The 42,842-nt window shown below is 61.2% G+C and carries 39 protein-coding genes; 20 read left to right on the forward strand and 19 right to left on the reverse strand.

The window, feature by feature from the left end; all coding sequences use genetic code 11:
* Positions 1-144 precede the first annotated feature (144 nt).
* The 3 genes from WA157_RS17020 to WA157_RS17030 are packed head-to-tail and all read left to right on the forward strand — an operon-like array spanning position 145 to position 2,590.
* Positions 145-402 (forward strand): FeoA family protein, encoded by a 258-nt coding sequence (locus WA157_RS17020; protein ID WP_422622092.1) that lies wholly within the window; start codon positions 145-147, stop codon positions 400-402.
* A gap of 7 nt (positions 403-409) precedes the next feature.
* Positions 410-2,296: a ferrous iron transporter B gene (gene feoB / locus WA157_RS17025; protein ID WP_422622093.1), complete on the forward strand. Its 1,887-nt coding sequence runs from the start codon at positions 410-412 to the stop codon at positions 2,294-2,296.
* Complete coding sequence (locus WA157_RS17030; protein ID WP_422622094.1) at positions 2,297-2,590, forward strand: hypothetical protein; 294 nt, start codon at positions 2,297-2,299, stop codon at positions 2,588-2,590.
* 50 nt (positions 2,591-2,640) lie between these two features.
* On the opposite strand, the gene WA157_RS17035 is transcribed toward WA157_RS17030, so the two are convergent.
* The 7 genes from WA157_RS17035 to WA157_RS17065 all read right to left on the reverse strand — a co-directional run bounded on the left by WA157_RS17035 (position 2,641) and on the right by WA157_RS17065 (position 10,562).
* Positions 2,641-4,200 (reverse strand): methyl-accepting chemotaxis protein, encoded by a 1,560-nt coding sequence (locus WA157_RS17035; protein ID WP_422622095.1) that lies wholly within the window; start codon positions 4,198-4,200, stop codon positions 2,641-2,643.
* 114 nt (positions 4,201-4,314) lie between these two features.
* A complete protein-coding gene (locus WA157_RS17040) occupies positions 4,315-5,820 on the reverse strand; it encodes a tripartite tricarboxylate transporter permease (protein WP_422622096.1) in 1,506 nt (501 codons plus the stop codon).
* Complete coding sequence (locus WA157_RS17045) at positions 5,820-6,266, reverse strand: tripartite tricarboxylate transporter TctB family protein (protein WP_422622097.1); 447 nt, start codon at positions 6,264-6,266, stop codon at positions 5,820-5,822. Before WA157_RS17045 ends, WA157_RS17040 begins: the two co-directional genes overlap by 1 nt.
* 57 nt (positions 6,267-6,323) lie before the next feature.
* The gene (locus WA157_RS17050; protein WP_422622098.1) at positions 6,324-7,304 is read right to left on the reverse strand and encodes a Bug family tripartite tricarboxylate transporter substrate binding protein; all 981 of its coding nucleotides are present in this window, start codon (positions 7,302-7,304) and stop codon (positions 6,324-6,326) included.
* A 134-nt stretch (positions 7,305-7,438) separates the two neighbouring features.
* A complete protein-coding gene (locus tag WA157_RS17055; protein WP_422622099.1) occupies positions 7,439-8,848 on the reverse strand; it encodes a sensor histidine kinase in 1,410 nt (469 codons plus the stop codon).
* On the reverse strand, positions 8,845-9,513 hold the full coding sequence (locus WA157_RS17060; RefSeq protein ID WP_422622100.1) for a response regulator: 669 nt from the start codon (positions 9,511-9,513) through the stop codon (positions 8,845-8,847). Before WA157_RS17060 ends, WA157_RS17055 begins: the two co-directional genes overlap by 4 nt.
* Positions 9,514-9,548: 35 nt before the next feature.
* Positions 9,549-10,562 carry an AbrB family transcriptional regulator gene (locus WA157_RS17065; protein WP_422622101.1) on the reverse strand — a complete coding sequence of 338 codons (1,014 nt, stop codon included), beginning with the start codon at positions 10,560-10,562 and terminating at the stop codon, positions 9,549-9,551.
* Positions 10,563-10,707: 145 nt separating this feature from the next.
* On the opposite strand from WA157_RS17065, the gene WA157_RS17070 reads away from it, so the two are divergent.
* Positions 10,708-11,079: a thioredoxin family protein gene (locus WA157_RS17070; protein ID WP_422622102.1), complete on the forward strand. Its 372-nt coding sequence runs from the start codon at positions 10,708-10,710 to the stop codon at positions 11,077-11,079.
* Positions 11,080-11,109: 30 nt separating this feature from the next.
* Positions 11,110-11,700 carry a chalcone isomerase family protein gene (locus WA157_RS17075; protein WP_422622103.1) on the forward strand — a complete coding sequence of 197 codons (591 nt, stop codon included), beginning with the start codon at positions 11,110-11,112 and terminating at the stop codon, positions 11,698-11,700.
* 114 nt (positions 11,701-11,814) lie between these two features.
* Here the strand turns inward: WA157_RS17075 and WA157_RS17080 are convergent, their stop codons facing one another.
* From WA157_RS17080 to WA157_RS17100, 5 genes are all read right to left on the reverse strand, one after another.
* Positions 11,815-13,101 carry a solute carrier family 23 protein gene (locus WA157_RS17080; RefSeq protein ID WP_422622104.1) on the reverse strand — a complete coding sequence of 429 codons (1,287 nt, stop codon included), beginning with the start codon at positions 13,099-13,101 and terminating at the stop codon, positions 11,815-11,817.
* A 319-nt stretch (positions 13,102-13,420) separates the two neighbouring features.
* A complete protein-coding gene (locus tag WA157_RS17085) occupies positions 13,421-13,630 on the reverse strand; it encodes a glycine zipper 2TM domain-containing protein (RefSeq protein WP_422622105.1) in 210 nt (69 codons plus the stop codon).
* A 61-nt stretch (positions 13,631-13,691) separates the two neighbouring features.
* A complete protein-coding gene (locus WA157_RS17090; RefSeq protein WP_422622106.1) occupies positions 13,692-14,339 on the reverse strand; it encodes a hypothetical protein in 648 nt (215 codons plus the stop codon).
* Positions 14,340-14,358: 19 nt separating this feature from the next.
* The gene (locus tag WA157_RS17095) at positions 14,359-14,829 is read right to left on the reverse strand and encodes a glycine zipper 2TM domain-containing protein (RefSeq protein WP_422622107.1); all 471 of its coding nucleotides are present in this window, start codon (positions 14,827-14,829) and stop codon (positions 14,359-14,361) included.
* Positions 14,830-14,862: 33 nt separating this feature from the next.
* A complete protein-coding gene (locus tag WA157_RS17100) occupies positions 14,863-15,453 on the reverse strand; it encodes a BON domain-containing protein (protein ID WP_422622108.1) in 591 nt (196 codons plus the stop codon).
* A 252-nt stretch (positions 15,454-15,705) separates the two neighbouring features.
* Here WA157_RS17100 and WA157_RS17105 point away from each other — a divergent pair, with 252 nt between their 5' ends.
* The 10 genes from WA157_RS17105 to WA157_RS17150 all read left to right on the forward strand — a co-directional run bounded on the left by WA157_RS17105 (position 15,706) and on the right by WA157_RS17150 (position 29,431).
* Positions 15,706-15,921 carry a hypothetical protein gene (locus WA157_RS17105; RefSeq protein ID WP_422622109.1) on the forward strand — a complete coding sequence of 72 codons (216 nt, stop codon included), beginning with the start codon at positions 15,706-15,708 and terminating at the stop codon, positions 15,919-15,921.
* Positions 15,922-16,206: 285 nt separating this feature from the next.
* Positions 16,207-17,481: a DUF2130 domain-containing protein gene (locus tag WA157_RS17110; protein WP_422622110.1), complete on the forward strand. Its 1,275-nt coding sequence runs from the start codon at positions 16,207-16,209 to the stop codon at positions 17,479-17,481.
* A gap of 308 nt (positions 17,482-17,789) precedes the next feature.
* Complete coding sequence (locus tag WA157_RS17115; protein WP_422622111.1) at positions 17,790-20,657, forward strand: SNF2-related protein; 2,868 nt, start codon at positions 17,790-17,792, stop codon at positions 20,655-20,657.
* A complete protein-coding gene (locus WA157_RS17120) occupies positions 20,657-22,441 on the forward strand; it encodes an AIPR family protein (RefSeq protein ID WP_422622112.1) in 1,785 nt (594 codons plus the stop codon). Before WA157_RS17115 ends, WA157_RS17120 begins: the two co-directional genes overlap by 1 nt.
* A gap of 9 nt (positions 22,442-22,450) precedes the next feature.
* Entirely contained in the window at positions 22,451-24,115 is a 1,665-nt protein-coding gene (locus tag WA157_RS17125; RefSeq protein WP_422622113.1) for a site-specific DNA-methyltransferase, read from the forward strand.
* A 128-nt stretch (positions 24,116-24,243) separates the two neighbouring features.
* Complete coding sequence (locus tag WA157_RS17130) at positions 24,244-24,396, forward strand: hypothetical protein (protein WP_422622114.1); 153 nt, start codon at positions 24,244-24,246, stop codon at positions 24,394-24,396.
* Complete coding sequence (locus WA157_RS17135; protein WP_422622115.1) at positions 24,393-24,632, forward strand: hypothetical protein; 240 nt, start codon at positions 24,393-24,395, stop codon at positions 24,630-24,632. The genes WA157_RS17130 and WA157_RS17135 overlap by 4 nt, the downstream gene beginning before the upstream one ends.
* A complete protein-coding gene (locus tag WA157_RS17140; protein WP_422622116.1) occupies positions 24,629-25,708 on the forward strand; it encodes a virulence RhuM family protein in 1,080 nt (359 codons plus the stop codon). The genes WA157_RS17135 and WA157_RS17140 overlap by 4 nt, the downstream gene beginning before the upstream one ends.
* Positions 25,705-28,470 carry a DEAD/DEAH box helicase family protein gene (locus WA157_RS17145; RefSeq protein ID WP_422622117.1) on the forward strand — a complete coding sequence of 922 codons (2,766 nt, stop codon included), beginning with the start codon at positions 25,705-25,707 and terminating at the stop codon, positions 28,468-28,470. The genes WA157_RS17140 and WA157_RS17145 overlap by 4 nt, the downstream gene beginning before the upstream one ends.
* A complete protein-coding gene (locus WA157_RS17150; RefSeq protein WP_422622118.1) occupies positions 28,442-29,431 on the forward strand; it encodes a hypothetical protein in 990 nt (329 codons plus the stop codon). Before WA157_RS17145 ends, WA157_RS17150 begins: the two co-directional genes overlap by 29 nt.
* Before the next feature lie 138 nt (positions 29,432-29,569).
* Here the strand turns inward: WA157_RS17150 and WA157_RS17155 are convergent, their stop codons facing one another.
* From WA157_RS17155 to WA157_RS17175, 5 genes are all read right to left on the reverse strand, one after another.
* Entirely contained in the window at positions 29,570-30,073 is a 504-nt protein-coding gene (locus WA157_RS17155; RefSeq protein WP_422622119.1) for a CinA family protein, read from the reverse strand.
* Positions 30,070-30,651 carry a phosphatidylglycerophosphatase A gene (locus tag WA157_RS17160; RefSeq protein ID WP_422622120.1) on the reverse strand — a complete coding sequence of 194 codons (582 nt, stop codon included), beginning with the start codon at positions 30,649-30,651 and terminating at the stop codon, positions 30,070-30,072. The genes WA157_RS17155 and WA157_RS17160 overlap by 4 nt, the downstream gene beginning before the upstream one ends.
* Positions 30,652-30,710: 59 nt before the next feature.
* Positions 30,711-32,099, reverse strand: a complete 1,389-nt coding sequence (gene cls, locus WA157_RS17165; RefSeq protein ID WP_422622121.1) for a cardiolipin synthase — start codon at positions 32,097-32,099, stop codon at positions 30,711-30,713.
* Positions 32,096-34,078 (reverse strand): AsmA family protein, encoded by a 1,983-nt coding sequence (locus tag WA157_RS17170; RefSeq protein WP_422622122.1) that lies wholly within the window; start codon positions 34,076-34,078, stop codon positions 32,096-32,098. Before WA157_RS17170 ends, cls begins: the two co-directional genes overlap by 4 nt.
* A 250-nt stretch (positions 34,079-34,328) precedes the next feature.
* Positions 34,329-34,670, reverse strand: a complete 342-nt coding sequence (locus tag WA157_RS17175) for a collagen-like protein (RefSeq protein WP_422622123.1) — start codon at positions 34,668-34,670, stop codon at positions 34,329-34,331.
* 340 nt (positions 34,671-35,010) lie between these two features.
* Here WA157_RS17175 and WA157_RS17180 point away from each other — a divergent pair, with 340 nt between their 5' ends.
* The gene (locus WA157_RS17180) at positions 35,011-35,430 is read left to right on the forward strand and encodes a hypothetical protein (protein WP_422622124.1); all 420 of its coding nucleotides are present in this window, start codon (positions 35,011-35,013) and stop codon (positions 35,428-35,430) included.
* Positions 35,431-35,531: 101 nt separating this feature from the next.
* Here WA157_RS17180 and WA157_RS17185 read toward each other — a convergent pair whose 3' ends face one another.
* Positions 35,532-36,284, reverse strand: a complete 753-nt coding sequence (locus WA157_RS17185) for a general secretion pathway protein GspB (protein WP_422622125.1) — start codon at positions 36,282-36,284, stop codon at positions 35,532-35,534.
* 4 nt (positions 36,285-36,288) lie between these two features.
* On the reverse strand, positions 36,289-37,995 hold the full coding sequence (locus WA157_RS17190; protein ID WP_422622126.1) for an AAA family ATPase: 1,707 nt from the start codon (positions 37,993-37,995) through the stop codon (positions 36,289-36,291).
* Between the two features lie 116 nt (positions 37,996-38,111).
* Between WA157_RS17190 and WA157_RS17195 the strand changes: the two genes are divergently transcribed.
* The 4 genes from WA157_RS17195 to WA157_RS17210 all read left to right on the forward strand — a co-directional run bounded on the left by WA157_RS17195 (position 38,112) and on the right by WA157_RS17210 (position 42,793).
* On the forward strand, positions 38,112-38,888 hold the full coding sequence (locus WA157_RS17195) for a ferredoxin--NADP reductase (protein WP_011462418.1): 777 nt from the start codon (positions 38,112-38,114) through the stop codon (positions 38,886-38,888).
* Positions 38,889-38,977: 89 nt separating this feature from the next.
* On the forward strand, positions 38,978-39,781 hold the full coding sequence (locus WA157_RS17200; protein WP_422622129.1) for a nucleotidyltransferase family protein: 804 nt from the start codon (positions 38,978-38,980) through the stop codon (positions 39,779-39,781).
* 19 nt (positions 39,782-39,800) lie between these two features.
* Entirely contained in the window at positions 39,801-41,210 is a 1,410-nt protein-coding gene (locus WA157_RS17205; protein ID WP_422622127.1) for an aminopeptidase P N-terminal domain-containing protein, read from the forward strand.
* A 122-nt stretch (positions 41,211-41,332) separates the two neighbouring features.
* Complete coding sequence (locus WA157_RS17210; RefSeq protein WP_422622128.1) at positions 41,333-42,793, forward strand: diguanylate cyclase domain-containing protein; 1,461 nt, start codon at positions 41,333-41,335, stop codon at positions 42,791-42,793.
* Positions 42,794-42,842: the final 49 nt, after the last annotated feature.

Here is a 42,842-nt window from a genome sequence, read left to right on the forward strand (position 1 = left end):
GACTTGTACGGCGCGAGTTTGCGCTAAGTCAAACTCGCCGCCGGTGGTCACGGGAGAGGCTGTTTGTTTTGATCTAAATGAGATACACTCTCATTTAGATGCTTGCTTTCAGGCGCGTTTTACCCACTTTCCGTAGGCTGTTCCATGCTCTTGTCTCAACTTCCCAACGGTGCGCACGCTGTCGTTCAGCGGGTGCTGCCGTCCAGCGCCGACGTCGGTGCGGCGACGCTGCGACGTCTGGGTGAACTGGGTTTTATCGCCGGTGAGCCGGTGCAGGTGTTGCGCCGTGGCCCGGGCGGGCGCGAACCGCTGGCGGTGCAGGTCGGCGAGACGCTCTTTGCCCTGCGCCTGCTTGAAGCCCAATGCATTGAAGTGCAGGCGATTGATGTCTGCGTTAACTGAGGTTCTTATGTCCCAATCTCTTGGCGTCGAGCCGACACTCCCGATCCGCTGCATCGCGCTGGTGGGCAACCCCAATTGCGGCAAAACGGCGCTCTTTAACCTGCTCACCGGGGCGCGCCAAAAGGTGGCCAATTACGCGGGTGTCACGGTCGAGCGCAAGGTTGGTCTGGTCCATTTGCACAACGGCCAAACGGTGTCGGTGGTGGATTTGCCGGGGGCCTACAGCTTGAGCGCCGCCACGCCGGACGAGCAGGTGACGCTGGAGGTGATCGAGGGCCGCCGCGCTGGCGAAGATACGCCCGATGCGATTGTGGCCGTGGTGGATGCCACCAACCTGCGCATGAACTTGCGCCTGGTGCTGGAGCTCAAGCGGCTGGGGCGGCCGCTGCTGGTGGCCGTCAACATGGCGGATGTGGCGCGCGCCCAAGGGCTCAAGATTGACCTGGCACGTCTGGCGATCGAGTTGGGGCTCCCGGTGGTGGAAACCGTGGCCATCAAACACAACGGCCACGCCCAACTGCTGGCCCAACTGGAACAACACCTGGCGCAGCCCTGGCCCAGCGCGCCCGCCAGCGCGGCCTCCGCCAGTTCGACCGACTTGCAGCGCGAAGTGCGCCGCATCCTGGCCTTGGTGGCACCGCTTGCTCCGACCCTGGGGCGGTTCCAGTACCGGCTCGATGCCGTCGTCATGCACCCGGTATGGGGGCTGGTGGTGCTGGCGGCGGTGTTGTTCCTGATTTTTCAGGCTGTTTTTTCCTGGGCCAATTGGCCGATGGACGCGATCAAGGGCGCGATGGCCGCCGTGGGCGACTGGATTCTGGCGCATATGGCGAGCGGACCCTTGCGCAGCCTGCTGGTGGACGGTGTGGTGGCCGGCGTCGGCGGTGTGCTGGTGTTCATGCCGCAGATCCTGATTCTGTTCTTCTTCATCCTGCTGCTCGAGGACTCGGGCTACCTGCCGCGCGCGGCCTTTTTGCTCGACAACCTGATGGGCAAAGTGGGCTTGTCCGGGCGCGCCTTTATTCCGCTCTTGTCCAGCTTTGCCTGTGCCATTCCCGGCATCATGGCCACGCGCACCATTGCCAACTGGAAAGACCGCCTGGCCACCATCATGGTGGCGCCACTGATGACCTGCTCAGCCCGCTTGCCGGTCTATGCCTTGCTGATTGGCGCTTTTGTGCCGGAGCGCCGCCTCGGCGGGCTCAGTTTGCGCGGCCTGACCTTGTTTGGCCTGTACGTGGCCGGGGTCGTCTCGGCCATGGGCGTGGCCTGGGTCTTCAAGCGGGTCTGGATGAAAGACGGCTATCAGCCGCTGATGCTGGAATTGCCGCCGTACCGCCGGCCCAGCGTGCGCAATCTGGCGCAGGGCCTGTGGGAGCGCGCCCACATTTTCTTGCGCCGGGTCGGCGGCATCATCTTTGCGCTGATGGTGGTGCTGTGGTTTCTGTCCACCTATCCGGCGCCACCAGCCGGCTGGGATGCAGCCCAGGGCCCGGCCATCCAGTACAGCTTTGCCGGCATGATGGGCCATGCGCTGCAGTGGGTTTTTGCGCCGATTGGCTTTAATTGGCAGATCTCGATTGCGCTGGTGCCCGGCATGGCCGCGCGTGAAGTGGTGGTGGGCGCCTTGGGGACCGTGTATGCCCTGTCGGGGGCCGACGCCTCGGTGGCCGATGCCTTGTCGCCTGTCATTGCGCAGGGCTGGTCCCTGGCCACCGCCTACGCGCTGCTGGCCTGGTTTGTGTTTGCGCCGCAGTGCCTGTCCACGCTGGCGGTGGTGCGGCGTGAGACCAACTCCTGGCGTTATCCCTTGTTCATGACGGTGTATCTGTTTGTGCTGGCCTATGCGGCGGCGTTTGCGACTTATCGCATCACTTTGTGGTTGGGGGGCTAGATGATGGGGCTGCAATCCTTGCTGGTGTTGTTGCTGGTCGCTGGCAGTTTTGTCTATGCGGCCTGGGCTTTGATGCCGCAACTGGTGCGCCGCGGCTTGGCGCAGGGCTTGTTGCGCTGGCCCTTGCCGCGCTCAATCGCCGGCTACCTGCGGCAGGCGGCACGGGCGCCCGCCGGTTGTAACTGCAGCGGCTGTGACCGAGCGCCAGCCAAGGTCAAGCAGGGCAACAGGCCTGGCCCGACAGACGGATTGCTGGCCAAGCCCCTGATCTTTCATCCCCGCAAGCGGGACTAACCTCGGGCGCCGATCGGCCCACTCGCACCGGTGTTACCGGTCGGTCATCCCTATGTGGTCCGGAAGGTGCCAACGGCCGTGACCAGTCGAGCCGACTCCTGGCGCATGGATGAGGTAGCCGCGGCGGCTTGTTCAACCAGCGCGGCGTTTTGATGTGTGACGGTGTCCAATTCAGCCAGCATGCTGGCAATGGCCTTGATGTCGTCGTTCTGGTTATCGCTGGCACTGGCAATGCCGTCGATCAGCCCAAACAGCTTTTGAACATCGGTCACCACTTGTTGAATCGCAGCGCCCGTGTTGATGACCAGCGCACCACCCGCCTCCACACGTTCGCTGGACGCCATGATGAGGCTATTGATTTCGGCCGCTGCTGTGGCGCTGCGCTGCGCCAGGACGCGCACTTCGGCAGCCACCACGGCGAAGCCCCTGCCCTGCTCTCCGGCACGTGCCGCCTCGACAGCGGCATTCAAAGCCAGGATGTTGGTCTGGAACGCAATGCTGTCGATCACGCCGGTGATGTCGTGTACTTTCTTCGACGACTCGGTGATGGCCTGCATGACCCCAACCATTTGGTTGACCAGCTTGCCTCCCAGCTCCGCACGTCCCTTCGACTGCGCCGCCAGGTCGGCAGCAGCGCGCGCGCCACGGGTATTGGCCTCGACCGCGTCTGCCAGGCGCGAGGTATCCGCCGAGGTCTTTTGCAAATGGATTGCCTGACGCTCAGTGCGACCGGACAAGTCCTGGTTGCCGGCGGCAATTTCGCCCAAGGCGGTATCGATTTCCCCCACTGCCGCGTTGACTGAAGCGATCGTGCTGCGCAAGGTGGTCACGGTGTCGGACATCGCCCTTGCGGTCATGGCGATCTCGTCGTTGCCGCGGACGCTGGGGTGCTCACTCAAGTCTCCCTCCTTCAGTCGGGAGGCGGCATCGCGGATTGCATTGACCGGCAGCAGGATGGAGCGTCGCACGGACCAGGTGGCAAACCCTGCCAGCAGCAGGCATCCAACAACAACCGCGGCGCCCAAGCCCATGGCCCGATGAAAAATCGTCACCGTGTCATTGGCGACCGTGTTCATGATCTCCATTTGGCCACTGCGCAAGCCGGCGATCTGGCTGGCGACCTCGGCAAAGGGGGCGTCGCTTGAGATCATCATCATGGCACCGACCGACGGATCGGATACGGCCAAGTCCAGCACAGGTCCGATTGCATTGGTGAAACTCTTCACCGATGCCTGCAGTTGCTGCGTTTGCGCGATTTGCGCGCTGGACAAACCGGCTCGTTGGCCCATCGCCTGCGCCGCTGCCACCACTTTGGGTAGACTTGTGGCTATTTTTTTGCTCAGCTGTCCGGTCTGTTGGGCGGAATAGTTGGCCGAACTCCAGGCGATCAACTGATAGCTATCGGCGTGGATTTCCCGGATTTGTTCCTCCAGTTCGATATAGGCGAACAGGTTGGGGTTGCTGACGTGAACCAAATCAGCCACAGCGCTCTGCTGCCGTCCCATGGCAAAGAAGCCACCACCGGCCACCAGGAGCATCAGCAGCAAGGTCAGTCCGGGAGCCAGCCACAACTTGGCGCCTAGGCTGAGGCCGCTTAAAAGACGATTCATGTCGGTCTTCCCCATTTTTAGATCAAGGGACCTGCGGCATCAGCCAATGCCGACACGATGTGTGGACGCAGGCAGCGCACGCCGGCCGGGGGCTTTGGCGTACGCTTTCCTCCTTCAAATCGCAGCAAGGGCCTGACGGTCTGCCCGCATGCGCATCAGCGGGGGCACTACGATCATCGCTGCGGCGACGATCCACAGCCCCTTGCAAATCGGACTTTCAATCAGGATGCCGAGCTCACCGTTGGTGATCGACAAGGCCCGGCGCAGGTTTTGTTCCATCATGTCGCCCAGCACAAAGCCCAGAATCAGCGGCGCCATTGGCACGCCCTGCTTGCGCAGCAGGTAACCCGCCACACCAAAAGTGGACATCAGCATCAAGTCAAAGGTGGTGGCATGCACCGAGAACACACCAACGGCGCTGATGGCCAAAATGCCCGGCACCAGCACCCAATTGGGCAAGCGCAGCACGCGGGTGAATACGCCGACCATCGGGATGTTGATGCACAACAGCATCACGTTGGCAATGAACATCGAGGCGATCAAGCCCCACACCAGCGTCGGGTTCTGCGAGAACAGCGCCGGCCCGGGCGTGATGTTGTACAAGGAGAGCGCGCCCACCATCACGGCGGTGGTGCCCGAGCCCGGCACGCCCAGCGTCAGCATCGGAACGAACGAGCCCGCGGCCGAGGCGTTGTTGGCGGCCTCGGGGGCCGCTACGCCGCGGATGTCGCCCTGCCCAAAATGGCCGTCGGCGCCGGTCATGCGTTTTTCCATCGAATACGCCATGGCACTGGCGATCGTCGCGCCGGCCCCCGGCAACACACCGACGATGAAACCCAGCACGCTGGAGCGCACCGTGCCCCACCAGGTCAGCGCCATCTCCTTCAGGTTGAACAGCGCGCGGCCGGTCTCCTTGATGATGCCTTCGTTGCTGTGGTGTTGCTCCAGCATCAGCAGGATCTCGCTGATCGAGAACACGCCGATCACCACCACGATGAACTGGATGCCGTCGGACAAATGCAGGTTGTCGCCCGTGAACCGGTACACGCCGGAGTTCGAGTCCAGTCCGATGGTGGACAGCGACAGGCCAATCACTGCCGCCAATACCGCCTTCATGGGCGCGTCGCCCATCAGCCCGGTGATGCAGGCAAAGGCAAAACACATCAGGGCAAAATATTCGGCCGGCCCGAACGCCAGCGCCCAGCGCGCCAGCAGGGGCGCGAACAGCACGATGCCAATGGTGGCGAACAAGGAGCCAATGAACGAACTCCAGGCCGAGATCGACAGCGCCACGCCACCCATGCCCTTCCTGGCCATGGGGTAGCCGTCCAGCGCGGTCATGATCGCACCCGCATCGCCCGGCACATTGAGCAGGATCGACGAAATGCGACCGCCGTATTCACAGCCCATATAGACCGCCGCCAACAGGATCAGCGCCGTCTCGGGCGGCAATTTGAGCGCGAAGGCAATAGGCATCAAAATAGCCACGCCGTTGATGGGGCCCAGACCCGGCAGCATGCCGACGATGGTGCCGATGAAAGCCCCCAGTGCTGCGATCAGCAGGTTGGTGGGGGTCATGGCCACGCTAAAGCCGGTCAAAAGGTATTGCAACGTGTCCATCAGCGCCCCCCAAGAATGAACGACAACACGCCGGTCGGCAGAACGACATCAAGCACCTTGTCGAACAGCAGGAACAGCACCAGCCCCAGGCCGGCGCCGCCGGCCAGCGACTGCTTCCAGCCACCACCAAAAGCCATGCCGACGGGCAGTGCCATGACGGTGGTGGCAAGCGTAAAACCCAGAAGCTCGAACAGCCCGGCGTAGATGAACACGGCCACCACAGCAAAACTGATCGGCTTGAGATGATCGCGGGCGAGTCCAAAGCCGTGGGGCCCCGGACGCACCACCAGCCAGGCCCCGGCGCCGGCCATCATGCCGGCCATCAGCAGCGGAAAGGCGCGCGGGCCCACCGGTTCGTACGAAATAGGGGCGGCATAGCCGTGGGCGGCCCAGGCCATGCCAGCACCCACGATCACACACACCGCGCCCAAGATGCGGTCGCTCATTGTCTTGTCTCCTTGAAGGTTGGCAACCGGGCGACGCGCCCGGTCACGCGGGGCCAATTACTTGGCGACGTTGAGGCCGAAGTCGGCCGCCAGGGTGCGGTAGAAGGCTACGCGTTGTTTGACGTAGGTCGTCAACTCGGCGCCGGTCATCGCGAACTTGAACAGCCCGCGCTCGGCGCGCAACTTGTTGAACTCGGGTGTGGCCATCATCTTGTTGAAGGTGTCGACCCAGACCTTGTAGTCAGCATCACTGACCTTGGGGCCGACGTAGTAGCCGCGGATGATGGGCCACTCGACATCCATGCCCTGCTCCTTGGCCGTGGGCACGCCTGACAAGCTGCCTTCCAGGCGCTTGTCGGACATCACCGCCAGCACCCGAATCTTGGCGCCCGCCTTGATTTGCTCCTCAGCCTCGGAAGCATCGCCCGAATAGACCTGCACATGGCCGCCTTGCAGCGCCGTGATTGCCTCGCCACCGCCTTCAAAAGCGACAAAGCGCATCGACTTGGGGTCCAGGCCAGCCGCACGTGCGGTCAATGCAGCCTTCATCCAGTCCTGGCTGCCGACCGAGCCGCCGGCACCAAAGACCACTTTGGTGGGGTCGGCCTTGATCGCGGCGACCAAGTCCTTGAGCGTTTTGAACGGTGAATTTTCAGCGACGATGACGGCGCCGAAGTCACTGCCCACGGCAGACACCCAGCGCACATCATTCTCGTTGTAACGGCCGAACTTGCCCTGCGCAATGTTCAACAGCGAACCGCCCGAGTAGGCGACCAGGGTGTTGGCCTCGGCCGGGCGCTGCGCGATGATGGTGTTGTAGGCCACCGCGCCGATGCCGCCTGGCATATAGGAAATGCGCATTGGGTCAGCAATGTACTTGCCCTGCATCAAGGCCTGCTGCACCAGTTTGCAGGTGAGGTCAAAACCGCCGCCCGGCTTGGCCGCTGCGATGCACTCGGTTTTGTCGAGCGGCCCGGCGGCGGCAACCGCAGCGACGCCGGCCAGAATCAGTGAAAGGAGGGGTGATTTCAATTTCATGGTATCTCCAATAGTTTTCGGGTTACACCTCCTGACATGGATGACCCATAACGAGGAGTGAGTGAACTTTAGCGAGAGCGGGCTTTCAGCGTGCTTTCATCAGAACCGCAAAACCATCGGGGAAAACCCTTGCTTTACCCGGCGGCAGCCAAGAGGGGTACAACGATCGATACGGCGAAACCCTGGCCATTGGCCCCACTGCCCAAGCGCAATTCACCCCCATGACGCTCGGCAATGGAGCGCACGATCGCCAAACCGAGACCGGTACCCGGCTGGGACGCGTTGCTGCCACGGAAAAAACGATCACCGGCACGGGCGCGCTCTTCCACGGGCATGCCAGGGCCGTTGTCGACGACGGTGATCACACCCTTGCCTGCGCTGTGTGTCAACTGGACGGTGACTTGTCCTCCACGCGGCGTGTAGCGAATCGCGTTGTGCAGCAAATTGGACATGGCTTCTTTCAGCAACGCAGCTTCCCCCAGCACGCGAAGCGGCTCGGAATCGGGCTCAAATCCCAGATCAATGCCATGTTCGCGCGCTTCCATCCACCATTCGCGCGTCGTCTTCTCCACGAGCTCGGAAGCATCCAGTATTTCTGGCCTGAGCCCGGCGCTGTCAAATCGCGCCAGTGCCAGCATCTGATTGGTCTGTCGCACCGTTTCTTCAAGCTGTGCCTTGATGGCGATCAGCGCCTCGTGTTGGTGCGCTGGATTGGCCTCACGCAAGGCAAATCCAACTTGCGTGGTCAGTGTGGCAAGCGGCGTTCTCAATTGGTGGGATGCGTCATCCACAAAACGCTGGCGCGCCTGCGTTTGTTGGCGGCTTCGTTCGACATGGTGATTGATCGCCTCAACCAGCGGCAGCACATCAGCCGGGATGCCAATCGGCACAATGGGCGTCAAGTCGAGTGCCGATCGCGCCTCGACCTCATTGCGCAGTCGCGTCAAGGGCCGTAGCGCCCAGCCGATGGCGAGCGTCATCAGGCCGATGGCCACTGCCAGCAGCAGCAGATCGCGCGCGACCGCCTCCAGCACCAGCGCGCGGGTAAAGGCCTGGCGCGACTCCAGCGTTTCTGCGATCTGAATGACCACGCGCTGCCCTGCGGTCTGCCCGGCCAGCGGGGGGTCGAGCACGCGGGAATACGAGCCGACGCGCACCGGTTCGTCGAAGTAGCTGGCATCAAGGAACTGAGGCCGTCCGGTCACCAGCACACGCGGTGGCGGCGGCAAGTGGGCATTGCCAATCTCCACCAGACCGTCTTCGGTGGCGACCCGGTAGTAGACACGCCCACTGGCGGTCAACTCGAAAAACTCAAGCATGCGATAGGGCAGCTCAACGCCGAGGCCGCCGCTGACGGTGGAGATGTTGGCATCCACCGCCTTGATCGCGCCCAGGAGTGAGCGGTCGTAGGCGGCGTTGGCGGCGCCAACGGCGGTGCGCCAGGTCTGCCACACCTCGGCGCCGCCCACCAGCAGCAGCCCAGGAACAAGAACCAGCAGCAAGGTCCGCCTCAGGCTCAGGGCGCGCAGGACGTTCAGCTTCACAGGCTGCATTCCAGAACATAGCCCAGGCCGCGCAGCGTCGTGATGTGAACCGGGCTGTTGGCAAGTCGCTTGCGCAAGCGATGCACCAGGACTTCAATCGCTTCGGGGTGCACGTCCCGCTCGTCGGAGAACACCCGGTCCAGGATGTCCTGCTTGGACAATGGCTCGCCGCTGTGTTGAATCAGTGCCCGCAGCGCGGCATGCTCGCGCGGCGTTAGCGCCAAGGGCTCGTGATCCAGCGTGAACTGCTTGGTGGCCGCATCAAAGGCGAGTGGCCCGCAGGCAAAGCGCGGATGCTCGCTGCCGCGGGCGCGGCGGATGAGGGCGATGAGACGCGCTTCCAGCTCCGCCAGTTCAAACGGCTTGGCCAAAAAATCGTCCGCGCCCTCGCGCAAGGTTGTCACACGCTCGGCCAGGGAATCGCGCGCCGTCAAAATCAGGACGGGCAATCGATGGTCGGCTTCGCGCAAGTCAGCCAACACATCATGGCCACCCAGGCCGGGCAGACCGAGGTCAAGTATCAGCGCGTCGTAGCGCGTGCCTTTGAGGGCGCTGCGAACTAGCCGTCCGTCGTCGATCCAGTCGACCTGGAAATCAACCTGCTGCAGCGCACGAACCAGCCAGTTGGCAAGCTCGCTTTCGTCTTCAGCCAGAAGGATTCGCACGGGTTAATCTCGGAAAAATAGAAGTTCAATTGAACTCATCGGTCGATGCGTGATTGTGCGGCAACAAATTTCGACACACGCGGACCCAAGACCAGAACCATCAAAAACCGTGCGAGTTGCATCGCCATCACGAAGCCGGCGTCGACGGCGCTGGTCGCGGCGATGATCGCCACTGAATCGGCGCCGCCGGGACTGCTGGCCAGATAGGCCGTCAGCGGGTCATGACCGGCCAATTGGTTCAGGCCCACGGCAATGACGACACCCACACCCATCAGCACCAATATCGACCCCAGCACCGCGGGCAAGGCGCGCAAGGCGTGCCGCAGGATGGTTCGCGTGAAGCGCAGACCGATGCTCCAGCCGACCACGGCGTAGGAGACGGCCAGCAGCGCGGGTGGTAATTCAATGACCAGGATGCCCAAGGCCTGCAAGGCCGCCCCCAAAACCAGCGGGACCACCATGGCCCCGCCCGGAATACGCAGCCGGCGCGCCATGCTTGAAACGCCAAATGCGAGCAACAGTGTCCATCCCAGATCGCCTGCATTGACCACCGCAAACCAATGAACTTCAGTGGCCATTGGCGCTGCGTGGGAGGTCCATAAATGCGCGACAAGCGCGGCCACCGCCGTCACCACCGCCACACGCAAATACTGCATGAAGGCGACCAGCCGCACATCGGCCCCATACGCCTCTGCCATCACCACCATGGCCGAGGCCGCACCCGGGGCCAAGCCCCATACCGCCGTCGTTCCCGGGAAGACCTGGCGGCGCATCAAGAGCCAACCCAGCCCGGCACTGGCGGCGATCATCGACACCGTGGCGCCCAGAAAGATGGGCCAGTCACTGGCCACCTTGGCCAGCGTGGATGGCTGCAGGCTTTTGGCCATCAGGCAGCCAATCACCCCTTGCGCCAGCGCAAACAGGGGAATGGGGATGCCGAGCCGAATCTCCTGGGACGACAGCACAATGCCCGCCAGCATGCAGCCCAGTAGAACCCCCGCCGGTAAGTGCAGTGCGGTCAGCGCCCAGCCAAAGACCGCGCTGATCAAAAGAAGGACGCTCCACCAAAGGGCAGTCATCGCGCGAAAAGGGCTGGCAAACATCGGTGCCTAATGTGCCATATATTTGAATTGCGCCTATTGGCGGTCAAGGTATCGCAAAATAGACGCAACATTCTTTTGCGATCATCACGCCATGACCCCTGCCGCCCCGCCGTCAACCGCCGCCGTCCTTGTTGTTTGCCTGTGCGCCGAGTGGTGTGGCGTGTGTCGCGACTATCGTCAGCGCTTCGCCCAGGTGCAGACGCAATTTCCGGGGGTGCGGTTTCTGTGGATCGATGTCGAAGACGAGGCCGACCTGCTGGACCCTCTGGACGTGGAAGACTTTCCGACCCTGCTGCTGGCCGTGGGCGACAAGCCGCATTTTTTTGGGCCCCTGACGCCGCAGACGGACACACTGGCGCGCCTGGTCCGATCGTTGATCGAAAACACCAGCACGCCCGCCTTGGCCGATCCGTCGTTGACAGCGCTGGTGGCCAGGATACGTGCCGCCCACCCCTTTTTGTAGTTCCCTCTCATCAACCCCCGGAGAAAAATCATGAGCACTCGAAACAGCTTCAAACAACTGCTGGCGATCGGACTGCTGGCACTGGCCAGCGCGCTGCCCGGTCAGGCGGCAGAAGTCGGCGGCGTCAAAATTGACGATGCGGTCACGGTCGAGGGCCAGCCGCTCAAGCTCAACGGCGCGGGCGTGCGCACCAAGTTCGTTTTCAAGGTTTATGCCATGGGGCTGTACCTGACGGACCACAAGACAACACCAGGCGACATTCAGACGCTGGCCGGCCCGAAGCGCGTCACGATTGTCATGCTGCGCGAGGTCGCCAGCGACGAATTGGCCAAAACCTTTGTTGCGGGTTTGAACAACAATTCGAACGCGGCAGAAAAAGCTAAAGTCAGCGATCAAACGCAGAAGTTTGAAAAAATGTTCACCACCGTCCCGGTGGTCAAGAAGGGCGACGTGATCACGCTCGACTGGCTGCCCGCTACCGGCACGGTGAGCCAGTTGAACGGCAAACCCTTGGGCGAGGCCTTGCCGGATGCCGCGTTCTACAACGCCGTCTTGCGAATCTGGCTGGGCGAGAAGCCGGTTGACGACGCACTCAAGTCCGCGCTGCTGGGCGCCAAGTAAGGCCTGGCAGGCGCTGGGTTGGTGAGCGCCAACCCAGCCTGTCAATTGCTATCATATTAATAGCTGCTTAGGCATATTTCACGGGGGCTAGAGCCCGATTTTATATATAAATCCTCAGCGCTTGCGATTCAAGAGCGCATACAGAAAGATCGCGCCAAAGGTGGCGGTGCCGATGCCACCGAGGGCAAAGCCACCAAACTTGAGCGTGAAGTCGCCGGTGCCCAGAATCAGCGTGATGGCGGCGACCAGCAGGTTTTTGTTGTCGGCAAAGTCCACCTTGTTTTGCACCCAGATACGGGCGCCGGCCACGGCAATCAGGCCAAACACCACAATACTCACGCCGCCCATCACGGGCAGTGGAATGGCCGCGATGATCGCGCCGAACTTGGGGCTAAAGCCCAGCACCACCGCCAGCAGAGCCGCCACCAGAAACAGCGCGGTGGAGTAGATTTTGGTGGCGGCCATGACGCCGATGTTTTCGGCATAGGTGGTCACACCGGTGCCGCCGGCGCTGGCACTGACCATGGTGGCGATGCCGTCGCCGATGAAGGCGCGGCCCATGTAAGGGTCCATGTTCTTGCCGGTCATGGCGGACACGGCCTTGAGGTGGCCCAGGTTCTCGGCCACCAGAATAATGGCCACCGGGACGATCATCAACATCGCCTTGGGCTCGAACACGGGGGCAGCAAAGCCCGGCGCTCCCAGCCAGGCCGCGTTCAGCAGGGTCGACACATCGAGCGCCTTGCCCAGGCCCAGCCCGTTGGTCAACACGGCGTACACCGCGGTGGCCACGATCAGGCCGACCAGAATCAGCAAACGCTGCACCATGCCGCGCGTGAACACGGCCACCAGTGCCACGCAGACAAAGGTGACGGCCTGCATCCAGCTGTCAAAGTTGCTGGCTGCCATGTTCTTGATCGGCACGCTGGCCAGGTTCAGCCCGATGACGGCCACCACGGCGCCGGTGACCACCGGCGGCATCAGCTTTTCAATCCAGTTCGTGCCCACCACCTGCACCAGCAGGCCGATGGCGGTGTAGGCGGCGCCGCAGGCAATGATGCCGCCCAATGCCACGCCGATATTCGGATTGAGCCCCTTGCCCGCATAGCCGGTGGCGGCAATGACCACGCCAATAAAGGCAAAACTGGAGCCCAGGTAACTGGGCACTTTGCCGCCGGTGACAACAAAGAAGATCAGCGTGCCAATGCCGCTCATCAAAATGGCCAGATTGGGGTCAAAGCCCATCAGGATCGGGGCCAGCACGGTGGCGCCGAACATGGCGATCACGTGTTGCATGCCCATGACGGCGGTTTGCGGCCACGGCAGCCGCTCATCGGGGGCAATGACGCCGCCCTGCTGCAAAACGCTGGCGCTTTTGACGGTCCAGTTCAATATTGACATGGTGTTTTCAATTCAAAAAGTGGGTGGATGCGAGACACCTCAACCTACAGCGACGTCCGGTTCAGGTCGGACCGAATCTTAACGTCGCAGGGAAGCGGACTTGCGCTGACGCAGTCGTCCCCTCATGCCAGCCTGCAGCCAACCGGGTTAACGGTTGGATCGACTGGATGGATTGAATTGATTGAATTGATTCAGGGTCCAAGCACCGCCGCTGCCGGGGTGTCTGGACCAAGACCGGGCCCGCATGGCGCGGGCGGGTCAAAAAAAAGCCAGCGGCAGGTTTTTCAAGCTGCCGCTGGCTGGCGCTGTGGCCGGATGGTTACTTGGTCACTTCGTGACCGATCACGCCACCCACCGCCGCGCCGGCCGCGGTGCCCAAAACGCCGCCGCCGGAGGCGCTACCGGCAACGCCGCCAATGACGGCACCGGTGGCGGTGCCCTTTTCCTGGCGCGTCATGCCGGAACAACCGCTGAGAACGACAAGCGCTGCTGCCAGCACGCCGACTGAATATTTCTGGATGGTTTTCATGGTGTTTCCTTCATGTTGAAAAACTGGTTTAAAGGGAATCAGCACCCGTTTGGATGCAACCTCATGGCTTGCTTGAGCGCGCCGTTGCATCCTTGACGCAATTGCCCTTGGCATCACCTGCCAAGGCATCACATTTTTCTTTCGCGACGGCATGGGTCGCCGCGTTCTTCTCTCTGGCGGCATCAATGCGCGCGCCAGCGCTAATTGCATCGGCCTTGTTCTGGGCCGCTACGGCTTTCCCGTCGGCCACAATTTGTGCCTTGTTCGTCTTCTCAAAGGCGGCATCGTGTGCCACGGCGGTCTTCATGTGGACCTTGGCATTGGCCTTGGCCGTCACGGCCTTCGCCTTGGTCTCCTTGACACAAACATCCTTGACATGGCCGGCCAGGTCATCGCATTTCTCCCGGGCCAGCACGTAGTCGGCGTCGGCGCGGGCCAGGCGCACCTTGTAACTGGCCGCCTCTGAGGGTGCAAATCTGGCGTTGAGTTCCGCCGTCGCGACTTTCTCTTTGCCACTGGCCTCAGCCAGGCACAGGTCCTTGGCATTGGCGGAGAAAGAGTCGCAGGCGGCCCTGGCCAGCTTGAGCTCCGCGCTCACACCCGTCCTGGCGGTTTCGTACTGGACTTTTGTCATGCCTTGCGCCATGGCGCCGACACTGAAAGCCAGACCGATCGCCAAGACGACCGCATGGGCAACTGGTGTTTTCAAAGCTTGCCTCCCGCCTCAATCAATAGCGGCGCGCGACGCCGTTGTCGATCCGCACGCGATCCCCGACGCGAATATCGTTGATGCTGGTTTGCGTCACGGTCTGGTAGGAACCATCACGCATGCGGATGGTGAATTTGTAGGCGTCGGCCTGCGGCTGGTTGCGTTTTTCAATTTCGTGGCCGGCATAGGCGCCGCCGGCCGCGCCGAGTACGGTCGCCGCGGTGTTGCCCTGGCCGCCACCCACCTGGTGGCCGAGGATGCCGCCCACAACGCCGCCCACAATGGCGCCCCCGATGCCGGTGTTGCCCTGGCGGACCAGGTCAATCGATTGCACCACGCCATAACCGGTGTAGGCACCACCGCCAGAGTTGGACTGCGGGTAAGCCGTCCCGCTGTCGTAGGAATTGGGGGGGTTCATGTTTTGGCAACCGCCGAGCGCCAGCAGCGCTGCCAGCGCGAGAACTGATCCGGCTTTATTCATGGTTTTCATAAAAATCTCCTTGGACGTGACTGTTGAACGGGTTTACTTTTTGACACTCATTTCATTGCTGACATGGCTCACGCCGGCAATGCTGCTGACCACCGAGATGGCGCGATCAATCTGGCTCTGGTTGTTGACAAAGCCACTGAGTTGAACGTCACCTTGACGCGTGATGACGCCAATATCGAGGCTCTTGATGCTCTCGTCGGCCAGCAAAGCGGCCTTGGCCTTGGCCGTGATCAAGGTGTCATCTACCTTGCCGCCGATTGTCGGCGCCGCGCTTTGCAGGCTCACATTATTCTGGACGCTCTTGACGCCGGTGACCGCGCCCGCGACCGTGACGGCGATGTCGATTTGTGTCTGTTTGTCAACAAAGCCGCTCAGTTGAACCTCACCCTTGCGGGTTTCGACCTTGAAGTCAAAGCCTCTGAGGTCCGGGTCGGCCAGCAGCGCCGCCTTGACGCTGGCGGTCACGATGCTGTCATCAATCACGGTGCCGACCGTCGTGCTCGGCGCTGGCGCGCCTGGTGCCGATGCGCCGGTCGCTTCCGGCGCTTTGCTGCAGCCGACAGACAGCGCCGTCAAGACCGCCAGCGCGGTGCCCAAAGCCAATAATTCAAATCTGGTTCGCATGTGAAAAGTCTCCGTAAATAGAGGCTGGCCGGCGGGGTGAATTTCAGCTTTGTCGACCCGCTGACCATGAGCTCAAGTTCTCCGAATTGTTGCCACTTCGCCGGCGGCGATCTGTGCGTCTGCGCACATACGAGGCATTTCTTTTTGTTTAGCCTGCACTCGTTCCTGGTGCCTCAGGCACGGGTATCCGCTACCATGAAGCTGGCGCAGTGCATCAACTGGTCTTTCCACATTTTTAGGAGATAGAACCCCATGAACCCCACCAAAATGATAGGCATCATCCTGATCGCCGCCGGTTGCCTCGGCCTGGCCTTTGGCGGCTTCACTTACACCAAGGAAACGACGGGTATGAAGCTGGGCCCGCTGGAACTCAAGGTGCAAGAAAAGCAAACCGTCAACGTGCCCTTGATCGTCAGTGCCGGCGGCATTATTCTGGGCGTTTTCCTGTTGGTGGTCGGCCGCAAGTAACGCAAGCGGCGGCTTGTCGGTCCGGGTGGCGGCACTGCCGCACGTCTTTTTCTCCCCGCTTCCAGCACGGGCTGGCGCCGTCGGGGTGTGACCGGGGAATGCCGTCAAAGTTGATCCGTGCGACGCGGGTATCAAAGCCACTGACGCCCAGCTTGTCGAGTTGCAGTCTGAGCAGCCAGCCAGAGGGGCCACATCTTGCAAGTCGGCACGCTGCGGCGGCCAGCCCGGTTTTTTTGAGCGTCAATGACGCGGCAAATCGTTTTGTGAGTTAAGGTCATGATCACCATGACCGAACCCACCATCATCTGCCCCAACTGCAGAACAGAAATCAAACTGACCGAGTCGCTGGCAGCGCCGCTGCTGGCCGCCACCCGCCAGCAATTCGAAGCGCAACTGGCCCACAAAGACCGCGACATCGCCCAGCGCGAAAGCGCCATGCGCGAAAAAGAAAAAGCGCTGACGGATGCGAAACGTGATCTGGACGAGCAGGTGGCCGACCAGGTCGCCAGCCAGCTCAAAACCGAACGCGCCCGTGTCGCCGCAGAAGAGGCGAAAAAGGCCAGGGCGGCAGCGGCCAACGAGCTGGAAGCCAAAGCCCGTGAACTGGCAGAACTGCGAGGCGTGCTCACGGTGCAAGACGCCAAGCTGGCTGAGGCCCAGCAGGCGCAAGCCGAGGTCATCAAGCAGCAACGCGAACTCGACGACGCCAAGCGCGAGCTCGACCTGACCATTGAAAAGCGCGTGCAGACCAGCTTGAGCGAAGTGCGCACCCTGGCCAAACGTGAAGCCGAAGACGGCATGAAGCTGCGCGTGGCCGAAAAAGACCAGACCATCGCCTCCATGCAGCAAAAGATTGAAGAACTCAAGCAAAAAGCCGAGCAGGGCTCGCAGCAACTGCAAGGTGAAGTGCAAGAGCTGGAGCTGGAAAACCTGCTGCGTGCCAAATTTCCGTTTGACCTGATTGAGCCCGTGCCCAAGGGCGAGTTTGGCGGCGACGCCCTGCACCGCGTCAACAGCCAGAGCGGCGTTCTCTGCGGCAGCATCCTGTGGGAGTCCAAACGCACCCGCAACTGGAGCGACGGCTGGCTGCCCAAGTTGCGTGAAGACCAGCGCTGCGCAAAAGCCGAAGTCTGCGTGCTGGTCAGCCAGGTGTTGCCCAAAGGCGTGGAAACGTTTGATTTGGTGGACGGCGTCTGGATCACGTCCCCGCGCGTGGCGATACCCGTGGCCATCATGCTGCGCCAGGCCTTGCTGCAAATCAGCCAGACCCGCGCCCTGTCGGACGGCCTGCAAACCAAGACCGAGATGGTTTACCAGTACCTCACCGGTCCGCGCTTCAGGCAGCGCGTGGAAGCGATTGTGGAAGCCTTCTCATCCATGCAGGACGACCTGGACAAAGAGCGCAAAGTCATCATGAAGCAATGGGCCAAGCGCCAGGAGCAGATCGAGCGCGTGATGGGCGCCACGGTGGGCATGTATGGGGACTTGCAGGGGATTGCGGGGAAATCGCTGCAGGAGATTGAGGGGCTGGAGTTGTCGGCGCTGGAAATGAAGATATAAAAAACGAGGACGGACACGGCGTTTTTGCTTCTAGCCCCCGTGTATATTGCGTTACAAGCTATTAATTTAATAGTTTGTAAGGAGCCGCAGCGGCCTTGCTCGGCCTGTTTAGCCCAACAGCCCGTCGCCGCCATGCGCTTAAGGGTTTCTTCTTGTTTACGCCTTGGGCGTCTACACCGTGGTGCAGCCAGTTGGCTTGCGATGGATGTTGATGCGCCCCGTGGTGCAGTCTTCCATCAAGCCACACCGTGTGGTTGCAGGGCGCCTTAGAGCCTCATAATCCAAGCAAAAATCAGAAAATAGTTACCTTGTCCACCCCTCTCACCCCCTACCAGTCCCAATACATAGCGTGGCTTCTGTCGCGCCGCATGGGCGCAGACTCGGCCGACCTACTGGCCTCCACACTGGTAGACGCCCAGGTGGATCTGAACCCGCACCAGGTCGAAGCGGCACTGTTCGCCTTTCAAAGCCCTCTGTCCAAGGGCGTCATCCTGGCAGACGAGGTGGGGCTGGGTAAAACCATCGAAGCCGGTTTGGTCATTGCCCAGCGCTGGGCCGAGCGCAAGCGACGCATTCTCATCATCACCCCAGCCAACTTGCGCAAGCAATGGCACCAGGAGCTGCAAGACAAGTTCAGCCTGCAAGCGCTGATCCTGGAGGCCAAAAGCTACAAAGAGTTGGTCAAAGGTGGCAACAAGCAACCTTTTGAGCAAGCCAGCCGCGTGCTTATCTGCTCTTACCAATTTGCCAAATTCAAGGCCGACGACCTGCGCCGCGTTCCCTGGGACTTGGTGGTGATGGACGAAGCCCACCGCCTGCGCAATGTCTACAAACCCAGCAACGTCATTGGCAAAGCCCTGAAAGACGCGCTGGCTCATGCCTTTAAGGTGCTGCTCACCGCCACGCCCCTGCAAAACTCGCTGCTGGAGTTGTACGGCTTGGTCAGCCTGGTGGACGAACGCGTGTTTGGCGACCTGCCCAGCTTTAGAGACCAATTTGGCGCGCTGGGCAACCCCGACACCGTGGCCAAATTGCGCGCCCGCATGCAACCCGTGTGCATGCGCACCCTGCGCCGCCAGGTGCAACCCTACATTTCGTACACCCGGCGTATCCCCATGGTGGAGCAGTTCACCCCGTCGCAAGACGAACAGGTGCTGCGCGAGATGGTGGCCGACTACCTGCGTCGCCCGGCGCTTAACGCGCTGCCTGCCGGGCAGCGGCAACTCATCTCACTGGTGCTGTGGAAACTGCTGGCCTCCAGCAGCTACGCCATTGGTGGCGCACTGGGCACGATGGCGCAGCGCCTGCAAGACAAGCTGGGCGCGGAGTCCAGCGACAAGTCAGCTGACGAACTTACCGACACGCTGGACAAAGACTATGAATCTTTGTCCGAGACCGAAGACGAGTGGTCAGAGCAAGACGGCGAGGCACCCGCCGCGCCCCTGGCTAGCGTGGCCGACGAGATTGCCGAGCTGCGCGAGTTTCAGCGCCTGGCCACCACCATCCGCGACAACGCCAAAGGCCAGGCCCTGCTCATCGCGCTGGGCAAAGCCTTTGCTGAGCTGGAGAAGCTGGGGGCCAACAAAAAGGCACTCATCTTCACCGAATCCCGTCGCACGCAAGACTACTTGCTTGGGCTGCTGGAACAAAGTTCCTATGCGGGACAAACCGTCCTGTTCAATGGCACCAATACCAGCGAACAGGCCACCCACGTTTACCACGCCTGGCTCACGCGCCACGCAGGCACCGACCGCATCACCGGCTCTCGCACGGCGGACACCCGGGCCGCGCTGGTTGAGCACTTTAAGGATTCGGCCCAGATCATGATTGCCACCGAGGCCGGTGCCGAAGGTATCAACCTGCAGTTTTGCTCGCTGGTCATCAATTACGACCTGCCCTGGAACCCCCAGCGCATTGAGCAGCGCATTGGTCGCTGCCACCGCTATGGCCAGAAGCACGACGTGGTGGTGGTCAACTTCATTGACCACAGCAACCCGGCTGACAAGCGCGTGTATGAGCTGCTGGCGCAAAAATTCCAGTTGTTTGAAGGTGTATTTGGCGCCAGCGACGAAGTGCTGGGCACCATTGGCAGCGGTGTGGATTTCGAGCGCCGCATTGCCGAAATCTACCAAACCTGCCGCAACCCGCAGGAGATAGAAACGTCATTCCAGCAACTGCAACTGGACCTGTCTGGCGAAATCAACGCCGCCATGCTCAAAACGCGGCAACTGCTGCTGGAGAACTTTGACGAAGCGGTGCAAGACAAGCTCAAAACTCGCCAGACCGAGAGCAAAAGCGCCCGCAGCCGCTATGAGCGCCTGCTGATGGACCTGACCCAGGCCGAGCTGCACGGCTACGCCGAGTTTGATAGGGACGGCTTTACCCTGGCGCAAACTCCACCTAGCGTTCAACCATCTGATGCCCCACCCGGCCGCTACGAGCTACCCCGACGCAGTGGCGAGGCCCACCTGTATCGCACCGGCCACCCGCTGGCGCAAGCCTTGATCGACCAAGCCAAAGACCGCCAGCTGGCACTGGCCAAAGTGCGCTTTAGTTATGACGGCTATGGTGCCAAGGTGTCAACCCTTCAAGCACTGCGCGGCCAAAGTGGCTGGCTGGCTTTGAGCGTGCTGTCGGTAGAAGCGCTGGGCGTGGTGGAAGACTACCTGCTGCTGGCAGGCACCACCCATGCAGGTGAAGCACTGCATGAAGAAGACGCAGAAAAGCTGTTGCGCCTGCCAGCGCAGGTGTTGGAAGACGATTTGTTCATGACCTCACCCAGCGGGCTGGACGACGAAATTGTGCGACTAGAGAAACAGCACATTGAAGCCGTCAACACCCGCAACCTGGGCTACTTTGATGGCGAGGTCCAAAAGCTAGACGCCTGGGCCGACGACCTGAAGGTGGGCCTCGAAAACGAAGTGAAAGAGCTGGACCGCGAAATCAAAGACGTGCGCCGCACCGCCACCGTGGCCGCCACGCTGGAAGAAAAGCTGCACTGGCAAAAGCGCCAGCGCGAGCTGGAAGATAAACGCAATCAGTTGCGCCGCAAGATATTTGACCGGCAGGATGAGATTGATGGACAGCGAAATAAGTTGATCGAGGATTTGGAATCCCGATTGGCTCGAGAAATTGCGACAAAAAAAGTATTCACAATGAAATGGGAGTTGAACTGATGGCTGCATTGAGTCCGGAGTATCAAGAATTGTTAAAGCGGGAGCTGACTGCCCAATACGTGTCACATCTACCAGCACTACTTCCAAACACGAACACCCCACAACAACAAACGGACAAGCAAACGAATCGTTCGCTAAGTGCCTTTGCCCTGCATGCAATGCTGGGCCTCTCTGCAAGAGCAGCTGCACGAGCAGTAGTAGACGACTTTCACGACAACGGAATTGACGCGATTTATTACGACTCAAAGACTGAGACCCTTCATCTTGTCCAGTCAAAATTGAAAGCGGGTGAGGAATTCAAGCAAGATGAAGCGCAAGCCTTTTGCACCGGAATACGGCTCTTGATTCGACAAGAATTCGCCACCTTTAACCAGAACGTGCAGTGCCGCCAAGTTGAAATTGAAACTGCCCTGGCGAATGCGGAGTCGATTCAACTCTCCATTGTCTATACCGGATCGAGGGTGTCCGACGCTGCGAAGGCTGCCATGAAGCAACTTGTGGAGGATGACTCTCATGGTGAAGGGGAGCGTTTGTTACCGACAGTTCAATACTATGGCCCCGATGAGATTGCGGCCGAATTGTTGTTGCGGCAGAGCTATAAGCCAGTAATTGCCGACATCATCCTTAGCCACGATGTGAAAATTGAAGAACCCAGGGTGACTTGGTACGGCATGGTGAACGTCAGCGACTTGGTCGCGCTGCACAACAAAGAAGGTAAAGCGCTTTACGAAAAGAACGTTCGATACTTTCTTGGTTCAAGCAAATCAGACGTGAACAAAGGTATTCAGGCCACATTGTCAAACGACCCGACAGCCTTTTTCTATTTGAACAATGGCGTCACCGCCCTGTGCAATGACATTGCGGCGAAAGAGCGAAAAGCAAATCGACGCCGCCTCAAAGTACGCGGCCTGTCAATCATCAATGGCGCGCAAACAGTTGCATCTGCAGCCGAGGTGATGAATCAGCCAAATCCACCTGATATCAGCCAGGCACGCGTCATGCTCACACTGATTCAAGCGAATACTGACGGCACCTTTGGACCACGTGTGACCCGCGCACGCAACAGCCAGAACCCTGTGTCTGTGGCCAACTTTGCTTCGCAGGATCCGATCCAAGAACGATTGCGCCAAGAGCTTGGGGGCCTGGGCATCGCTTACCACTTTCGCCTCGAAGCGACGGCAGCACCCGGAGCAGCAAGTATCTTGCTGGAAGAGGCTGTATGCGCTTTGTCTTGGTTAGCAGTAGATGCACGATATCCCGTCTGGTTAAAGACTGGCAAAGGGGATGTCTACAACACGGACTCTGATGCCTATAAAACCCTATTCATCGAATCATTGTCGGGCGTCCATTTGGCAAATGCCGTCTATTTTTCCAGGGCTATCCAGTACTTGGTCAAACAAGCGGACAGAAGTAGTTCCGGGCTAGAAAGACTTGTTTATCGTCATGGCATTCATGCGATTGGCTGGAGTTACTTAAAGCGCTTGCGCAATCGTATATTTGTACCTGTCCCTGTTGACCCAGGTGGTGTGGGGGCGATTGTTAGCCATTCCTTCGATGCACATCGTCAAGTTGCAGTTGATTCATTCTCCCATCTTGGCAAAGGGCCGCTCGGGTTCTTCAAGAGCCAATCAGATACGACGCCTTACCTGTTGAGAGTGACCGAATCTGCTTATGGATTGCAGAATCATTTGGCCTTACCTGCATTGATGTTGCCGCAGGGCCAAGAAGCCTTTCCACGAGAGCGTCTTCTTCGTTTTCTTTCTCAAAATGCGGCACAAGTTTAGGATATGCGGATGCCTCAAAAACTAGAACTCACCTGGATTGGCAAAGACCAGCGCCCACGCTTGGAGCCGCGCATCTTGCTGGAAGACCCCAAGCGCAGTTACCACGCGAAGCAGCGGGTGACGGATAACGACTTGTTTGACAACCGGCTGATCAAAGGCGACAACCTGCTTGCGCTGAAAGCGCTGGAGACGGAGTTTGCAGGCAAAGTGAAGTGTGTGTTCATTGACCCGCCGTACAACACCGGCAGCGCGTTCACGCATTACGACGACGGGCTGGAGCATTCGATTTGGCTGGGGCTGATGCGGGATCGGCTGGAAATTATTCGCCGCCTGCTGGCAGACGATGGCTCACTGTGGATCACGATTGATGACAACGAGGCGCATTACCTCAAGGTATTGTGTGATGAGATTTTTGGACGCCGGAATTTTGTAGCGTCTATTGCGTGGGAAAAGGATCAAGCACGACATAACGATGCAGTGATTTCGGGAGCCCATGATCAAGTGCTTTTGTATGCAAAGGAAATGGCTATTTGGAAACGAATTCGTAATTTGCTTCCACGAGAAGAAAGTGGCAACGGACGCTACAAGAATCCAGACGACGATCCACGCGGACCATGGCTTCAAGGGGCTTGTAGTACGGCGAAAAGTGGATCTGAGAAGAATAGGTTTCCTGTGATGCTCCCGTCGGGGAGACCTATTCAGCCGCCGCCAGGAAACTATTGGAGATATGCTGAAGAGACTTTGAGGCAAGCCCAGCTAGACAATCGGGTGTACTACGGCAAGAACGGAGACAGACTACCAATCATTAAGAGTTATCTTTCTGAAGTGCAGGACGGATTTGTTCCCAAGACGCTTTGGCTCGCCTCTGAAGTCGGGTCGAATCAATCGGCGAAGAGAGATCATCTGCGTAAGTTGTTGACAGGTGTCGAACCATTTTCGACGCCGAAGCCCGAGGGCTTGGTTCACCGAGCCTTGCAAATTTCCACCAACCCCGGCGACGTCGTCCTCGATTCCTTCGCCGGTTCCGGTACCACCGGCGCCGTCGCTCACAAGATGGGCCGCCGCTGGATCATGGTGGAGCTGGGCGAGCATTGCCATACGCACATCGTGCCACGTTTGCAAAAGGTCGTCAACGGGCAAGACCCCGGTGGCGTCACCCAGGCCACCGGCTGGCAGGGCGGTGGCGGTTTTCGTTACTACGAGCTGGCGCCCACGTTGCTGGCCACCGACCGTTGGGGCAACCTGGTCATCAACCCCGAGTACGACGCGGCCATGCTCTCTGCCGCCATGTGCAAGCTGGAAGGCTTCACCTATGCGCCGTCCGAGCTGCTGTGGTGGCAGCAGGGGCGCAGCAGCGAGAATGACTTTATCTATGTGACCACGCAAACGCTGGGGCCTGAGCAACTGGAGGCGCTGAGCCACGAGGTCGGCGCGGACCCGAATGACCCGCGCAGCCTGCTGGTGTGCTGCGGCGCTTACCGGGGCGTCACTGCCGCGCAGGCTGCCCAGCGCTGGCCCAACCTCACCCTCAAGAAGATCCCCAAGATGGTGAAAGACCGCTGCGAATGGGGCCATGACGACTACAGCCTGAACGTGGCCAACCTGCCGATGGCGCAGCAGAAGGTGGCAGACACCCCGGCGCAGGTTGATTTGTTTGGTGAGGATGCGGCATGACGGTCAAGCCCATTGGCGCCAATGAGGTGATCTGTGCAATTTCCGACGCAGCGAGTCGGAAATCGGATGGCACAGCCAGCGTACTGCCAATACTCCACGCATTAAGTGGAGCATCGAACGAAGGTGAAATGCTGCCCAGTGCCGTGATTGGGGCGCTACAGGCTCTGCAACGGGCTGCAATCCGGGCGCGGCAGGTGGCACAACAGGCCGGCACGGACCTGATTGTGGTGCGCTCGGGCCAAGTGGTGCGCGTGTCACCACAGCAGCAAACCACGCCATGAGTCAGCGAGAAGTCAACGTCATCAAATTCCGAGACGCTGTCACGGAAATCTGCGACCGTTTTCCGGAACTTCTGACAAAACAACACGCGTTGCGTGTTGAATCTGATGCGCTACCGATTCGTCACGCACTGCGTTACAAATTCGGGGCAGACGGTGCCCGGCATCCCGTTCGGCTGTATCCAGGCTTGTGGTGGACACATTGCCATGCCCGCAAGGCCAAAGGAAGGAAGTCATGAGTGAGCCTGTACCCCTGCTACCACCCGCCGGTGAGATTTTGCTTTTTCAAACCGAAAATGCACAAACTCGTGTGCAGGTGCGCCTGACCGATGGCGTGCTGTGGCTCACCCAACGGCAAATGGCCGAGCTGTACGAGAAAGACGTGCGCACAATCAATGAGCACTTGAAAAATGTGTATGCCGATGGCGAGTTGAACCCAGACGCAACTATCCGGAAATTCCGGATAGTTGCCCGGGAAGGCGCACGGGATATAGAAAGGCTGGTGGACCACTACAACCTGGATGCCGTGTTACAGGTGGGCTACCGCGTGCGCTCGCCCCGTGGCGCGCAGTTTCGCCAGTGGGCGACGGAAACGCTCAAGACCTACCTGGTCAAAGGTTTTGTACTGGATGACGACCGGTTCAAGCGCGGAGCGGATGCGGGCTACTTTGAAGATCTGCTGGCGCGCATTCGTGATATTCGCTCGTCAGAAAAAGTGTTCTGGCGCAAGGTGCTGGACATCTATGCCACCAGCGTGGACTACGACGCGCGAGCCGAAAGCTCGAAACAATTCTTCGCCACCATACAAAACAAGTTGCACTGGGCGACGCATGGGCATACGGCGGCCGAGCTGATTGCATTGCGCGCTGATGTCGGCCAGCCCCACATGGGCTTGATGACTTGGGCTGCCGCACCGCAAGGTGGCGCGCTGCGTAAGGCCGATGTGGTGGTGGCCAAGAACTATTTGAGCGAGGACGAGCTGGTGGTGCTCAACCGCATCGTCACCGCCTACCTGGAGTTTGCTGAACTGCAGGCGCTTGACCGCAAGCCTATGACGATGGCGCAGTGGATTGCCAAGCTGGATGGCTTTTTGCGCTTGTCCGGGCGTGAGATTTTGACCCATGCCGGGCGCATGACGGCCGAGGCAGCTCAGGGCAAGGCCGAAGCCGCGTTTGAGGTGTATCGCCAGCAGAAACTAGCCATGCCCAGCCGGGCCGATCAGGACTTTGAGGCGGAACTGGGCAAGCCGGTCAAGGCACTTGATATCCAGCGAAAGGCCCAGCCCGCAAGTAAAAACAAAAAGGGAAAACTGTGAGCCAACGCGAAGTCAACAATATCGCGGGCCGCCTGAGCCTGCGCCCGCCCCAAACAGAGTCGCTGGCCAAGCTGGCGAGGGCCATAGACGCATCGCCCGACATGCTGCGGCACGACCGTGACGCCGCCGACGTGGCGGCCATATTGGCCACGCTTAAAAACCAGTTCTCAACGCTGCAAGATTTTGAGCGTGATTTTCCGTCGCTGTGTTTTGCGCTGGCCACCGGTGTCGGCAAGACGCGGTTGATGGGCGCGTTCATCAGCTACCTGTTTCAGGCGCATGGCATCAAACACTTTTTTGTGCTGGCGCCCAACCTGACGATTTACGACAAGCTGATTGCCGACTTCACGCCCAATACGCCCAAGTACGTGTTCAAGGGCGTGGCTGAGTTTGCGTCTTATCCGCCCGAAATCATCACCGGCGACAACTACGAAGAGCGCGCCCAGGCGCTGGGCGATTTGTTGTCGCCGGTCAGCATCAATATCTTCAACATTGCCAAGATAGCTTCCGAGGTGCGGGGCGGCAAGGCGCCGCGCATCAAGCGCTTGAGCGAGTACATCGGCCAGAGTTATTTTGACTACTTGGCCGGTCTGCCCGACCTGGTGTTGTTGATGGACGAGTCACACCGCTACCGCGCAAGCGCCGGGGTGCGGGCCATCAACGAGTTGCGGCCTTTGATCGGGCTGGAACTGACGGCCACGCCTTTCGTTGAAACCACCAAGGGGCCGGTGCCCTTCAAAAACGTGGTGATGGACTACCCGCTGGCCCGCGCCATGGAAGACGGTTTTGTGAAAGAGCCCGCCGTGGTGACGCAGCGCAACTTTGATGCGAAGAGCATGCCACCTGAAGAGGTGGAGCGCGTCAAGCTGCAAGACGGCGTGCGCATACATGAGACGACCAAGGTGGAGCTGAAAACCTATGCCCGCACCAACAGTGTGAAGGAGGTCAAGCCCTTCATGCTGGTGATTGCGCGGGACACGACGCATGCAGGTGCTTTGCTGGCAATGTTGCAGTCTGACGCCTTCTTTGGCGGGCGCTATCGGCACAAGGTGATTCAGGTGGACAGCAGCAAGAGCGGCGCGGAAGAAGAAGAAATGATCCGCCGCCTGCTGGCGGTGGAGAGCGTGGACGAGCCGACCGAGATTGTGATTCACGTCAACATGCTCAAAGAGGGCTGGGATGTGACAAACCTCTACACCATCGTGCCGCTGCGCGCCGCCAATGCACGCACGCTGGTGGAGCAGTCGATTGGCAGGGGGTTGCGCCTGCCCTATGGCAAGCGCACGGGCGTCGCGGCGGTGGACCGGCTCAACATCATCGCGCACGACCGGTTTCAGGACATCATTGACGATGCGAATCGTGCCGATTCGCCGATCAAGCTCAAGACGCTGATTCTGGAAGCGCCCGATGCGGGCGATGAGGGCATGCAGAGCATGACGGTGGCCCCCAATCTGGCGGGTGCCCTGGGGCTGGGTCAGGGCGGGGATGCGCCTGAGCCTGCTGATGGAGCCGCCCAGGCTGTGGCCAGCGGCTTGCCGGTGGCAACGCCCGTGTTTACCACCGCGCAAGAGCGGCAGGCGGCGCATGTGGTCATGCAGGTTTTGGCTGAGTACGAGGTACGGACGACGGATGCCCCCACACGGCAAGCCTTTCTGGCCCTTGAGCTGCAGGCCCGCATTGCCGAGGCGGTGAAAGAAAGACTACCGCCTTTGCAGCTCAGTGTGCTGACGGGCACCGATGCGCCGCTGGAACTGGATTTGGCTGACGTAGTCCGCCGGACAGTGGAAGTCGTGGTCAAGCAAACCATTGATATACCGCGCATCGCCGTCGTGCCCAAGGGCGAGGTGACGAGCGGCTTCAAGCCCTTTACGCTGGATGTGGCGGGCCTGCACCTACAGCCCAAGGACCGTTCACTGGTGGGCCAGACCCTGCGCACGCACGAGCAGTTCACGCTGTCCGCGCAAAGCGGGCGCACCGAGCGACGCTTGGAAGACTACATCGTTCACGTTCTGATTGACTTTGACGACATCGACTACACCGTTCACGCGAGCCTGCTGTATGACCTGGCCGGGCAAATGGTGGCGTATCTGCGTAGCTACTTGATGAAGAAAGACGGGGATGAGGGTGAAGTGCGCAATGTGCTGGATCTGGACCGGCAACTGATCGCGAAGAACATCCATGCGCAGATGATGGATCACTTCTATGAGTCGGCCACCGAATACGCGGTCGAAGTGCGGCGCGGCTTCACCACGCTGAAAGAGCCCACTTACACCGTGGGTGCGGGCCAGCCGGTGCGCGACTACCGCCACACGGTGGACGAGCCCAGCCGCATCAAGCAAATGGTGTTTGGCTACTTCTCGCGCTGCCTGTACCCGCTGCAAAAATTCGACTCAGACACCGAGCGCCGTTTTGCGGTGATTCTGGAGCGCGATGCCGACAAGTGGTTCAAACCGGCCAAGGGGCAGTTCCAGGTGTTTTACAAGCTGGGCGTGGAACAACCCGAGTACATTCCCGACTTCGTGGCGGAAACCACCCACTACTTGCTGATGTGCGAAACCAAGGCTCGCAAAGAAATGGATGCGGACGATGTCAAGGCCAAAGCCGAGGCGGGTGCCTTGTGGTGCAGACACGCATCCGACCATGCCCGGACAACAGGTGCCAAGCCTTGGAAATACCTGTTGATTGCGCACGATGTGGTGACTGAAGACAAGAGGTTGGTGGACTTTTTATCGTTTGAGGGAACAAGTCGAGGGCGGGGTTGAGATGGTTTGCCCGGTCTGCACCAATGGGGATGCCAAGGTTGAGAGTCATCCGACGCGTGACGCATTTGTAGTCGATTGCCCCCAATGCGGTAATTTCACGATCAGTCGCAGCGCTGCTGTCAACCTGCGCAATGAAGATGACTCGAAGCGATGGAAAATTTCGGCCTGGATCAGTGAATTTCCACCGCCTATGGTCACATCAGCAGACATTGACATGGCGCTTGCCAGCGCGGTGCCTTCGTTGCAACATAGGGCGGATCGGATGCTGCGATGGATTGCGACTGCGTTTCCGCCGGGCACGCAGTTCTTATTGACCGATTTGGGGCGCTGGAAAGCATGGGAAAACGAGCCAGGGTCGAGTGTTACGATTTTTGGTGGATCGTTAACAGCTAGTCGTTTAACACCCATTGGCTGGAACCGAACGATCGACGAGATGGAGTTCATGGTGACCGACGTCCTGTGCAATGAAATGGGCTTGTTGGCCGGTCAAAAGAACTGGCCGTACCAAGTCAGTCCGAAAGGTCTCCTGTACCTTGAAGGGCGTCGAGAGTCTGTGTCATCAATCGGCTTTTGCGCGATGTGGTTTGACGCGGAGGTCTTGCCCCTTTGGTCCGAGGTGATTGAACCCGCCGTTCGCGCCGCAGGTTACGAGCCATTGCGCATCGACTCAAAGCAACACAACGGCAAGATTGACGATGAAATCATGGCGTCCATTCGTGCATCACGGTTTGTGGTGTCAGATTTCACAGGCAACCGTGGCGGCGTTTATTACGAAGCCGGCTTTGCGCACGGGCTTGGGTTGCCGGTGATCTTCATGTGCCGTGAAGGCGATGACCTTCACTTTGACATCAGGCAATACAACTGTATTTTCTGGAAGCTTGACGACCTTGAGGATGCGCGGGAACGATTGAAGAATCGATTATTGGCAACCTTGGGGCAAGGGCCAAAGCTTATTCAATAAACCTGGAAAGGCGGCTTAGTCAGCCACCGTCTTCAAGGCGACGTTAAGAGTGAAATTGGCTGTAGCCCCCGTATATACTTAGTTATTAGCTATCAATAAAGTAGTGCTTCTCAGGCCGCACCGGCCTTCTCCGCCACCTCAGCCCAGCAGCTCCACCAGCCTCGTGAAGGCGTGCCGCACGGTCGCCGCCCGCACGGCGGCGCGGTCGCCGTCAAAGTGGCGCTTTTCGGTGATGACCTGGCCCGGCACGGCGAAGCCGAACCAGACCGTGCCGACCGGTTTGGCCGGGCTGCCGCCGGTGGGGCCGGCCACGCCCGTCACGGCGACCGCCACTTGCGCGTGCGAGTGCGCCAAAGCCCCGCGCACCATGGCCCGCGCCACGGCTTCGCTGACAGCACCCTCGCTGAGCAGCAGTTGCGCCTGGACGTCCAGCAACTCGGTTTTGGCGTCGTTGGAGTAGGTGACAAAGCCGCGCTCGAACCAGTCGCTGGAGCCGGCCAGATCGGTGCAGGCGGCCGCAATCATGCCGCCGGTACAGCTTTCAGCCGTCACCAGCTTTAGTTTATTCTTTAGCATCAAATTGGCCACTAGCCCGCATAGGTGCTGCGTGGATAGCTCTGATTTTGATAGTTCTTGAGTCATTGGAAATAACGCCAGCCAGCGATCACCAGCAGGGCGCAGGCCGCCGCCACCAGGTCATCGAGCATGATGCCGAAACCGGCCTTGCGCCAGGCTGCGGGGTCGGTGGCGGTGTTGACGCCATGAAACAGTTGGTCGGCCCAGCGGACCGGGCCGGGCTTGGCGGCATCAAAGAAGCGGAACAGGCCGAAGGCCACCAGCTGGCCCCAAAATCCGGTCGGGGTGACCAGCCACAGCACCAGCCAGAAGGCCGCAATCTCGTCCCACACAATGCTGCTGGGGTCGAGCACCCGCATGTGTTTCGCCGTGACGCTGCAGGCCCACCAACCCAGCGGCAGTGACAGGGCAATCAGCAGCGCCCAGCGCGCATCATTCATCCCGGGTTGCAGCAGCACAAACGTCAGCCAGGCCCACAAGGTGCCGGCGGTGCCGGGCGCCAGCGGGCTCAGGCCGGACCCAAAGCCCAGCGCCATCAAGTGCGCCGGATGCGCGTACAGGAAGCGGGCGCTGGGGCGCACCGGCTCCGGCGTGACCGGAGGTGCGGCTATTGGTGGGCCAAAGGAAGGTTCGTCTACAGGCATGGCGCGATTATCAGTGCGCGGCGCCGGGTGGCGTTGGCGGCGCTGGCGCGCCTGGAGATCTAAAGCAGACGCCCCCAGATTTGCGCCAGCCACTCCTTGATCCGGAACTGCAGCGGGCGACGTTGCCAGCCTTGCAGATCGATCGCTTGGGACGCTCGCAGGTCGCTGGCAAACATGGCTTCCATTTTCTGGGCAAATTCTTGCCCCAGCACCACGGCGTCGATCTCGTCGTTGTCCAGGAAGCTGCGCCAGTCCAGGTTGCTGGAGCCCACCGTCGACCAGACGCCGTCGATAACGGCGGTTTTGGCATGTAACAGCCCGCCGACGCGCTCGTACAGCTTGACGCCACCCTGGAGCAGCTCGGTGTAATGAGCCCGTCCGGCATGAAAGACGAGCCCGGAGTCCGAGTGGCTCGGCAGGATCAGCTTGACATCGACGCCGCGGCCGGCGGCAGCCACCAAAGCCTGCAGCAGTTGCGGGTCGGGCACGAAGTAGGCCTGGGTCAGGTGCACCTGTTTTTCCGCATTGCCAATTGCCGACATCAGCGTCAGGTACATCAGGCTGAACGGATCGTCGGGCGTGCTGCCAATGGTGCGCACGATGTCTTTACCCTGCACCTCGAGCGCCGGAAAATAGTTCTTGGGCGCCAGCGGACGTCCGCGCTGTTTTTCCCAGGTCTGCAGGAACAATTTCTGAAATTCGCTGACCACCGGACCTTCAATCTGCAGGTCGGTATCGCGCCATTCGTCCGTGTTGGCGGCTGCCTTGTGGGAGCGACTTGGGATGGACCCGGAGCCATAGACGCTGCTGATGTTGATGCCGCCGATGAAGGCGATGCGACCGTCCACCAGCAGCAGCTTGCGATGGTCGCGGTGATTGATCATCCACGGCCCCTTGGCCATCAAAGGGTTGATCGGGTTGAACTCGAGCACCTCAATGCCGCCTTGCTTCAAGCGCTCAAAAAAGGGCTTGGGCGTATTGAGGGCGCCCACGCTGTCATAGATGACGTTGACCTGAACACCACGCGCCTGCTGCGCCAACAGCAGGTCAGAGAACTGGCGCCCGACCTCGTCGTCTTCGATGATGTAGGACTCCAGGTTGACATGGTCGCGCGCGCGCAAGATGGCGGCGAACATCGCCGGATAAGTCGCGGCCCCGTCCTGCAGCAGGGTGACCTTGTTGCCGAGGATCAGCGGGCTGTCATTGACGGCCTGCTCCAGCGCGATCTGCTTGTCCAGGATATCGATGTTGCCCGATTGGCGTTTGAGCTGCGCCAGGATGGCGGCGCTTTGCCGTGCCGGGAGCGCACCGCGGGCCGTCTCAAACCGGGCGGCTTGCCCCGCGTGCCGCTGGATCAGCTCGTCGGTGTCCGGCAGTGTGGCGCAAGCGGCAAACGCGAGCGCAGCAACTGCCGTCGCCGCGCTGCGAAGGAGGGTGTGCAGGGTCATTTCTTTTGACTCCTTGGGTGCGGTAGCGCCCGCGCATCGCGCACCAGTTGCCCGCAATCGCTGTCCTGTCCCGGACCGGCATCGATCAAGGGCAACAGCGTCAGGAATGGATTGACGGCGCCCAGTGCCAGCGCACCCAAGGCGCGCACCGCGACGCGCGTCTTGTCGACGCCCAGCTCGGGTTTGGCAAAACTGCCGCGCACATAGATCGGGCTGCGCAAGGCCAGGGGACTGGTGGCCTTGGTTTTCTGGTTGAACGTCAGGTCCAGCCGCTCCTGCGCTAGGTCGACGTTGCCGCTGCCAATCAGGGTGGTGACCTGGGTGTCCAGCACCAGTGCGTCGGTTTGCATTTTGCCGTTCTTGACCTCAAAGTCGGCCACCGCGCAACGCAACTTGATGAGCCGGTCGCCGCTCAGGCTCAGTTGCAGTATTTCCCACAAATGCAGACCGGCTTTTTCCATCATCAACTTGCTGATCTCGCCGCCGGAGACGACCAGTCCGACCTTGCCATTGGAACTTGCCAGCATCCGACCCACCGAGTTGCCTTGCCCGGCCAGGTCGAACTCGCCGTTGATTTGGCCGATGCTGGCCTGGTTCAGCTCAACGGTCGGAAACAGCTTGGCCAGCAATATCTTTCGGGCCCGCACCTTGGCGTGCGCCGCGATCGGATCGGTGCGCCCATCGAGTGTGACCACGCTGTTGAGCTGGCCACCGGCCAGACCAAAATTGAGCGGATCGAGCGTCAACAGGCCATCCTTCAGGCTCAAATGGGCCATCAGATCTTCCAGTGGCAGCTCCTTCTCGCGCTTGAGGGCCTTGGCCCGCAAGCCCACCTCGGCGTCCACGCTGCGCCAGCGCTCGGTGTTGAACGACTGGTCAGGCAGCACACGGGCTCGCGCAGGCGTGACTGCGGCGGTCTGAGGCGGTTCGGTGGGCAATTGCCGGGCCGCCTGTTTGGCGGCCTGCACGCTGCCGGGGCGCGAGCCGATCAGCGGCCCCAGGTCCGCCAGATCAAGCACACTGGAGGTCAGCTCTGCCGTCAACGCCGGGCGCTGGCCACCGGTTTTGACCTGGAGCGAGCCGGCAATGTCACTGGTGCCAATGCGGCCCGAGAACTTCTCGTAGCGCCAGCTGTTGCCGTTGTGCAGCAGGTGGCCGGCTGTCACGTAGCTGCGGGTGGCCGGGAAGGTGATGCCCAGCAAGGGATAGAGCTGCGCCAGGTTGTCGCCGCTGAGCGCCAGCGTCAGGTCCACCGCGGTAAATTTGAGCAGGCTGGTGATGCTGCCCTCCGCGCGCACGCGGGTGTGACCCACGCTGGCGTCAATGGTTAGCGGGTAGGGTGTGCTCTCGTCGCGCAAGGCCAGCACCGGCCCGCCGCTGCCCTGCGCCGTGAGCGCCTGGCCCTTGTAGCGCCCGTGGGCGTTGAACGCCAGGCCGGTGTCGGCCGTGCTTCCTGCCGGCGGCGTCAAGCTGGCGAGCTCTGCCCGAATACTGGTTTTTTGGACCGCATCGTCATAGCCGAGCGTGCCCTGATCAAGCGTCAGGCGGTCGATCTGGACGCGTGCGCCCGGGTCCTGTTGCTGCTGGTCCAGCAGCCAGCTCTTGCGCCCCTCGGTGCCCTGCTCCAGAAACACCACCGGTCGCTCCAGCCGCAGTTCGGGGAACACGAGCTTGCGTCCCAACAGCTGAGACAGGTCGAGCGTGATCTCCACCGCGTCGGCGGCGAGCATTTGCTTTTCCTGGGTCCAGAGCGGATTGGCAAACGTCACCGCGTTGGCCCGCAGGCGCGGCCGGGGCCAGCCCAGGGTCACGCGCATGTCACCGTTGATGGCCAGCACCCGACCGGTCTTTTCCAACGCCATGCGTTCAATCGGCGCGCGCAGCCAGTTCCAGCCGAAAATTGCGATGAATAGAAGCGCCAGCACGACGGGCGCGATGACAGCGCCAGCAATCCATTTGAGCGAACGAGGCAGTGTCATGGCGTGGCGGGTGGGCGATAGGGGCGTGTTATTTCAAGGCCAGCGGACGAAAAATATCCACTGAGCTTGAGAATTATCCGCTCCCGAGCCAGCGCGTAGCGTGCGCGAGCGCACCTACAGAGCGGGTTTTTTCGTCAATCTTGCGGCGACCCGAATCTTGTCGGACCAACGGTAGCGGCAGTGCCGCCCTTGCGGGCACGGCTTGCGGGGCGGACCTGCAAATGGCAGGCGGAGTCCGCCCCGGCCCTCTTTACTGAGCTGGCACGATCACGACGGTGCCAGCGGGCACGCTGCCTGTGGCACCGGTCCGGCCAGTGGCTCCGGTGCTGCCTGTGCTGCCTGTGCTGCCGGTAGCGCCCGTGTAGCCAGTCGCGCCGGTATCGCCAGTCGCGCCAGCGCCGCCGGTTGCGCCGGTATAGCCCGTGGCGCCAGTTGCACCCGTGCCGCCGGTGCGACCCGTGGCGCCCGTGTAGCCAGTCGCGCCGGTGTCACCCGTTGCGCCCTGGGGGCCGGCCGGACCCGCGGGAAGCGAAAAACAGCCAGCCAATGCCAACGATGCCGCCGTGGCGAGCAATAGATTCGAGTACTTCATGATGATTCCTTTGATTTGGACCAGGACAACTGCACACGTTTTCGTGATTGGCGACCCAGCCTGATCGGTTTCTGAAAAAATTAACGCTGGCAGATCAGGCCATCGCTAGTGCAGCGTCGCATTCGCAGCCGCTTGGTAGGCCCAGCCCTTGGCTTGAACCCCGACCGTCGCGTGACGACTGGTGGCAAGAGTAAGCAAAGCGCCATATTCATTCCGTGCGCTAACGCACATGACAAAAAATATTTTTGCCCTGGGCCTTATGTGAACCAGCGCACGGATCGTGCAGGCACAAGCTGTCACCATCACACGGTTAATGAGCGAAGGAAACAAAGGAAAAATCATGAAACCAAGCAATAAAGTCCGGCATCTCGTGCTGTCCGTGTTGGTGGCGGCCAGTGCCGTTGCTGTGCCTGCGTTGGCGCAAGTCAGCGTCAACATCAACCTCGGGCCGCCGGCTCCGCTGTATGAAGTCAGGCCTGTCATCGCGCCGGGCTACGCCTGGGCGCCGGGCTACTGGACCTTGCTGGGGGAGCGGCACGTCTGGGTGCGCGGACGCACCATCGTTCAGCGCGACGGCTATCGCTGGGCACCGGACCATTGGGAGCAGCGCAACAATATCTATGTGCGCCAACCCGGCTATTGGCAGCGCGACGACAACTACAAAAGCATCAAGATTGAAAAACAGAAGAAACCCAAGCACTGGGATAAGGGCCAGGGCCAGGGCGGCAAGCACGGCAACAAGGGCAAGCGCAACGATTGATACCGTCAAGCGTTTCGAAATGGGCGCTTGCGCTGCTCTGGCGTTGCGATAACACCAGAACGGCTCGTCAATTTAGCTGTTCCGGGCTGCAAGCCCGGCGGCTAATGCGCGACGCGAAAGCGCGTGCCGCGGAAGCTGAACACCGAGCTGCGCGCCTGAATTTCCTCCAGTTTCACCTCGGGCGCCGCCAGAGCGCCTTGGGCCAGCACCAGGTTGTTGACCAGGAGCAGCCGCTGTGCCGGGTTCTCTGAGTACACGGCGCCGGTGATGGTCAACGCGGGGACTTGGCGCCGCAGGTCTTCGGGCAGATCACTGAGCAGCGGCACCGCCGTCAAGGCGGCGGTGGCCGGCGCAGCGGCCGGCGTGACGGGCTCAGGTTTGACCTCGGCCTTGGGCGGCGCTGGTGCGGCAACGGCAGGCGCGGCACGCGTCGGCTCTGGTCTTGGTTTGACGGTGGCGGGCATGACGGGCATGACGGGCAAGGCGGCCACCTGAGTGGGTGGCGCCGCCACGGTCGGCCGCGGTGCCGCTGTGGCTGCCGGTGTTGCTGTCGGTGCGGGTGTTGACTCTGGCGCCACGGCCGCGACCGGCGGCGGTGCGTTCACCGGGGGCTGAACGACGACCGGTTTCAGGACCACCGGGCGCGGGGTGTCGGCCGGTGTTTGCCAGAGCCACAGGCCAACACCGATGCCGCCCAGCGCCACGGCAGCGGCGACGGCCAGCCAGAGCGAGTTGCGCGCACCAGGCACGGTTGGGCCGGTCGGGGTTGCCAGTTGGCGCGTGTGCAAGCCGGGCACGTTGCCGCGTTCGCGTTCGGTATCGGCCCGCTTGAGGGCGTCGAGGATATAGGACATGGTTTTATAGCTGGTCGGTTTGCAGGCTTGGCGCTTGCCCGCCAATGGCGCGCTCAAGCTGCATGAAGGTCATGGGGCCGGGCTGGCCATCGGGCTTGAGGCCCTGGGCGCGCTGAAAGGCCCGCACCCGGGCCCGCAAGGCGGGGTCCAGTTGTTGTGGAACGGCACCAGCGACCGGTGCCGGTGCACCATCAATCTGAGCCAGTTGGGTCGTCAGCCGGTCGATGACCGGGCCGCTGCTGCCATCGGGCAGATCGGCGCTGTAACCCGGCGGCGCGCGCCAATAGGTGGCGAAGTCGCCGCGCCAGAGTCGACCCAGCGCAACCAGTCTGACGCGGTGCAAGGTGGACCCCAGCTGCAGCGTGGCGGTCTGCTCGCTCAGGCCCACCAGCAGGGCGTACACCGGTGCGCTGTTATCGGCCTGCAGTGTCAGGATGCCGGGGCGCCCCAACTGGCGCAGCAGCGGCAGGCTGAGCTGGTTGGTGCGGTAGCACTGGAGCTCTTGCGCGGCGGCCGCCAGGCAAGGATCGCCGTCGCCAGCGCCGGCTTGGGCGGGCAGTTTCCAGCGGCTGGCCAGCGCACGCCACGCTGTGTTGATGTCGCGCGGCAGTTGTTCCAGCAGGGTGTCGATCTCTTCGGGCCTGCCTGGCAGCAGCGCTGCCGCCGTGAGCGGTGCCGGCGCGGCAACGGGTGCGGCAACGGGTGCAGCTGACACGCGGGCCGGGGCTGGCGGCTGCGTCGCTTGCTGAGGTCGCCACAGCAGCCAGCCGGCCAGTGCGACACCGACCGCCAGGCCCAGGCCGCCCAGAGCGTAGGCGGTGCGCTGCGGGCTGCGCCCGGGCGAGGTGTGAGTGCTGTCGGGCCCGAATACCTCGGCCGCCGCTTTGTCCACCACGCGCCGGTCCACGCGCTGCAGGCCACTGGCCCAGGCCCCCAGCAGGGCGCGTCCGCACAGCAGGTTGATGCGCCGTGGCACGCCCTGCGCGAGGTGGTGGATGCGCTGCAGGGACGGCCGGTCAAACGGCAGCGCGCCGGTGTGCCCGGCCACCGCCAGACGATGCCCGATGTACTGGCTGCTCTCGGCAGCGGTCAGGGCGTCCAGGTGAAAACGCGCAATCACGCGCTGGGCGAGTTGTTCGAGTTCCGGGCGCGCCAGCATGGTGCGCAATTCGGGCTGGCCAATGAGCACGATCTGCAGCAGCTTGCGCTCATTGGTCTCCAGGTTGGTCAGCAGGCGCAACTGCTCCAGCACCTCGGCTTCCAGGTTCTGCGCCTCGTCGATGATGAGCACGCTGCTTTGTCCGGCGGCATGACGCCGGAGCAAAAAGGCATTGAGCGCGTCGGTGTAGTCCTTGCCTGTGGCTGCGCGCAGGGCGGCTGGCGCCACTGTGATGTGGAACTCCTCGCAGATCGACTGCAGCAGCTCGGTCACGCTGAGTTTGGGGTTGAAGATGTAGGCCACCTGGCAGCCGGTGGGAATCTGCTCCAGGAAGCAGCGGCAAATTGTGGTTTTGCCGGTGCCGATGTCGCCGGTGAGCAGCACAAAGCCACCACCGGTGCCGCTGCTGCCGCCTGCCGCGCCGCCCGAGCCGACCACGCCGTACAGCAGGTGCGCCAGCGCCTCCCGGTGGCGCTCGCTCATGAACAGGTAGCGCGGGTCGGGCGCGATGGAAAAAGGGTCTTGCGTCAAGCCGAAGTGTTGCGAGTACATAAGGGCGAAGGATAACCCTGAGTCGCAGCGGGGTCTGGCGCATGCCCGCCCAACGGCCTCGGGTTCTACAATCCGCCCTTCGCCCTGTTGTCCATTGGAATTTTTAAAGACCTGTTATGAGCGCCTTTTTGGAAGAAACCGTTTTAAGTGTTCACCACTGGACTGACCGTCTGTTCAGCTTTACCACCACGCGGGATCCGACCCTGCGCTTTTCCAATGGCCATTTCACGATGATTGGCCTGCGCCTTGAAACCGGCAAGCCGCTCTTACGCGCCTACAGCATCGTCAGCGCCAACTACGAGGACCATCTGGAGTTCCTGAGCATCAAGGTGCAGGACGGTCCCCTGACCTCACGCCTGCAGCACATCAAGGTCGGCGACAAGATTGTGGTCGGGCGCAAGCCCACCGGCACCTTGCTGATTGACTATTTGCTGTCCGGTAAAAATCTGTACCTGATTGGCACCGGTACTGGCCTGGCGCCGTTTTTGAGCATCGTGCGCGACCCCGAAACCTACGAGCGCTTCGAGAAAGTCATTCTGGTGCACGGCGTGCGCGAGGTGGCCGAACTGGCCTACCACGACTACCTGACGTATGAGCTGCCCGAGCACGAGTTCCTGGGCGACATGGTGACGCAGCAGCTGCTGTACTACCCGACCGTGACGCGTGAAGCCTTTGTTCACCAGGGTCGCGTCACCACGCTGCTGGAAAGCGGCCAATTGCAGACCGATCTGGGCTTGTCCAAATTTGACCCGGCGCATGACCGTGTCATGCTTTGCGGCAGCCCCGACATGCTGCGCGACCTGAAACACCTGCTGGAAAAGCGCGACTTCATGGAAGGCAACACCACCAAGCAAGGTGACTTCGTGATTGAGCGCGCTTTTGTCGAGCAGTAAGCTCAAACGCCCCGCAGCGCACACCTCATTGAGCGCCGACCCCCTTGTCCCTTGTGCCGCCACCTGCTGAGGACGCTTCGATAGCCGCCATGCTGCTGGCCGCCGGCCGCGGCGAGCGCATGCGGCCCCTGACCGACACCACGCCGAAACCTCTGCTGCCGGTGCGCGGCAAGCCGCTGATGCAGTGGCAGTTGGAGGCGCTGGCGCGCGCGGGTGTGGGCCGGGTGGTGGTCAACACGGCTTGGCTGGGGCCGCAGATTGCCGCACGATTTAATGGTGTTTTCAGGCTCCAGCCCCCGTCAAATAAGCGTGAGCAGCTATCAATTCAGGATAGTCTGCAGATTCACTATTCCCATGAGGGCCAGGATTTTGGCGCCGCACTGGAAACCGCCGGGGGCATTGCCCGCGCCTTGCCTTTGCTGTGCCCGCCCACCGGCGCCGGGGCCAGCGCCGAGGTGTTCTGGGTGCTCGCCGGTGACGTGTATATGCCTGACTTTGTCTTCAGCCCGGCGGCGGTGGCGCGCTTTCTGGCCAGTGACAAGCTGGCGCACCTGTGGCTGGTGCCCAACCCGGCGCACAACCTGCGCGGCGACTTTGGACTGGATGTGTCTGCCGGCATCGGGCTGGCGCTCAATCTGCCCGCCGCTGACCCACGCCCGCGTTACACCTATTCCACCATCGGACTGTATCGCCGCGCCTTGTTTGAACCACCCTGGTGTGACATCGCCACCGGCAATCCGCTGGGCATCAAAGCCCCTTTGGCGCCGCTGTTGCGCGCTGCCATGGACAATGGGCGGGTGTCTGCTGAACTGTATGCGGGTGCCTGGACCGACGTCGGCACACCCGAGCGGCTGCAAGACTTGAACTTGAATCCGCCCTCTGCCCAACCTTGACGCTTTTTGGAGCCCACCCATGACCGCAACACCTCTGGCGAAAACTGCCGACACGGGCTACGCCCAGCGTCGCGCGCAAGTGGCCAAACTCATCGGCCCGCACGGCATCGCCATCATCCCGACCGCGCCCGAGCAGCAGCGCAACCGCGACAGCGATTTTTTGTTCCGCCCCGACAGTTACTTTTACTACCTGACCGGTTTCACCGAACCCAAAGCCTGGCTGGTCATCACTGGCGACGGCAAGACGAGCTTGTTTTGCCAGGCCAAAGACCAGGAGCGCGAAATCTGGGACGGTTACCGGCTTGGGCCGCAGGCCGCACCGGCAGCGCTCGGGGTGGACGCGGCATTTGCCGTGGCGGAGCTGGACGCCCAATTGCCCGGCCTGCTCGATGGCCGTGATGCCGTTTGGTACCCGTTTGCCACCCACAAGGGGCTGGAAACGCGCATTGACGGCTGGTTGGGCAGCGTGCGGGCCCGCGTGCGTTACGGCACGCTGTGCCCCGAGCAGCAGCGTGACCTGTGCGGTCTGCTCGATGAAATGCGCCTGGTGAAAGACGCGCACGAGCAAGCCACCATGCGCCGCGCCGGCCAAATCAGCGCGGGCGCCCACATTCGCGCCATGCAGCTCAGTGCCCGCATGCTACGCGCGGGCCAGGAGGTGCGCGAGTACCACCTGGACGCCGAGCTGCTGCACGAGTTTCGCCGCCATGGCTCGCAGTCCCCGGCGTACGGCTCCATCGTGGCCGCCGGTGCCAATGCCTGTGTATTGCACTACCGCGCCGACGCGGGACAAGTGCGAGCTGGTGAATTGGTGCTGATCGATGCCGCCTGCGAGCTCGACGGCTACGCCAGTGACATCACCCGCACCTTCCCGGCCAACGGCAGGTTCAGCGGGCCGCAGCGCGCGCTGTATGAACTGGTGCTGGCGGCGCAAGAGGCAGCCGTTGCCGCCGCCCGCGCCGGTGCCCGCTTCACCGATCCGCATGAGGCCAGCGTCAAGGTGCTCGCGCAGGGCATGCTCGACCTGGGGCTGCTCGAGCGCAACAAGGTCGGCAGCTTGGAGGATGTGATCGAGAAGCGTGCCTACTTTCAGTTCTATATGCACCGCACCGGGCACTGGATCGGCATGGACGTGCACGATTGCGGCGCCTATACCGAGCCCTCGGAAATTGGCCAGGTCAGCACGCGCAAGGACGCACTCACCGGTGACCTCATCAAGGACCGGCCAGCCCGTATCCTGCAGCCCGGCATGGTGCTGACGATCGAACCCGGCATTTATGTGCGCCCGGCAGCGGGTGTGCCCGCGCAGTTTCACAACATCGGCATCCGCATTGAAGACGACGCCATCGTCACCGCCAGCGGCTGCGAGCTGATCACCCGCGGTGTGCCGGTGCTAGCCGATGACATTGAGGCGCTGATGCGGAGCTGACGCGGGTGACTGGCGGGCACCTGGGCAGGGTGTAAAGTGACCCCCTGCGGACTGACCGGCATCAACCCGACGACTGGGCTGTTCAGTGCGTTCCTCCTGCCAAGAAACGTTCAATATTTTTCATGATGGCCAGCGCCGTGCCTTCGGATCGCCAACGTCAAATACGTTCGCTGTTTGACCAGTACATCGAGATGTACGCCTCGCGTGATGAGCGCCTGACGGCGCGATTCAGTGAGAACTTCAGCGGCTATACCGGGGGCGGGAATTTTCTGGTGAAGGACCGGGACGCCTGGGCCAAGATCACCCGACAGGATTTTGCCCAGGTGCAGGGTCGTATTGGCATTGAGATGCTGGATTTCTCCATGCAGGATCTCAGCGCTGACGTGGTGGTCGCGACTGCCTTCTTCCACATTCATCTGCCCTTGCCTGACCACATTCTGTCGCGGGAAACGGCGCGATTGGTCTTGATTTTCCGTCTTGAAGGCGCAGACTGGAAGATCGTGCACAGCGGTATCTCCATTCCCTACCATCTGGTGCAGGAGGGCGAGGTCTATCCACTCAAGGGCTTGCGCGAGCGAAACAGCGCCCTTGAGGCCTTGGTTGAAGCGCGAACCCTGGCGCTGCATGAAAGTGAGGCCCGATATCGCCTGCTGACAGAAGATGCCTTGGACGTGATCTGGAAGACCGATCGCCATCTTCGAATCACCTACATCAGCCCGGCAGACGAAAGGCTGCGCGGCTACAAGGCCGAAGAGTTGATGGGTCACCATGTCTTTGAATTGTTTTCCGACGAGGGGGCTGCCGCCGTCAAGAAAATAATGCAGCAGAGCCAGGCCTCCGAACATCTGGGGACCCAGGTTGGATTTTTGACCTTTGAAGTGCAACACCGCTGCCGCGATGGCCGCTTGTTGTGGGGCGAGGTTCGATCTCGGCCCGAGCGCGACGCGCAGGGCGCCATTACCGGCTATCACGGCATCACGCGGGAAATTACCGAACGCAAGCAATTGGAAGATCAGGTGCGACAACTCGCGTTTTATGACCCGCTGACCAGGCTGCCCAACCGACGCCTGCTCAACGATCGTCTCAGTCAAGCGCTGGCAGCCAGCAAGCGCAGCGCTTGTTATGCAGCCTTGATGTTTCTTGATCTTGATAATTTCAAATCACTCAATGACGCCCATGGTCATGGGGTCGGTGATCTGCTGTTGATGGAAGTGGCAAATCGCCTGAGAAACTGCGTGCGCGGGGTGGACACGGTGGCTCGTTTTGGGGGCGATGAGTTTGTGGTGATGCTCGGCGAGCTGGACCCCAACAAAGCGCAATCATTTGAACTGGCCCGCACCGTGGCAGAAAAAATCCACACCAGTTTGTCTGAACCCTATCTGTTGGCCGCCAGGCCGGAAGACATGGCAGATCCCACGGTGGCGCACCGCTGCTCCGCCAGCATCGGGGCTGTGGTTTTTAGTGGCAACGAAGCCAGTCAAAACGATGTTCTCAGGTGGGCGGATGCTGCCATGTACCAGGCCAAAAACGCCGGACGCAATTCGATCCGGTTTTATGATTTAGAAGCTAGACTTGCACAATGAAAACGTTTTTTTGCTTAATCCTGGCCTGCGTTTTTGCCACCGCCAACAT

The organism is Rhodoferax ferrireducens (genome assembly GCF_049302455.1).
In the GTDB taxonomy this organism is placed as follows: Bacteria; Pseudomonadota; Gammaproteobacteria; order Burkholderiales; family Burkholderiaceae_C; genus Rhodoferax; species Rhodoferax ferrireducens_B.

Bases quoted from the DNA above. Each gene is read 5' to 3' on its own strand.
- WA157_RS17020 (WP_422622092.1), top strand. From the start codon at position 145: ATGCTCTTGTCTCAACTTCCCAACGGTGCGCACGCTGTCGTTCAGCGG.
- feoB (WP_422622093.1), top strand. From the start codon at position 410: ATGTCCCAATCTCTTGGCGTCGAGCCGACACTCCCGATCCGCTGCATC.
- WA157_RS17030 (WP_422622094.1), top strand. From the start codon at position 2,297: ATGATGGGGCTGCAATCCTTGCTGGTGTTGTTGCTGGTCGCTGGCAGT.
- WA157_RS17035 (WP_422622095.1), bottom strand. From the start codon at position 4,200: ATGAATCGTCTTTTAAGCGGCCTCAGCCTAGGCGCCAAGTTGTGGCTG.
- WA157_RS17040 (WP_422622096.1), bottom strand. From the start codon at position 5,820: ATGGACACGTTGCAATACCTTTTGACCGGCTTTAGCGTGGCCATGACC.
- WA157_RS17045 (WP_422622097.1), bottom strand. From the start codon at position 6,266: ATGAGCGACCGCATCTTGGGCGCGGTGTGTGTGATCGTGGGTGCTGGC.
- WA157_RS17050 (WP_422622098.1), bottom strand. From the start codon at position 7,304: ATGAAATTGAAATCACCCCTCCTTTCACTGATTCTGGCCGGCGTCGCT.
- WA157_RS17070 (WP_422622102.1), top strand. From the start codon at position 10,708: ATGACCCCTGCCGCCCCGCCGTCAACCGCCGCCGTCCTTGTTGTTTGC.
- WA157_RS17075 (WP_422622103.1), top strand. From the start codon at position 11,110: ATGAGCACTCGAAACAGCTTCAAACAACTGCTGGCGATCGGACTGCTG.
- WA157_RS17080 (WP_422622104.1), bottom strand. From the start codon at position 13,101: ATGTCAATATTGAACTGGACCGTCAAAAGCGCCAGCGTTTTGCAGCAG.
- WA157_RS17085 (WP_422622105.1), bottom strand. From the start codon at position 13,630: ATGAAAACCATCCAGAAATATTCAGTCGGCGTGCTGGCAGCAGCGCTT.
- WA157_RS17095 (WP_422622107.1), bottom strand. From the start codon at position 14,829: ATGAAAACCATGAATAAAGCCGGATCAGTTCTCGCGCTGGCAGCGCTG.
- WA157_RS17100 (WP_422622108.1), bottom strand. From the start codon at position 15,453: ATGCGAACCAGATTTGAATTATTGGCTTTGGGCACCGCGCTGGCGGTC.
- WA157_RS17105 (WP_422622109.1), top strand. From the start codon at position 15,706: ATGAACCCCACCAAAATGATAGGCATCATCCTGATCGCCGCCGGTTGC.
- WA157_RS17110 (WP_422622110.1), top strand. From the start codon at position 16,207: ATGACCGAACCCACCATCATCTGCCCCAACTGCAGAACAGAAATCAAA.
- WA157_RS17120 (WP_422622112.1), top strand. From the start codon at position 20,657: ATGGCTGCATTGAGTCCGGAGTATCAAGAATTGTTAAAGCGGGAGCTG.
- WA157_RS17125 (WP_422622113.1), top strand. From the start codon at position 22,451: ATGCCTCAAAAACTAGAACTCACCTGGATTGGCAAAGACCAGCGCCCA.
- WA157_RS17130 (WP_422622114.1), top strand. From the start codon at position 24,244: ATGCTGCCCAGTGCCGTGATTGGGGCGCTACAGGCTCTGCAACGGGCT.
- WA157_RS17135 (WP_422622115.1), top strand. From the start codon at position 24,393: ATGAGTCAGCGAGAAGTCAACGTCATCAAATTCCGAGACGCTGTCACG.
- WA157_RS17140 (WP_422622116.1), top strand. From the start codon at position 24,629: ATGAGTGAGCCTGTACCCCTGCTACCACCCGCCGGTGAGATTTTGCTT.
- WA157_RS17155 (WP_422622119.1), bottom strand. From the start codon at position 30,073: ATGACTCAAGAACTATCAAAATCAGAGCTATCCACGCAGCACCTATGC.
- WA157_RS17160 (WP_422622120.1), bottom strand. From the start codon at position 30,651: ATGCCTGTAGACGAACCTTCCTTTGGCCCACCAATAGCCGCACCTCCG.
- cls (WP_422622121.1), bottom strand. From the start codon at position 32,099: ATGACCCTGCACACCCTCCTTCGCAGCGCGGCGACGGCAGTTGCTGCG.
- WA157_RS17170 (WP_422622122.1), bottom strand. From the start codon at position 34,078: ATGACACTGCCTCGTTCGCTCAAATGGATTGCTGGCGCTGTCATCGCG.
- WA157_RS17175 (WP_422622123.1), bottom strand. From the start codon at position 34,670: ATGAAGTACTCGAATCTATTGCTCGCCACGGCGGCATCGTTGGCATTG.
- WA157_RS17180 (WP_422622124.1), top strand. From the start codon at position 35,011: ATGAAACCAAGCAATAAAGTCCGGCATCTCGTGCTGTCCGTGTTGGTG.
- WA157_RS17185 (WP_422622125.1), bottom strand. From the start codon at position 36,284: ATGTCCTATATCCTCGACGCCCTCAAGCGGGCCGATACCGAACGCGAA.
- WA157_RS17190 (WP_422622126.1), bottom strand. From the start codon at position 37,995: ATGTACTCGCAACACTTCGGCTTGACGCAAGACCCTTTTTCCATCGCG.
- WA157_RS17195 (WP_011462418.1), top strand. From the start codon at position 38,112: ATGAGCGCCTTTTTGGAAGAAACCGTTTTAAGTGTTCACCACTGGACT.
- WA157_RS17200 (WP_422622129.1), top strand. From the start codon at position 38,978: ATGCTGCTGGCCGCCGGCCGCGGCGAGCGCATGCGGCCCCTGACCGAC.
- WA157_RS17205 (WP_422622127.1), top strand. From the start codon at position 39,801: ATGACCGCAACACCTCTGGCGAAAACTGCCGACACGGGCTACGCCCAG.
- WA157_RS17210 (WP_422622128.1), top strand. From the start codon at position 41,333: ATGATGGCCAGCGCCGTGCCTTCGGATCGCCAACGTCAAATACGTTCG.